This is a genomic window from Cupriavidus alkaliphilus, from assembly GCF_900094595.1.
GTDB classification, from domain to species: domain Bacteria; phylum Pseudomonadota; class Gammaproteobacteria; order Burkholderiales; family Burkholderiaceae; genus Cupriavidus; species Cupriavidus alkaliphilus.
Genome location: NZ_FMAD01000013.1, coordinates 57,074 through 112,290, shown reverse-complemented (window position 1 = coordinate 112,290; position 55,217 = coordinate 57,074). Strand labels below are relative to the sequence as shown.

At 67.9% G+C, this 55,217-nt stretch carries 55 protein-coding genes (2 of these 55 running past the window's edge); 30 read left to right on the top strand and 25 right to left on the bottom strand.

Annotated features, from left to right (window positions below):
• The 5 genes from GA0116996_RS23675 to GA0116996_RS23655 all read right to left on the bottom strand — a co-directional run.
• Window positions 1-1,194: the 5' portion of an amidase gene (locus GA0116996_RS23675; protein ID WP_092316469.1), read on the bottom strand. Its footprint begins 180 nt before the window's first position; 1,194 of the gene's 1,374 nt are visible here — the first part of the coding sequence; the start codon lies at window positions 1,192-1,194; its stop codon lies beyond the left edge, outside the window.
• Between the two features lie 180 nt (window positions 1,195-1,374).
• Window positions 1,375-2,490 carry a sensor histidine kinase gene (locus GA0116996_RS23670; protein WP_092316467.1) on the bottom strand — a complete coding sequence of 372 codons (1,116 nt, stop codon included), beginning with the start codon at window positions 2,488-2,490 and terminating at the stop codon, window positions 1,375-1,377.
• A gap of 115 nt (window positions 2,491-2,605) precedes the next feature.
• Window positions 2,606-2,824, bottom strand: coding sequence for a DUF2188 domain-containing protein (locus GA0116996_RS23665; RefSeq protein ID WP_092316465.1), 219 nt, complete (start codon window positions 2,822-2,824; stop codon window positions 2,606-2,608).
• 208 nt (window positions 2,825-3,032) lie between these two features.
• Window positions 3,033-3,314 carry a hypothetical protein gene (locus tag GA0116996_RS23660; protein WP_092316463.1) on the bottom strand — a complete coding sequence of 94 codons (282 nt, stop codon included), beginning with the start codon at window positions 3,312-3,314 and terminating at the stop codon, window positions 3,033-3,035.
• A gap of 2 nt (window positions 3,315-3,316) precedes the next feature.
• Window positions 3,317-3,565 carry a hypothetical protein gene (locus GA0116996_RS23655; protein WP_092316461.1) on the bottom strand — a complete coding sequence of 83 codons (249 nt, stop codon included), beginning with the start codon at window positions 3,563-3,565 and terminating at the stop codon, window positions 3,317-3,319.
• A gap of 247 nt (window positions 3,566-3,812) precedes the next feature.
• On the opposite strand from GA0116996_RS23655, the gene GA0116996_RS23650 reads away from it, so the two are divergent.
• The gene (locus GA0116996_RS23650; RefSeq protein ID WP_092316459.1) at window positions 3,813-4,412 is read left to right on the top strand and encodes a winged helix DNA-binding protein; all 600 of its coding nucleotides are present in this window, start codon (window positions 3,813-3,815) and stop codon (window positions 4,410-4,412) included.
• A gap of 212 nt (window positions 4,413-4,624) precedes the next feature.
• Window positions 4,625-8,671 (top strand): phosphoribosylformylglycinamidine synthase, encoded by a 4,047-nt coding sequence (purL, locus tag GA0116996_RS23645; RefSeq protein ID WP_092316457.1) that lies wholly within the window; start codon window positions 4,625-4,627, stop codon window positions 8,669-8,671.
• A gap of 229 nt (window positions 8,672-8,900) precedes the next feature.
• Here the strand turns inward: purL and GA0116996_RS23640 are convergent, their stop codons facing one another.
• The 6 genes from GA0116996_RS23640 to GA0116996_RS23615 all read right to left on the bottom strand — a co-directional run bounded on the left by GA0116996_RS23640 (window position 8,901) and on the right by GA0116996_RS23615 (window position 13,160).
• Window positions 8,901-9,200 (bottom strand): hypothetical protein, encoded by a 300-nt coding sequence (locus tag GA0116996_RS23640; RefSeq protein ID WP_092316455.1) that lies wholly within the window; start codon window positions 9,198-9,200, stop codon window positions 8,901-8,903.
• 41 nt (window positions 9,201-9,241) lie between these two features.
• Window positions 9,242-10,036: a peptidylprolyl isomerase gene (locus tag GA0116996_RS23635; RefSeq protein WP_092316453.1), complete on the bottom strand. Its 795-nt coding sequence runs from the start codon at window positions 10,034-10,036 to the stop codon at window positions 9,242-9,244.
• 4 nt (window positions 10,037-10,040) lie between these two features.
• On the bottom strand, window positions 10,041-10,367 hold the full coding sequence (locus tag GA0116996_RS23630; protein ID WP_092316451.1) for a BolA family protein: 327 nt from the start codon (window positions 10,365-10,367) through the stop codon (window positions 10,041-10,043).
• 44 nt (window positions 10,368-10,411) lie between these two features.
• Entirely contained in the window at window positions 10,412-10,951 is a 540-nt protein-coding gene (locus tag GA0116996_RS23625; RefSeq protein ID WP_092316449.1) for a septation protein A, read from the bottom strand.
• Between the two features lie 45 nt (window positions 10,952-10,996).
• Window positions 10,997-11,452 (bottom strand): peptide-methionine (R)-S-oxide reductase MsrB, encoded by a 456-nt coding sequence (msrB, locus tag GA0116996_RS23620; RefSeq protein ID WP_092316447.1) that lies wholly within the window; start codon window positions 11,450-11,452, stop codon window positions 10,997-10,999.
• Between the two features lie 130 nt (window positions 11,453-11,582).
• A complete protein-coding gene (locus GA0116996_RS23615) occupies window positions 11,583-13,160 on the bottom strand; it encodes a protein adenylyltransferase SelO (RefSeq protein WP_092316445.1) in 1,578 nt (525 codons plus the stop codon).
• Between the two features lie 441 nt (window positions 13,161-13,601).
• Here GA0116996_RS23615 and GA0116996_RS23610 point away from each other — a divergent pair, with 441 nt between their 5' ends.
• The 6 genes from GA0116996_RS23610 to GA0116996_RS23585 all read left to right on the top strand — a co-directional run bounded on the left by GA0116996_RS23610 (window position 13,602) and on the right by GA0116996_RS23585 (window position 20,588).
• Entirely contained in the window at window positions 13,602-15,227 is a 1,626-nt protein-coding gene (locus tag GA0116996_RS23610; protein ID WP_092316443.1) for a 3-(methylthio)propionyl-CoA ligase, read from the top strand.
• A 148-nt stretch (window positions 15,228-15,375) separates the two neighbouring features.
• Complete coding sequence (locus GA0116996_RS23605) at window positions 15,376-16,626, top strand: branched-chain amino acid ABC transporter substrate-binding protein (protein ID WP_092316441.1); 1,251 nt, start codon at window positions 15,376-15,378, stop codon at window positions 16,624-16,626.
• 210 nt (window positions 16,627-16,836) lie between these two features.
• A complete protein-coding gene (locus GA0116996_RS23600) occupies window positions 16,837-17,784 on the top strand; it encodes a branched-chain amino acid ABC transporter permease (RefSeq protein WP_062799143.1) in 948 nt (315 codons plus the stop codon).
• A 4-nt stretch (window positions 17,785-17,788) separates the two neighbouring features.
• A complete protein-coding gene (locus GA0116996_RS23595) occupies window positions 17,789-19,102 on the top strand; it encodes a branched-chain amino acid ABC transporter permease (protein WP_092316439.1) in 1,314 nt (437 codons plus the stop codon).
• A complete protein-coding gene (locus GA0116996_RS23590) occupies window positions 19,099-19,875 on the top strand; it encodes an ABC transporter ATP-binding protein (RefSeq protein ID WP_092316437.1) in 777 nt (258 codons plus the stop codon). Before GA0116996_RS23595 ends, GA0116996_RS23590 begins: the two co-directional genes overlap by 4 nt.
• Window positions 19,875-20,588 carry an ABC transporter ATP-binding protein gene (locus GA0116996_RS23585; protein WP_092316436.1) on the top strand — a complete coding sequence of 238 codons (714 nt, stop codon included), beginning with the start codon at window positions 19,875-19,877 and terminating at the stop codon, window positions 20,586-20,588. The genes GA0116996_RS23590 and GA0116996_RS23585 overlap by 1 nt, the downstream gene beginning before the upstream one ends.
• A gap of 119 nt (window positions 20,589-20,707) precedes the next feature.
• Here the strand turns inward: GA0116996_RS23585 and GA0116996_RS23580 are convergent, their stop codons facing one another.
• Entirely contained in the window at window positions 20,708-22,249 is a 1,542-nt protein-coding gene (locus GA0116996_RS23580; RefSeq protein ID WP_092316434.1) for an amino acid permease, read from the bottom strand.
• 493 nt (window positions 22,250-22,742) lie between these two features.
• Between GA0116996_RS23580 and GA0116996_RS23575 the strand changes: the two genes are divergently transcribed.
• From GA0116996_RS23575 to GA0116996_RS23530, 10 genes are all read left to right on the top strand, one after another.
• Window positions 22,743-24,824: a 3-hydroxyacyl-CoA dehydrogenase NAD-binding domain-containing protein gene (locus GA0116996_RS23575; RefSeq protein ID WP_092316432.1), complete on the top strand. Its 2,082-nt coding sequence runs from the start codon at window positions 22,743-22,745 to the stop codon at window positions 24,822-24,824.
• Window positions 24,825-24,854: 30 nt separating this feature from the next.
• Window positions 24,855-25,499 (top strand): bifunctional nicotinamidase/pyrazinamidase, encoded by a 645-nt coding sequence (gene pncA / locus GA0116996_RS23570; RefSeq protein WP_092316430.1) that lies wholly within the window; start codon window positions 24,855-24,857, stop codon window positions 25,497-25,499.
• A gap of 47 nt (window positions 25,500-25,546) precedes the next feature.
• Window positions 25,547-26,725, top strand: coding sequence for an acetyl-CoA C-acyltransferase (locus tag GA0116996_RS23565; protein WP_092316428.1), 1,179 nt, complete (start codon window positions 25,547-25,549; stop codon window positions 26,723-26,725).
• Window positions 26,726-26,969: 244 nt separating this feature from the next.
• Window positions 26,970-28,832 (top strand): acyl-CoA dehydrogenase, encoded by a 1,863-nt coding sequence (locus GA0116996_RS23560; RefSeq protein WP_092316426.1) that lies wholly within the window; start codon window positions 26,970-26,972, stop codon window positions 28,830-28,832.
• A 69-nt stretch (window positions 28,833-28,901) separates the two neighbouring features.
• Entirely contained in the window at window positions 28,902-29,684 is a 783-nt protein-coding gene (locus GA0116996_RS23555; RefSeq protein WP_092316424.1) for an SDR family oxidoreductase, read from the top strand.
• A 103-nt stretch (window positions 29,685-29,787) separates the two neighbouring features.
• The gene (locus tag GA0116996_RS23550) at window positions 29,788-30,225 is read left to right on the top strand and encodes a PaaI family thioesterase (protein WP_092316422.1); all 438 of its coding nucleotides are present in this window, start codon (window positions 29,788-29,790) and stop codon (window positions 30,223-30,225) included.
• Between the two features lie 96 nt (window positions 30,226-30,321).
• Complete coding sequence (locus GA0116996_RS23545; protein ID WP_092316420.1) at window positions 30,322-31,332, top strand: NADP-dependent oxidoreductase; 1,011 nt, start codon at window positions 30,322-30,324, stop codon at window positions 31,330-31,332.
• A 77-nt stretch (window positions 31,333-31,409) separates the two neighbouring features.
• Window positions 31,410-32,273, top strand: coding sequence for a class II aldolase/adducin family protein (locus GA0116996_RS23540; RefSeq protein WP_092316418.1), 864 nt, complete (start codon window positions 31,410-31,412; stop codon window positions 32,271-32,273).
• A 62-nt stretch (window positions 32,274-32,335) separates the two neighbouring features.
• Window positions 32,336-33,238, top strand: coding sequence for an SDR family oxidoreductase (locus GA0116996_RS23535; protein WP_092316416.1), 903 nt, complete (start codon window positions 32,336-32,338; stop codon window positions 33,236-33,238).
• Window positions 33,239-33,305: 67 nt separating this feature from the next.
• Window positions 33,306-34,253, top strand: a complete 948-nt coding sequence (locus GA0116996_RS23530; RefSeq protein WP_092316414.1) for an alpha/beta fold hydrolase — start codon at window positions 33,306-33,308, stop codon at window positions 34,251-34,253.
• A gap of 64 nt (window positions 34,254-34,317) precedes the next feature.
• On the opposite strand, the gene GA0116996_RS23525 is transcribed toward GA0116996_RS23530, so the two are convergent.
• Together GA0116996_RS23525 and GA0116996_RS23520 are read right to left on the bottom strand one after the other, a co-directional pair.
• On the bottom strand, window positions 34,318-34,839 hold the full coding sequence (locus tag GA0116996_RS23525) for an O-acetyl-ADP-ribose deacetylase (protein WP_092316412.1): 522 nt from the start codon (window positions 34,837-34,839) through the stop codon (window positions 34,318-34,320).
• Between the two features lie 88 nt (window positions 34,840-34,927).
• A complete protein-coding gene (locus GA0116996_RS23520) occupies window positions 34,928-36,076 on the bottom strand; it encodes an iron-containing alcohol dehydrogenase (RefSeq protein ID WP_092316410.1) in 1,149 nt (382 codons plus the stop codon).
• A gap of 333 nt (window positions 36,077-36,409) precedes the next feature.
• On the opposite strand from GA0116996_RS23520, the gene GA0116996_RS23515 reads away from it, so the two are divergent.
• The 3 genes from GA0116996_RS23515 (at window position 36,410) to GA0116996_RS23505 (ending at window position 39,040) form a co-directional block, all read left to right on the top strand.
• Entirely contained in the window at window positions 36,410-37,423 is a 1,014-nt protein-coding gene (locus tag GA0116996_RS23515; protein WP_092316408.1) for an alpha/beta hydrolase, read from the top strand.
• 72 nt (window positions 37,424-37,495) lie between these two features.
• Window positions 37,496-38,479, top strand: a complete 984-nt coding sequence (locus GA0116996_RS23510; RefSeq protein WP_092316406.1) for a tripartite tricarboxylate transporter substrate binding protein — start codon at window positions 37,496-37,498, stop codon at window positions 38,477-38,479.
• A gap of 123 nt (window positions 38,480-38,602) precedes the next feature.
• On the top strand, window positions 38,603-39,040 hold the full coding sequence (locus tag GA0116996_RS23505) for a YbgC/FadM family acyl-CoA thioesterase (protein WP_092316404.1): 438 nt from the start codon (window positions 38,603-38,605) through the stop codon (window positions 39,038-39,040).
• Between the two features lie 116 nt (window positions 39,041-39,156).
• Here GA0116996_RS23505 and denD read toward each other — a convergent pair whose 3' ends face one another.
• From denD to GA0116996_RS23470, 7 genes are all read right to left on the bottom strand, one after another.
• Complete coding sequence (gene denD, locus GA0116996_RS23500) at window positions 39,157-40,131, bottom strand: D-erythronate dehydrogenase (RefSeq protein ID WP_092316402.1); 975 nt, start codon at window positions 40,129-40,131, stop codon at window positions 39,157-39,159.
• A gap of 26 nt (window positions 40,132-40,157) precedes the next feature.
• On the bottom strand, window positions 40,158-40,940 hold the full coding sequence (gene otnI, locus GA0116996_RS23495; RefSeq protein WP_092316400.1) for a 2-oxo-tetronate isomerase: 783 nt from the start codon (window positions 40,938-40,940) through the stop codon (window positions 40,158-40,160).
• Between the two features lie 26 nt (window positions 40,941-40,966).
• Complete coding sequence (locus GA0116996_RS23490) at window positions 40,967-42,331, bottom strand: MFS transporter (RefSeq protein ID WP_092316398.1); 1,365 nt, start codon at window positions 42,329-42,331, stop codon at window positions 40,967-40,969.
• A gap of 142 nt (window positions 42,332-42,473) precedes the next feature.
• Complete coding sequence (gene otnC, locus GA0116996_RS23485; protein ID WP_092316396.1) at window positions 42,474-43,127, bottom strand: 3-oxo-tetronate 4-phosphate decarboxylase; 654 nt, start codon at window positions 43,125-43,127, stop codon at window positions 42,474-42,476.
• Window positions 43,127-44,398 carry a 3-oxo-tetronate kinase gene (otnK, locus tag GA0116996_RS23480; protein ID WP_092316394.1) on the bottom strand — a complete coding sequence of 424 codons (1,272 nt, stop codon included), beginning with the start codon at window positions 44,396-44,398 and terminating at the stop codon, window positions 43,127-43,129. The genes otnC and otnK overlap by 1 nt, the downstream gene beginning before the upstream one ends.
• A complete protein-coding gene (gene ltnD, locus GA0116996_RS23475; RefSeq protein ID WP_092316392.1) occupies window positions 44,395-45,303 on the bottom strand; it encodes an L-threonate dehydrogenase in 909 nt (302 codons plus the stop codon). The genes otnK and ltnD overlap by 4 nt, the downstream gene beginning before the upstream one ends.
• A 49-nt stretch (window positions 45,304-45,352) precedes the next feature.
• Entirely contained in the window at window positions 45,353-46,087 is a 735-nt protein-coding gene (locus GA0116996_RS23470) for a FadR/GntR family transcriptional regulator (protein WP_092316547.1), read from the bottom strand.
• A 195-nt stretch (window positions 46,088-46,282) separates the two neighbouring features.
• Between GA0116996_RS23470 and GA0116996_RS23465 the strand changes: the two genes are divergently transcribed.
• Window positions 46,283-46,711, top strand: coding sequence for a GNAT family N-acetyltransferase (locus GA0116996_RS23465; protein ID WP_092316390.1), 429 nt, complete (start codon window positions 46,283-46,285; stop codon window positions 46,709-46,711).
• A 22-nt stretch (window positions 46,712-46,733) separates the two neighbouring features.
• On the opposite strand, the gene GA0116996_RS23460 is transcribed toward GA0116996_RS23465, so the two are convergent.
• From GA0116996_RS23460 to ygfZ, 3 genes are all read right to left on the bottom strand, one after another.
• Window positions 46,734-47,561 carry an NRDE family protein gene (locus tag GA0116996_RS23460; protein ID WP_092316388.1) on the bottom strand — a complete coding sequence of 276 codons (828 nt, stop codon included), beginning with the start codon at window positions 47,559-47,561 and terminating at the stop codon, window positions 46,734-46,736.
• Window positions 47,562-47,646: 85 nt separating this feature from the next.
• A complete protein-coding gene (locus GA0116996_RS23455; RefSeq protein WP_012352764.1) occupies window positions 47,647-47,937 on the bottom strand; it encodes a DUF4936 family protein in 291 nt (96 codons plus the stop codon).
• Between the two features lie 17 nt (window positions 47,938-47,954).
• Window positions 47,955-48,971, bottom strand: a complete 1,017-nt coding sequence (gene ygfZ / locus GA0116996_RS23450; RefSeq protein ID WP_092316386.1) for a CAF17-like 4Fe-4S cluster assembly/insertion protein YgfZ — start codon at window positions 48,969-48,971, stop codon at window positions 47,955-47,957.
• A gap of 217 nt (window positions 48,972-49,188) precedes the next feature.
• Here ygfZ and mltG point away from each other — a divergent pair, with 217 nt between their 5' ends.
• The 8 genes from mltG to GA0116996_RS23410 all read left to right on the top strand — a co-directional run bounded on the left by mltG (window position 49,189) and on the right by GA0116996_RS23410 (window position 54,918).
• Complete coding sequence (gene mltG / locus GA0116996_RS23445) at window positions 49,189-50,184, top strand: endolytic transglycosylase MltG (RefSeq protein WP_092316384.1); 996 nt, start codon at window positions 49,189-49,191, stop codon at window positions 50,182-50,184.
• A gap of 7 nt (window positions 50,185-50,191) precedes the next feature.
• Window positions 50,192-50,803, top strand: a complete 612-nt coding sequence (tmk, locus tag GA0116996_RS23440; protein ID WP_092316382.1) for a dTMP kinase — start codon at window positions 50,192-50,194, stop codon at window positions 50,801-50,803.
• Window positions 50,804-50,880: 77 nt separating this feature from the next.
• Window positions 50,881-51,888, top strand: coding sequence for a DNA polymerase III subunit delta' (locus tag GA0116996_RS23435; protein ID WP_092316380.1), 1,008 nt, complete (start codon window positions 50,881-50,883; stop codon window positions 51,886-51,888).
• A 74-nt stretch (window positions 51,889-51,962) separates the two neighbouring features.
• Entirely contained in the window at window positions 51,963-52,379 is a 417-nt protein-coding gene (locus GA0116996_RS23430; protein ID WP_092316378.1) for a PilZ domain-containing protein, read from the top strand.
• A 37-nt stretch (window positions 52,380-52,416) separates the two neighbouring features.
• Window positions 52,417-52,923: a GNAT family N-acetyltransferase gene (locus tag GA0116996_RS23425; protein WP_092316376.1), complete on the top strand. Its 507-nt coding sequence runs from the start codon at window positions 52,417-52,419 to the stop codon at window positions 52,921-52,923.
• A 44-nt stretch (window positions 52,924-52,967) separates the two neighbouring features.
• A complete protein-coding gene (locus tag GA0116996_RS23420; protein ID WP_092316374.1) occupies window positions 52,968-53,762 on the top strand; it encodes a TatD family hydrolase in 795 nt (264 codons plus the stop codon).
• Window positions 53,755-54,501: an ankyrin repeat domain-containing protein gene (locus tag GA0116996_RS23415; RefSeq protein WP_425248317.1), complete on the top strand. Its 747-nt coding sequence runs from the start codon at window positions 53,755-53,757 to the stop codon at window positions 54,499-54,501. Before GA0116996_RS23420 ends, GA0116996_RS23415 begins: the two co-directional genes overlap by 8 nt.
• Window positions 54,502-54,516: 15 nt before the next feature.
• The gene (locus tag GA0116996_RS23410; RefSeq protein WP_092316370.1) at window positions 54,517-54,918 is read left to right on the top strand and encodes a YkvA family protein; all 402 of its coding nucleotides are present in this window, start codon (window positions 54,517-54,519) and stop codon (window positions 54,916-54,918) included.
• On the opposite strand, the gene egtB is transcribed toward GA0116996_RS23410, so the two are convergent.
• Window positions 54,915-55,217, bottom strand: partial view of an ergothioneine biosynthesis protein EgtB gene (egtB, locus tag GA0116996_RS23405; protein ID WP_092316368.1) — the 3' portion only. 987 nt of this gene lie beyond the right edge of the window; 303 of the gene's 1,290 nt are visible here — the last part of the coding sequence; its start codon lies beyond the right edge, outside the window; the stop codon is at window positions 54,915-54,917. The two genes, GA0116996_RS23410 and egtB, sit on opposite strands and share 4 nt — an antisense overlap.

The following is a 55,217-nucleotide window of genomic DNA, read 5'->3' as shown; positions in this document are numbered from 1 at the left end:
GGTATTGCGCAACAGCAGGGCATTGACGCGGAAGAAGTGCGCGTCATCGGTGCGCAGCGGCCCGATCTCGGGCGCCACCATCGGCACGGTGGGGCAGACCACCGCGTCGAACCCGGCCAGCCGGGCTTCCATGCGGGCGATCCAGTCCAGCCGGGCGCGGCCCAGGTCGATATAGTCGGCGGCGCTCACGCCGGCGCCGCGGTCGATGCGCGACGCCACGCGCGCATCGTAGCGGTCGCGGCGGGCCGCCAGCAGGTGGCGGTGGATGGCATAGGCCTCGGCCGCGCTGAAGCCGCCATGAGCGTTCAGCGCGGCCAGTTCGCCGAGTTCGGGCAGGTCGACATGCTCCAGCCGCACGCCGGCGGCCGACAGCCGGCCCAGCGCGCGGTCGAAGGCGCGCGCCACCACCGGATCGAGATCGTCCAGCAGCAGCTGGCGCGGGATCGCCAGCCGCGTGGCGGCGGGATCGGTCACGCGCGGCAGCACCGCGCTGTCGGCGATCACGCTGTCCACCGCTATGCAGTCGCCGACCGTGCGCGCCATGGCGCAGGCGGTGTCGAGCGTGTACGACAGCGGGAACGCCCCCGCCAGCGGCACGCGCCGCGCGGTGGGCTTGAAGCCGGTGATGCCGCACAGCGCCGCCGGGATGCGGATCGAGCCGCCGGTGTCGCTGCCCAGCGCGGCCACCGCCAGCCCCAGCGCCACCGATACCGCGGCGCCCGACGACGACCCGCCCGGGATGCGCGCGGGGCCGCCGCCGGCCGGATTGGCGGGCGTGCCGTAATGGGGATTGATGCCCACGCCCGAGAACGCGAACTCGGTCATGTTGGTGCGCCCGACCAGCGCCGCGCCGGCCGCGCGCAGCCGCGCCACCACCGGGGCGTCGGCGGCGGCCGGCGCGGCGTCGGCGCGCACCAGCGAGGCGGCACGGGTGACCTCGCCGGCCACGTCATACAGGTCCTTGACCGAGACCGGCAGGCCCGCCAGCGGATGCAGCGCCTTGCCGGCCCGGCTGGCGGCGTCGGCGGCGCGCGCCACCTGGGCGGCGGCCTCGAAGGTGCGGTGCAGGAACACGGCCTCGGCCGCCGGCGTGGCCGCCCGGGCCGCGGCCTGCTCGACGATCTGCGCGCGGCTGGTGGCGCCGTCGCGCAGGCGGGCGTTGAGGGTATCGAGGTCGGGAAGCATCAATGGCATGGGTCTGCAAATTGGGGGCGGATACGCACGCGGCGCGCGGGGGGCGGGGCGGGCCCCGCCGCGGAACCGTCCCGCGCAGTCGCCGGGGCGCAGCGTGGGAACCTCAAGGGTAGCAAGAAGCCCTGCAGGGCGACAGATAGGGATGGCCTCTATGTGATGGTGCCGGGGCAGCGCCGTCGGCTAGGCATGCCGCGGCAGGCAGAGCTCGAACACGGTTCCGGCCGCATCCGAGCGGGCTTCGATCGACCCGTGGTGGGCCTTGGCGATTTCGCTGGCGATATACAGCCCGAGCCCCAGCCCGGGAGCGTTCTTGTCGTGCGGATCCTCGCCTCGCCTGAGCGGGTCGAAGATCTGGCTCAAGGCCTGCGGATCGATCGGCGGCCCGCTGTTCCAGACCGCGACACGGACCTCCGCATCATCGCCGGTCGCGACCACGCGGACCGGCGCGTCCGCTGCGCCGTACGTGACCGCATTGTTGACCAGGTTGGAAAGCAGCTGCTGCAGCCGCAGGCCGTCCCAGACGCCCTGCACGTTGCCATGGACGGCGAATTCGATGCGGTGGTCCGGGTGGGCGGCGCGCAGCTGGTCCACGGCATCGCCAAACACCTGCGCCAGGTCGATGCCGGCCGGCGCGATATTGATGCCCAGGCCAAGCTTGGTCCGGTTGAAATCGCACAGGTCGTCCAGCAGCGCGTTCATGCGGGCGCCGCTGCGGATAAGCCGGGCCGCGGCTTCCGAGACCTTCTCCCCGGCATTCAGCGCCGCCAGGAAGTGCGCGGTGGACTGGATGGTCTGCAACGGGCTGCGCATGTCGTGTCCCAGCATGCCGAGCAGCAGGTTGCGCGCCTGCTCGACCTGCGCATCGAAATAGCCCACCGATTCCGCGACGGCCTGGTCGATGGCCTCGTTGAAACGGATCATGTCATCGAGATCCGGCGCGTCCGGCAGGCAGGCATCGATCCACAGGCTCAGCACGCTGGCACGCAGGGCCCGGTACTCGGCCACCATCTGGTTGATGTTGAAGCCGTGCCGCGCCCGCAGCAGCGCGTGGGTCTGGGCCGCGGTTTCCGGTGCATCGGCCAGGCGCGGAGCCCGCCCCATCGACTTCTCACGCTGGGCGTGGCGGGTTTGCGGGGTCGACAGGTCCTTGGCTACGGCCTGCAGGATATATACCGCGTGATTGCGCAGCGCGAGTGAATCCATGTGTCCGGCGGCCGGCAGCTGGGTGGCGGCAAACGCCTCCCATTCCGTCAGGATGCGGCTCATGTCGCGCAAGATGAAGTCAGCAAGTCGCATGTCTGCTCCGGCAGGATTGGGCGAACCCGTCTATATACCTGGGTGGGAGCCATCTTACGCTGATTGTCGGCGCGGCCGATGACCGCAGGGCCATGGGCCGGCGAGATCCCCGATATCAGCCCTGTGATTCCCCGGTGCTGCCAGCGGCCACGCGCAGGCGCAGGCCACCGTCGTGGCGATGGATATGCAGTTCGCCGTTTTGCTGCCTGGCCTGCGCCCATCCCGCCGAGATCGCGTCCTCGAGCGTCCGGAACCGTTGCGGCTGGGGAAAGCTGTCGGAGTCCAGCGTCCAGCCAGAGTCGACCGGTGTAACGCGAATGATTCGCGCTTGCATATTGCCTCCCGGGTCAGGGCCAGAAAAAAAGCGCCCGCTACGTGTAGCGGGCGGTCGAAGCCGAATGGGTGAACGCATTCGGCAGTTCGATATTGCCGCGACATGGTCGCCATAGCATAGCCCTACTCAAGAGGTAGCGTGGCAGAAATGCATCACGTCTTGATGCTTCGGGGTCGTGCGGAACACCAGGCGGCACGCCGGCCCGGCGTCAGGCCGGCTCCGCGCGATAGGCCGACCAGTAATAGTGGCTGTGCCGGTTATGGCGCGCGAGCTTCTTCACGATAAAGAGCCTGACCGTGCCGAGATGGCCGGCCTCGACCAGCACCTCATGGTGATTGGGCGCGTCCGCCGTCGCGCGCGGCAGGGTCTGCAGCGCGGCGGCGACATGGTGTCCCTGCACCTGCGCCAGTATGCCGTTCGCCCCCGGCACCGGATACTCGGGCGTTGCCGCCGGCAAGTGGCAGCTTGCCGCCCGTTTGCTGTTGCCCATGCCTAGCTCCGCCCGGGCACGATGCGCACGCCGTCCCGGCAGACCTCGATCTGGGGCTGGTGGCCATAGGCGCGCAGCAGCCGGACATCGCTCCTGGCGGAAGCCGGAATGTCCTGGCGGCAGGCCAGGGCGCTGCGGCTGATGTGATACGCGCCGCAGCCGGGACACAGGTAGAGATAGCCGCGGGGCGCGGCGCGCGTGCGCTCGGCAGCAGCGCCGCAAAGGGGGCAGTTTGCAGGTTCGGGCGACATGGGGGGCTCGGATTGATACTGTATGAATATACAGTATAGCGTCTCCGGCTGGTCTGGGAAGAGTCCGAAACGCGGTGACGCCTGTTTGGCTTCCCCGGCGGGCGGCGCCGCCCGAAATGTCGTTTTATTCGTGGTAATTCACCGATAAACTATCAGGCCAAAGGCGGCGTCCGGCGGCTCGATCCCGCGAAATCTGGTACCCCGAACCGCCGTCAACGCCGCCCTCCATCGAAAGGAATCGTCCCCCATGTCACGCAAGCCAGCCGAAAGCGCGCCCGCCACCGCAGCCGCCGCGGTCGCCGATACCCCTGCCGGCAGGCCAGCCACCGCACTGTCGCGCGCCGCCGGCGCGAATATCGTGTCGTCGTCGCACCTGGTGTCGGTGCGCAGTCCCGAGCTGTCGGAATTCGAGTTCGGCCTGAACACCGCCTACAACGCCTACAGCCGCTGGGTGGTGCGCTGCATGGGCGCGGCCGGCGTGCGCGACCTGACCTTCCTCGACGTGCTGGTGCTGCACCACGTCAACCACCGCGGCCGGCCCAAGCGGCTGGCCGATATCTGCTTCGTGCTCAACGTGGAAGACACCCACCTGGTCACCTATGCGCTGAAGAAGCTGCAGGGGCTCGGGCTGGTGAGCGGGGAGCGGGTGGGCAAGGAGGCCACGTACTCGACCACCGATGCGGGCGCCGAGGCGTGTTCGCGCTACCGCGAGATCCGCGAGCAATGCCTGACCAGCAATTTCACCGCCGGCAGCGAAGAGAATGCCGAGATCGGCGAACTGGCCCGGCTAATGCGGGTGTTGACCGGCCTGTACGAACAGGCGGCGCGGTCGGCAACGTCACTCTGAGCCGTTTCCTGCCATAAAGTGACGCATAAGCATTATCACGCCGGAACGTGACACGGCGCCGTGCTGATGTCGCAGTGCAAAAAGCGGGTGCCGGCAAGGTACAATACCGGTTTCCCGCCAGCCGGCGCCCCATGCAGCGGTGCCGAGCAAGCAGCAGCCCCCTACCAGGCCCGTACCAGGCTTTACCTCCACGCCTCCCGACCGCTACGATCATGGCGCATTTCTCGTGCTTCCCCGGCGCTTTGGCGCTTTCCGCCTTCCGTCAGCAACGCCTGCTCACCGCTCTCCGGCAAATCGACGCCGATATCGAGTCGGTGCACGGCCAGTTCCTGCATTTCGTCGACGCGCAAACGCCGCTGTCGGCCGACGACCAGTCGCGCGTGGCGGCGCTGCTGACCTATGGCGCACCATTCGCCGAGCAGCCCGAGGGCGACCGCTTCGTGGTGATCCCGCGCTTCGGCACGATCTCGCCGTGGGCCAGCAAGGCCACCGACATCGCCCACAACTGCGGCCTGACCCATATCCACCGCATCGAGCGCGGCATCGAGATCACCGTGATCTGCAAGAAGGGCCTGCTGTGCGGGCGCAAGTCGCTGGATGCGGACACCCGCGCCGCGGTCGCCGCGCACCTGTTCGACCGCATGACCGAGACCGTGGTCGCGTCGCGTGACGATGCCGCCGGCCTGTTCCAGGAACTGCCGGCCAAGCCGCTGCGCTTTATCGACATCTCCGCCGGGCGCAGCGCGCTGGCCGCGGCCAACGTCGAGATGGGCCTGGCGTTGTCCGAGGACGAGATCGACTATCTGGTCGATGCCTACGCGAAGCTGGAGCGCAACCCGACCGACGTCGAGCTGATGATGTTCGCGCAGGCCAACAGCGAACACTGCCGCCACAAGATCTTCAACGCCACCTGGACCATCGACGGCGTGCAGCAGGACAAGTCGCTGTTCGCGATGATCCGCAATACGCACCAGCTCAATCCGCAGGGCTCGATCGTGGCCTATTCGGACAACTCGGCGGTGATGGAAGGCGACGTGGCCGAGCGCTGGTTCCCGCGCGGCGAAGACCACAAGTACGGCCGCCACGAGGCGCTGACCCACACGCTGATGAAGGTGGAGACGCACAACCACCCGACCGCGATCTCGCCGTTCCCGGGCGCCTCCACCGGCGCCGGCGGTGAAATCCGCGACGAGGGCGCGACCGGCCGCGGCGCCAAGCCCAAGGCCGGCCTGACCGGCTTCACGGTGTCCAACCTGATGCTGCCCGATGCCGTCGAATCCTGGGAAAACGACCGCGACGCGGCCCAGCCGGTGGCGCATCGCAACCCCGACGACAAGGCCGGCGTAACCGGCAAGCCCGACCGCATCGCCTCGCCGCTGCAGATCATGATCGACGGCCCGCTCGGCGGCGCCGCGTTCAACAACGAATTCGGCCGCGCCAACCTGGGCGGCTACTTCCGCGTCTACGAGCAGAACGTCGGCGGCACCGTGCGCGGCTACCACAAGCCGATCATGATTGCCGGCGGCATCGGCAATATCGACGCCTCGCACACGCACAAGAACCCGCTGCCGGCCGGCACGCTGCTGATCCAGCTGGGCGGCCCGGGCATGCGCATCGGCATGGGCGGCGGCGCCGCCAGCTCGATGGCGACCGGCACCAACACCGCCGACCTGGACTTCGACTCGGTCCAGCGCGGCAACCCGGAAATGGAGCGCCGCGCGCAGGAAGTGATCAACGCCTGCTGGCAGCTTGGCGACGCCAACCCGATCCTGTCGATCCACGACGTCGGCGCGGGCGGCATCTCCAACGCCTTCCCGGAACTGGTGGACGGCGCCGACCGCGGCGCGCGCTTCGACCTGCGCCAGGTGCACCTGGAAGAGTCCGGCCTGTCGCCGGCGGAAATCTGGTGCAACGAGTCGCAGGAGCGCTATGTGCTGGCGATCGCGCCGGACAGCTTCCCGCAGTTCCAGGCCATGTGCGAGCGCGAGCGTTCGCCGTTCGCCGTGGTCGGTATTGCCACTGAAGAGAAGCAGCTGCAGCTGGTCGACGCCAGCGTCGACGCCGCGCTCAAGGAACACTACGCCGTCAACATGCCGATGGACGTGCTGCTGGGCAAGCCGCCGCGCATGCATCGCGACGTCAAGCGCGTCGAGCAGCCGCTGCCGGCCGTGGACGTGACCGGCATCAGCCTGGAGCAGGCCGTGCGCGACGTGCTGCGCCACCCGACCGTGGCCAGCAAGTCGTTCCTGATCAGCATCGGCGACCGCACCGTGGGCGGCATGAACGCGCGCGACCAGATGGTCGGTCCGTGGCAGGTGCCGGTGGCCGACGTGGCCGTGACCACGCTGGACTACAAGGGCAACGCCGGCGAGGCGATGACCATGGGCGAGCGCACCCCGCTGGCGGTGATCGACGCGCCGGCGTCGGGCCGCATGGCGATCGGCGAGGCGCTGACCAACCTGGCCGCGGCACCGGTCAAGGACCTGGGCAAGGTCAAGCTCTCGGCCAACTGGATGGCCGCCTGCGGCGTCGAGGGCGAGGACGCGAAGCTGTACGACACCGTGCACGCCGTGGGCATGGAACTGTGCCCGGCGCTGGGCATCAGCATCCCGGTCGGCAAGGATTCGCTGTCGATGCGCACCAAGTGGCAGGACCAGGGCGTCGACAAGGAAGTGGTCGCGCCGGTATCGCTGATCATCTCTGCCTTTGCCGCGGTGGACGACGTCAACCGCACGCTGACGCCGCAGCTGCGCACCGACGCCGGCGACAGCGTGCTGATCGCCATCGACCTGGGCCGAGGCAAGAACCGCATGGCCGGCAGCATCCTGGCGCAGGTGACGCAGCAGGTGGGCGATAGCGCCCCCGACGTCGACAATGCCGAGGACCTGAAGAACTTCTTCAACGTGATCCAGCGCCTGAACCGCGACGGCAAGCTGCTGGCCTACCACGACCGCTCCGACGGCGGCTTCATGGCGGCGCTGGCGGAAATGGCCTTTGCCGGCCATTGCGGCATCTCGCTCAACGTCGACATGCTGGCGCTCGATCCGCAGCAGGAGCAGGACTACGGCGACGCCAAGAACTGGGCCCAGCAGGTCGCCGAGCGCCGCAACGACCAGACCCTGCGCGCGCTGTTCTCCGAAGAACTGGGCGCGGTGGTGCAGGTGCGCATGGAAGACCGCGACGCCGTGTTCGCGGTGCTGCGCGAGGCCGGCCTGTCGGCATGCAGCCACGTGGTCGGCAAGCCCAACACCACCGACCAGGTCGAGATCTACCGTGACGCGAAGAAGGTGTTCGGCGCCTCGCGCACCGACCTGCAGCGCAACTGGAGCGAGGTCAGCTGGCGCATCGCGCGCCTGCGCGACAACCCGGCCTGCGCCGACAGCGAATACGACCGCCTGCTCGACGCCGCCGACCCCGGCATCAGCCCGGTGCTGACGTTCGATCCGGCCGAAGACGTGGCCGCGCCGTTCGTTGCCACCGGCGCCCGTCCGCGCGTGGCGATCCTGCGCGAGCAGGGCGTCAACTCGCAGATCGAGATGGCGTACAGCATGGACCGCGCCGGCTTCGACACGCACGACGTGCACATGAGCGACCTGATCGCCGGCCGTGCCAACCTGGCGGACTTCCAGGGCTTCGTTGCCTGCGGCGGCTTCAGCTACGGCGACGTGCTGGGCGCGGGCGAGGGCTGGGCCAAGACCATCCTGTTCAACGCGCAGATGGCCGAGCAGTTCGCGGCCTTCTTCAACCGCCAGGACACCTTCGCGCTGGGCGTTTGCAACGGCTGCCAGATGATGAGCAACCTGGCCCCGATCATCCCGGGCGCCGGCGCCTGGCCCAAGTTCACGCGCAACCAGTCCGAGCAGTACGAGGCGCGCTATGTCACGGTCGAGGTGCAGTCGTCGCCGTCGATCTTCTTCGCCGGCATGGAAGGCAGCCGCATCCCGATCGTGGTCGCGCACGGCGAAGGGTTTGCCGACTTCTCGCAGCAAGGCAATATCGACCAGGCCCATGTGGCGCTGCGCTTTGTCGACAACTACGGCGTGGTCACGCAGACCTATCCGCTCAACCCGAACGGCTCGCCGGACGGCATCACCTCGGTGACCACCGTCGACGGCCGCTTCACCGTGCTGATGCCGCACCCCGAGCGCGTATTCCGCGCCGCGACCATGAGCTGGGCGCCGGATGCATGGAAGCAGGTCGCCGACGGCGGCAGCCCGTGGATGCGGATGTTCCGCAATGCGAGGAAGTGGGTGGGGTAAGGCGCTGCGCCGAGGCAACCCACTGCTGACGGCTGAACCTCCCCCGTTTGCGGGGAGGAGAGCAGTCGGGGGGGCGGGCACCGGTATCTGGCGGTCATGACTTCGTCGATGCGCCCGCCCTCACCCCAACCCTCTCCCGCAAGCGGGAGAGGGAGTACGCAAGCGGAAATTGCAAAGCCAGAGGAATCTGGCGCAGCCGAGGGATCCACCTGAGCCACAAAGCCAGGCGTCAGGCGACGGCCACACCTCGCGGCCTCGAACTCCACCCCACGCACGCATACGTCAGCATCCGCGCGCCCTCATATCCGCGCGCAGGCACCAGCGCGCCGCTGGCCAGTTGATAGGCCACGACCGCATGCAGCGTCTTTTCCGGGGAATACCTGTCCCGCAGGGGCAGGTGGGGATGGAGCCGGCGCCAGCCGGGGGCGGCGCCGTCCAGTGTGGTCCAGGCCAGTGCGCAATAGCACAGGCCCCGGGACGAGAGATGCCAGAGCTGCCAGTAGCGGCCGGTCGTCTGCACGCGCTGCATCCTTGAGGGCTGCAGGGCCGGCGGGGCGACCGGCCCGCGGCTTACTGGATCTTGGCCTTGTCCTTCAGGGCCTTCATCATGGACTGGAACTGCTCGCGTTGCCAGTTCTGGTCGCCCATCAGCATCTGCGTCAGCTGCGGCTTCACTTCTTCGAACGACGGGATCTTGGCGTCGCGCACGTCGACCAGCTCGATGATGTGCCAGCCGAACTGGGTCTTGACCGGGGTGTCGGTCATCTGGCCCTTCTTCAGGCCGGTCATCGCCGCCGAGAACTCGGGCACATAGCTGCTGCTGTTGGCCCAGTCCAGGTCGCCGCCGTTGGCGGCCGAGCCCGGGTCCTTCGACGCGGCCTTGGCCTGGTCCTCGAACTTGGCGCCGCCCTTGATCTTGGCGATGATGGCCTTGGCGTCGGCTTCCTTTTCCACCAGGATATGGCGGGCATGGTATTCCTTGCCGTTGCCGAACTGCGACTTGATCTTGTCGTATTGCTTGCGCAGCTCGGCGTCGCTGGCGCCGTGGGTCTTGACGTAGTCTTCGAACACCGCGCCGGCCAGCACGTTCAGGCGGGCCTGTTCCAGTTGCTCCTGCACGTCGTCGCGCTGGGTCAGGCCGCGCTTGTTGGCTTCCTGCACGAGCAGTTCGCGGTCGATCAGCATGTTGCGGGCGCGCGTGCGCAGCTCCGGGCTGTCGGGCTGGCCGGTGCCGGCGATCAACTTGTCCAGCTTTGCCGACGGAATGGCCTTGCCATTCACGACGGCGGCATTCTGGGCGATGGCCGGCAGGCTGCCGGCAGCAAGCACAGCCGCCAGGCTGAACGAGAGGACGGTGGTCTTCATGGAATCAGGTCTGAGAGTTGCTGGAAGAATCGCGTGAGAGTGCGAGGGATTGTGCGCGGGATTGGTACTCTTGGTCGGTGAACGCAGTCACGGCGAGGGCGTGGATCTGCGTGGGGAACAGACCGCGCAGCGCATCATACACCATGCGGTGTCGGGCAACCCGGTTGTGACCCGCAAAGCGCTCGCTGACGATTGTCACATCGTAATGTCCGCCGCCGGACGCGGCGCCGGCGTGTCCGGCGTGCAGCGCGCTGTCGTCGCGCACGGCCAGGTGGCTGGGGGCGAGCGCTGCGCGCAGCATCGCCTCGATCGTGGCGGGATCGGCTGCCATCAGTAGTTTCCTTCGGTTCGTAAGGGTGGGGCGCGGCGGCGCCGTCAGTCCTGGGTGTTTTCGGGCATGTGGCGCGACAGCCAGACGCTTTGCGCGACGATGAAGACCAGCATCAGCCCCATGCTGCCGAACAGCTTGAAGTTGACCCAGGCCTCGGTCGAGAACTGGTAGGCCACGTACAGGTTGAGCACGCCCATGGCGGCGAAGAAACCGGCCCAGGCGACATTCAGTCGCGCCCACACCGGATCGGGCAGGGACACCTGCTTTTCCATCATGGCGCGGATCAGGTTCTTGCGCCACACCAGCACTGAACCCAGCAGCGCGGCCGCGAACAGCCAGTACAGCACGGTCGGCTTCCACTTGATGAAGGTCTCGTTGTGCAGCACCAGCGTGGCGCCGCCGAAGACGGCGATGATCAGCAGGCTGACCCACTGCATCGGCTCGACCTTGCGGTGGCGGAACCAGACCCAGCCGATCTGCACCACCGTGGCGCCGATGGCCACGGCGGTGGCGGTGTAGATGTCGGCCAGCTTGAATGCGGCAAAAAACAGGATGACCGGGAACAGGTCGAACAGGAATTTCATGCGGGTCCAGGTTGTGTCCGGCATCGTGGCCGGACCATTCAGGCATCAGGGCTGGGGGTCGCGTTTGGGCGCTTCGGCAGCGTGGGCATCATCCGCCGCACGCTGTGCCGGGTCGCGATCGTCGAATTTTAGCGCAGCCGAGTTGATGCAATAGCGCAGGCCGGTCGGCGCCGGGCCATCCTCGAACACGTGGCCGAGGTGGCTGCCGCATTCCTTGCAGCGGACTTCGATGCGCGTCATGCCGTGGCTATGGTCGACATGCTCGGCAATGACCTCGCCGTTGATCGGGCGGAAGTAGCTGGGCCAGCCGCAGCCGGCATCGAACTTGGTGGCGGATTCGAACAGCGGCGTGCCGCAGCCCACGCAGTGGTAGATGCCCTGGTCCCAGTGGTCCCAGTAGCGCCCGGTGAACGGGCGCTCGGTGGCGGCCTCGCGGGTCACGCGGTATTCAATGTCGGAGAGTTGTGCACGCCACTCGGCGTCGGTCTTGGTGGTAGTCATGGTTGTCCTCGCGGAGTTGCTTGGAGTCGGTTGCCGGTCAGGCGTTCATCCGCGTTGGTCGCCGGCGCTGCGCGAACCTTACACCGGCGCGCGCCAGCTTGCAGGCGCGCGCCGCGGCCGGCCGCGGCGGTCAAGACGAGCAGCTGACCTCCAGCCCCGCGGCCCAGTCCGGCGGCAGCGCCGCGTAGTGCTCGGCCTCGGGCTGTTCGTCGAACGGGCGCGACAGCACCGCCAGCAGCCGGTCCACCTCGCTGAAGTCCTTGTCCTCGCGCGCGCGGCGGATGGCGGTCTCGGCCAGGTGGTTGCGCAGCACGTACTTGGGGTTGACCGCCAGCATTTCCAGTTCGCGCACGGCATCGTGCGATTGTTCGGCGCGCAGGCGCACGCGGTAGTCGGCCACCCAGGCGTCGAAGGCGGCGCGGTCGAGGAACAGGTCGCGTACCGGCGCGTCGCGCGAGGCATCGGTGGACGAAATGCCGCACAGCTTGCGCCAGAACAGCGTGTAGTCCACGCGCTGGCCGTGCAGCAGCTGGAACAGGCTGGTCAGCAGCGGCTCGTCGGCCTTGTCGTCGCCGCCGGCGGGCGGACGCAGGCCCAGCTTGGCGCGGTAGTGGCGGAAGAACGCCGCGGCGTAGCGCTCGCGGAACGGGTCCAGCGCGGCGCGCGCGGCTTCGACCGCGGCGTCGCGCGCGCCTTCCTGGTCGGTCTGTTCGGGCGGCAGCCACAGCGGCAGCAGCGCCTGCGCCAGGCAGTGCAGGTTCCAGAACGCCACCTGCGGCTGCTGGCTGTAGGCGTAGCGCCCCTGCGTGTCGGAGTGGTTGCAGATATGGTTGGCGTCGAACGCATCGAGGAAGCCGAACGGGCCGTAATCGATGGTCAGGCCCAGGATCGACATGTTGTCGGTGTTCATCACGCCGTGGCAGAAGCCCACCGCCTGCCAGTGCGCGATCAGGTCGGCGGTGCGCAGCGAGACCTCGCGCAGCAGCGCCTGGTACGGCTGGCTGTCGTCGCGGCAGGCGGGCATGAAATTGTCGATGACGAAATCCGCCAGCTTGCGCAGCGCGGCCACGTCGTCGTGCGCGGCGAAATGCTCGAAATGCCCGAAGCGTATGAAGGTGGGCGACAGCCGGGTCACGACCGCGGCGGTCTCGATGGTCTCGCGCCGCACCGGAGCGTCGGATCCCATGATCGACAGCGCGCGCGTGGTCGGTACGCCCAGCGCCGCCATCGCCTCCGAGCACAGGTACTCGCGGATCGACGAGCGCAGCACCGCGCGCCCGTCGGCCATGCGCGAATAAGGGGTCAGGCCCGCGCCCTTGAGCTGGATCTCCCAGGGGCCGGTGTCGGTTTGCGCCTGCGCCAGGCGGATGGCGCGGCCGTCGCCGAGCTGGCCGGCCCAGACGCCGAACTGGTGCCCGGAATAGACCGTCGCCAGCGGATCGGCCCAGTCGGGCACCTGGTTGCCGATAAAGGTGTCGATGAAGTCCGGCTGGCTGCCGACGCTGGCGTCCCAGCCCAGCAGCGCCGCGGCGGCCGGCGCCACGCTCACCAGGTACGGCGATGGCAGCGGCGTGGGATGCAGGCGCGTGAAGAACTGCGGACCCAGCTCGGCAAAGCCGGACGCGGTCGGGAATGGCAGCGGCAGGGTCACTGGCGTGGCGGTATCGGCTGCGGATTGCGGAGCTTGCCGCGGGGGCGTGTCTGGCATCGCGTAGGGGCGCTGGGGCGACGGTTGGCAGTGCGCTTTCGGTGCCCTCGGCGCGGTGCGGCGGCACGCTTCTGAGGCGGTGCGGCGCGGCATGCGGAAGGCACGAAAATGCGATGGTGGCTAGGGAAAACGACATGTTGAGGTGCAACATGTCACGCAGTATTGTACGTCCTCAACGGTACCAGACCGCGGCACCAGAGCGCGCCCGGCCTGGACATGCCGCCATGCACCGCAAGGTTATTTCCCGCCTTCACTTAGCCCATGAATCCGGTGCATGGACCTCCGCAGAATTGCGGGCCCCGACGACAGCAACACGACGCCAGTACGGCAGTGCACGACCGGATCGGCTCCTTGCCGATGCCAAACATGCGAACGACCGTCCAAAAATAGTACGGTTGTTCGTTTTTCGGTGGGACAGACCAGAATTCAGGAGGCAGGTTCATGGCATTGATGGGTCAAATGATGAGCGCACCGCTGCTCATTTCCTCCATCATCAAACACGCCGCGCGTTATTACGGCAGCACCGAGATCGTCTCGCGGCGCACGGAGGGCGACCTGCATCGCTATACGTACCGCGATTGCGAGCTGCGTGCCCGCAAGCTGGCGCAGGCGCTCGGCGCGCTCGGCGTGAAGCAGGGCGAGCGGGTCGGCACGCTGGCCTGGAACGGCTACCGCCACCTGGAGATCTACTACGGCGTGTCCGGCATGGGCGCCGTCTGCCATACCGTCAACCCCCGCCTGTTCCCCGAGCAGATTGCCTATATCGTCAACCACGCGGAAGACGGCTATATCTTCTTCGACCTGACCTTCCTGCCGCTGGTCGAGGGCGTGGCCCCGCATTGCCCCAACGTCAGGGGCTGGGTGGCGATGACCGACCGCGCGCACATGCCCGCCGAAGCCAAGGTGCCGCTGCTGTGCTACGAGGAATTGCTCGACGCCCAGGACGGCGACTACGAATGGCCGCAGTTCGACGAGAACCTCGCGTCGAGCCTGTGCTACACCTCGGGCACCACCGGCAATCCGAAGGGCGCGCTGTATTCGCACCGCTCCACGGTGCTGCACTCCTACGCGTCGGCCATGCCGGATGCGCTGGGCTGCTCGGCCAGCGACGTGATCCTGCCGGTGGTGCCGATGTTCCACGTCAATGCCTGGGGTCTGCCGTATTCGGTGCCGCTGGTCGGCGCCAAGCTGGTGCTGCCGGGACCCAAGCTCGACGGCGCCTCGCTCTATGAGCTGTTCGAGCAGGAAAAGGTGACCTTCTCCGCCGGCGTGCCGACGGTGTGGCTTGGCCTGCTGCAGCACATGCAGGCCAGCCAGCTCAAGTTTTCCACTTTCCGCCGCACCGTGATCGGCGGCTCGGCCGCGCCGCCGGCGATGATCCGCGCGCTCGAGGCGCTGGACGTGGAGGTGATCCACGCCTGGGGCATGACCGAGATGTCGCCGCTGGGCACCGCGAGCAAGCTGCTGGCCAAGCACCATGACCTGCCCGATGCCGAGCGCCACAAGATCCAGGAAAAGCAGGGCCGCGTGATCTACGGCGTCGACATGAAGATCGTCGATGGCGAGGGCAAGGAGCTGCCGTGGGACGGCAAGGCCTTCGGCGACCTGCTGGTGCGCGGGCCGTGGATCATCGAGCGCTATTTCCGCAACGACGCCAGCCCGCTGGTCGACGGCTGGTTCCCGACCGGCGACGTCGCCACCATCGATGCCGACGGCTTCATGCAGATCACCGACCGCAGCAAGGACGTGATCAAGTCCGGCGGCGAATGGATTTCGTCGATCGATATCGAGAACGTCGCCGCCGCGCATCCGGCGGTGCACATGGCGGCCTGCATCTCCGCCTACCATCCCAAGTGGGACGAGCGCCCGCTGCTGGTGGTGGTGAAGAAGCCCGGCGCCGAGGTCAGCCGCGAGCAGCTGCTACAGTTCTTCGAAGGCAAGGTCGCCAAGTGGTGGATTCCGGACGACGTAGCCTTTGTCACCGAGATTCCGCTGACGGCCACCGGCAAGATGCAGAAGCTGCGGCTGCGCGAGCAGTTCAAGGACTACAAGCTGCCGACTGCCTGAGGCCGGCAGGCCAGCATCCGGTGCGCCGGCCCGCTTGCGGCACGGCGCTGCCGGGGCCGGCCGCGCGGCGCGAACAGGAGGGCGCCACGCGGCCGGCCGCATCGACGACATCGAACCACAAGCCACGATAAGAGTGAAGGAGACAGGTATGACCAAAATGCGTCCGCTGGTGGCCGGTGTGGCCATGTTTGCCGCACTGGGTTCCGCGCTGGTTTCGGGGTCCGCACTCGCGGATACGGTGAAGATCGCTTTTATCGATCCGCTCTCGGGGCTGATGGCCCCGGTTGGCCAGAACCAGCTCAAGAGCTGGCAGTACGTGGCCGATGTCGCCAACCAGAAGGGCTGGGCCGGTCCGCACAAGTTCGAGGTGGTGGGCTTCGACAACAAGCTGTCGCCGCAGGAAAGCCTGACCATCCTCAAGCAGGCGATCGACCAGGGCATCCGCTACGTGGTGCAGGGCAACGGCTCGTCGGTCGGCCTGGCGCTGCAGGATGCGGTGGCCAAGCACAACGAGCGCAACCCCGGCAAGGAAATCGTCTACCTGAACTACGCCGCGGTGGATCCGGACATGACCAATGCCAAGTGCAACTACTGGCATTTCCGGCTCGATGCCAACTCGGACATGAAGATGGAGGCGCTGACCACCTTCCTGGCCAAGGACCCCAACGTCAAGAAGGTCTACCTGATCAACCAGAACTATTCGTTCGGGCACCAGGTGGCCAAGGCCGCCAAGGACTACCTGAAGCGCAAGCGCCCCGACGTCCAGATCGTGGGTGAAGACCTGCACCCGCTGGCCCAGGTCAAGGACTTCGCGCCATATGCCGCCAAGATCAAGGCTTCGGGCGCCGATACTGTCATCACGGGCAACTGGGGCAGCGACCTGGCGCTGCTGATCAAGGCGGGCAAGGACGCCGGGCTCACCACCAACTACTACACCTACTACGCCGGCACCACCGGCGTGCCGACGGCGATGGGCGCCGCCGGCGCCGACCGCGTCAAGTACGTGGGCTACTACAACCCCAACAACAAGGGTTTCCGCGGCGCCGACATCATCGAGGGCTACAAGAAGAAGTACAACGACGACTTCTACGTGATGGCCTCGTACACCGGCATCGCCATGCTCAGCAAGGCGATGAAGGACACCAACTCGACCGATCCGGTCAAGGTGGCCAAGGCGCTGGAAGGCATCAAGGTCGACAGCATGAACGGCACGGTCGAGATGCGCAACACCGACCACCAGGCGCAGCAGCCGCTGGTGGTCGCCACCTGGACCAAGGTCGACGGCAAGGAAATCAAGTACGACCAGGAAAACACTGGCTACGGCTGGAAGACCAACGCGCTGATGGATCAGTACGTATCGGCCCAGCCGACCTCCTGCCAGATGAAGCGGCCGGGCTGATCCTGGCGGCGGTGCGCGGCCACGCTGACAAAGTGGCCGCGCGGCCTGCATACTTCCGGTCTTTCCGGCCGACATTCAGGTCTTTGTTTCAGACCACAACGGGGAGTGTCCGGGGGCGATGTCCGCCCCTGGCGGAGGCGCTCACCCTCGATCGACCCGGACGGTTGCCGCCATGCGCGCGCATGACGGCACCAGCTTGAAGGACACGCTGTGGAATTCTTCGTCATCTCATTGCTGAACGGCATCAGCTACGGGCTGCTGCTGTTCATGCTGTCGTCGGGCCTTACGCTGATCTTCAGCATGATGGGCGTGCTCAACTTTGCCCATGCCAGCTTCTACATGCTGGGCGCCTATTTTGCCTACACCATCGCCAGCAAGATCGGCTTCTGGCCGGCGCTGATCTTCGCGCCGCTGCTGGTGGCCGGCGCGGGCGCGCTGGTGGAGCGCTTCGGCCTGCGCACGGTGCACAAGTACGGCCATGTGGCCGAGCTGCTGTTCACCTTCGGCCTGGCCTACCTGATCGAGGAGGGCGTCAAGCTGGTGTGGGGCCTGGCGGCGGTGCCGTACCGGATTCCCGCCGAACTGGACGGGCCGCTGTTCACGGTGTTCACCTCGTCGTTCCCCAAGTACCGCGCCTTCATGATGCTGGTGTCGCTGGGCATGCTGGTGGCGATCTACCTGGTGCTGACGCGCACCCGCATCGGGCTGGTGATCCAGGCCGCGCTGACCCATCCGGAAATGGTCGAGGCGCTGGGCCACAACGTGCCGCGCGTGTTCATGATGGTGTTCGGCGGCGGCGCCGCGCTGGCGGGGCTGGCCGGGGTGATCGGCGGCAACGCCTTCGTCACCGAGCCGTCGATGGCGGCGGCGGTGGGGTCGATCGTGTTCGTGGTGGCGGTGGTGGGCGGCATGGGGTCGCTGGTGGGCGCGTTCATCGCATCGATCCTGATCGGCGTGCTGCAGACCTTCGCGGTGACCATCGACGCCTCGCTGGCGGGCCTGATGACCAGCCTGGGGCTGGCGGTCAGCGAGGCCACGCCGTTCTATTCGCTGTGGAAGCTGACGGTGGCCCAGGTGGCGCCGGTGCTGCCATACCTGCTGCTGGTGGTGATGCTGATCTTCCGCCCGCGTGGACTGATGGGAACCCGGGAGAGCTGAGGCCATGGAGCAAGCGATGCAACAACCCCGCGAGCCGGTGGCAACCGGCCGCACCCTGCGCTACCGCCCGCTGAACCTGGCGCGCTGGATCATCTGGAGCCTGACCGTGCTGGTCATGCTGGTGCTGCCGCTGTTTTTCACCGGAGGCTTCGCCATCACGCTGATGTCGCAGATGGGCATCATGATCATCTTCGCGCTGTCGTACAACATGCTGCTGGGGCAGACCGGCATGCTGTCGTTCGGCCATGCGGTGTATTCGGGGCTGGGCGCCTTTATCGCGGTACATGTGCTGAACATGGTCGGCGCCGGCAAGGTGTGGCTGCCGGTGTCGATGCTGCCGCTGGTGGGCGGCCTGGCCGGCGCGTTCTTCGGCGTCATCTTCGGCTACGTCACCACCAAGAAGGCGGGCACCACCTTCGCCATGATCACCATGGGCATCGGCGAGATGGTCTTTGCCAGCTCGCTGATGTTCCCGGAGTTCTTCGGCGGCGAGGGCGGCATCTCCACCAACCGCGTGGTCGGCGACCCGTTCCTGGGCATCAGCTTCGGGCCCGGGCGCCAGGTCTACTACCTGATCGCGGCGTGGTGCCTGGTGTCGATGGTGGCGATGTACGCCTGGACCCAGACCCCGCTGGGCCGCATCGCCAACGCGGTGCGCGACAACCCCGAGCGGGTCGAGTTCATCGGCTACAACACCCAGCGCGTGCGCTACCTGGTGCTGATCCTTTCGGCGTTCTTCGCCGGCATCTCCGGCGCGCTGGCGGCGATCAACTTCGAGATCGTCTCGGCCGAGAACGTCAGCGCGGTGCGTTCGGGGGGCGTGCTGCTGGCGGTGTTCATCGGCGGCGCCGGGGTGTTCTTCGGGCCGATCATCGGCGCGGTGGTGTTTGTGCTGTTCGCGGTGGCGCTGTCGGACCTGACCAAGGCCTGGCTGCTCTACCTGGGCCTGTTCTTCGTGCTGATGGTGATGTTCGTGCCGGGCGGCCTGGCCAGCCTGCTGCTGATGCAGCTGCCGCTGGCGGCGAAGGGCAAGCTGCGCCGCATGCTGCCGTCCTACGCGAAGGCCGGCGCGGCCGGCGTGGTGCTGCTGGTGGCGATGATTGTGACCGTCGAACTGGTCTACAAGGTGCAGGTCGACAGCGCCAACGGCACCGCCATGAAGCTGTTCGGCATCGGCTTCGATGCCGCGACCTGGATGCCATGGCTGGCGGCGGCGGCGCTGTGGGCGGTGGGGCTGGGCGCGTGGCGGCTGGCGGTGCGCGCGTCGCGCGCGCAATGGGACAAGGTGCAGGCAGAAATCGCAGGAGGCAGGGCATGAGCGCGGCGGCACTGGAACTGACCGATGTACGCAAGAAGTTCGGCCAGACGGAAATCATCCGCGGCGTGAACCTGAGCATCCCCAAGGGCGAGCGCCATGCGCTGATCGGCCCCAACGGGGCGGGCAAGTCGACCACCTTCAACCTGATCTCGGGCCGCTTCGCGCCCAGCAGCGGCACGGTGCGCCTGAACGGCGAAGAGATCGGCGGGCTGCAGCCCTTCGTCATCAACCGCATGGGGCTGTCGCGCAGCTTCCAGATCACCAATATCTTCCACCGGCTGTCGGTGTTCGAGAACCTGCGCTGCGCGGTGCTGTGGTCGCTTGGCTACAAGTATTCGTTCTGGCACCGGCTCACTGGCCTGCGCGACGCGCGCGAGCGCGCCGAGGACGTGCTGGAGCTGATCGGCATGCAGCATCGCCGCGATACCCAGGCGGGCCTGCTGACCTACGCCGAGCAGCGCGCGCTGGAGATCGGCATCACCATCGCCGGCGGCGCCGACGTGATCCTGCTGGACGAACCCACCGCCGGCATGAGCCGCTCGGAATCGGACCACGCGGTCGAGCTGATCCGCAAGGTCACGGTGGGCAAGACGCTGGTGATGGTGGAGCACGACATGAGCGTGGTGTTCGGGCTGGCCGACCGCATCTCGGTGCTGGTCTACGGCGAGGTCATCGCCACCGATACCCCGCAGGCAATCCGCAACAACCGCAAGGTCAAGGAGGCCTACCTGGGCACCACGCTCGACGAGGCCACCACCGAAGGAGTGCACTGATGGGCAAGCGCATGCTGGAAGTCACGGGCCTGCACGCCTACTACGGCAAGAGCCATATCCTGCATGGCGTCGACGCGCATATCGACGAGGGCGAGATCGTGGCGCTGCTGGGGCGCAACGGGGTGGGGCGCTCGACCATGGCCAAGGCCATCCTCGGCATGGTCAAGGCGGAAGGGTCGGTGAAGTTCCGGGGGGAAGATATCCTCGGGCGGCGCACCTTCGAGATTGCGCATCTCGGCATCGGCTACGTGCCGGAGAACCGGGATATTTTCCCTACGCTGACGGTGCGCCAGAATCTGCTGCTTGGTGAAAAGCGCAACCCGCGACAGCCCAGGCCGCGCTGGAGCGTGGAGGATATGTTCAACATGTTCCCGCGCTTGAAGGAGCGGGAGAACACCTCGGCCGGCGTGCTGTCCGGCGGTGAGCAGCAGATGCTGACGCTGTGCCGTACGCTGATGGGGGATCCTGACCTGATCCTGATCGATGAGCCCACCGAAGGCCTGGCGCCGATGATCGTGGCGCTGGTGGGGGACTATCTGAAGACGCTGAAGGAGCGCGGCGTCTCGGTGTTGCTGATCGAGCAGAAGCTGGCGATCGCGTTGGATATCTCGCAGCGCGTCTACGTCATGGGCCACGGGCATATCGTGTTCGAGGGGACGCCGGGCGAACTGAAGGCTAACGGGCAGGTCAGGAAGGAGTGGCTGGAGGTATAGGTGGCCAGTGCTGACCGCTTGTGTGCTCCCCTCTCCCGCTTGCGGGAGCGGGGCGGGGGAGAGGGCCGGCGCATCCACGAAGCGATCCCATCCCCATCATCGCCGACTTCCCTTCCGCCTCAAGCCGCCTCTTTCCCGTTGCTGTCCTTACCGCCCTCCGGAAACTCGAACGGCATATCCTCATACGCAATCAGCCGCGACCCGGTGACCAGCCGGTATCCCACCCACAGCACCAGAAACACCGGCACGCCAATATAGGTGGCGACGATTTCCAGCCACCGGTTCGGGATGTCGGCGAATGCCTGGTAATTCTGGCCACCGATGATCACCAGGCACAGCACCGCCGAGAAGACCGGCCCGAACGGATACAACGGCGACCGGTAGGCGAGCTTGCTGACGTCATGCCCCTGGTGCGCCATCCCGCGACGGAAGCGGTAGTGGCTGACGGCAATGCCGAGCCAGGCGATAAAGCCGGTCATGGCCGAGGTGTTGAGCAGCCACAGGTAGGCGGTCTTGTTGCCGAGCAGCGAGCTGAGAAAGCACAGCGCGCCGATGGCGGTGGTCGCCAGCAGCGCGTAGAACGGCACGCCGTTCTGCGTCAGCCGGGCGAACGCGCGCGGCGCGCGGCGGCTGACGGCCAGGCCGTACAGGATGCGCGTCGACACATACATGCTGGAGGTGCCCGCCGACAGCAGGGCGGTCAGCACCACCGCGTTCATCAGCCCGGCCGCGAAGGCCAGCCCGGCGTGGCGGAACACCAGCGCGAACGGGCTCACGCCCACGTCGGTCACGTCGTTGCGCAGCAGGTTGGGGTCGGTATAGGGAATCAGCACGCCGATCACCAGGATCGCCAGCACGTAGAACAGCAGGATCCGCCAGAAGGTCTGGCGGATTGCGCGCGGAATGGTGATGGCGGGGCGTTCGGCCTCACCGGCGGCGACGCCGACGGTTTCGGTGCCGAGGAAGGAGAAGCCGGCGATCATGGCCACGCCGAACATGGCCGGGATGCCGCCGACAAAGGGCGCGTCGCCGGTGGTGAAGTTGTGCCAGCCGGACTGCGGGCCGCCCTGCATGATGCCGAAGATCATCAGCAGGCCAACGCCCAGGAACACTACCACGGTGATCACCTTGATCAGCGCGAACCAGTATTCGGCCTCGCCGAAGCCGCGCACCGAGAACGCGTTGAGCCCGAACATCAGCAGCAGGAAGCCGGCGCTCCACAGCACCCCGGGCACGCCGGGGAACCAGTACTGCATCACCAGCTGTGCCGCGGTCAGCTCTACGGCAATGGTTACGGCAAGGCTGAACCAGTAGTTCCAGCCCAGCGCGAAGCCGAAGCCTTCGTCGACATAGAGCGCGCTGTAGGTGACAAAGGAGCCGGCCACCGGCATGTGCACCGCCAGCTCGCCCAGGCTGGTCATCAGGCAATAGACCATCAGGCCGAGCAGCATATACATCAGCAGCGCGCCGCCCGGGCCCGCCTGCGCGATCGAGGCACCCGAGGCCACGAACAGGCCGGTGCCGACCGCGCCGCCGACGGCGATCATGGTCAGGTGGCGGGCCTTGAGTTTGCGCTTGAGGTCGTCGTGCTCGACCACCGGGTGCTGGTGCCCGTGCGCCGAGCAAGCGTGCGAGGACGAAGAATGGATTGGGGAAGACATCAGGGTCGCTGGACCTTCCGCCGCCCGGCGTCTCGTGAAGGCCAGGGGGCAAAAAACGAAAAGCCGCGAGTCTACCGCGTCTGCGCCGGCGATTTTCCCGTATCGGTCAAATAAAGTCCGATACTGGTCTGGGGACGGCGCTCGCGCAGGGCAGGCAAGTGCCTTAGCCGGCATCGCGGGCGGCTTGCTCCGGGTCGTTAAGCACCGGCTCCATGCAGCGCGATCAGGGACGGCATTCGCGTTGCGCATGGCGCCGGAAATGTTCCGAAATTAAAATTGAACGACCGTGCTATTTTGTGTATGCTTGTTTCGCCCAAGCGCCGGAGGGCGTTGTGGGGCGCGGGAAAGCGGCGGATCGGGTCAAGGGTTAACCCGCCCGTGAAGGCCGCGACCCGGGGCAGGCGCCGGTACCGGCCGGCACGCCCCGCGCTGCAAAGAACATTCATTCGAGAATTCGAATCCCGAGACAACTTCTGACACCAAAGGAACCAGCATGACAGCGCAGTATCAGGTTCAGGACGGCGTAGCCGTCATCACGCTCGACAATCCCCCTGTCAACGGCCTGGGTCACAGCACCCGGCTTGGCATCGTCGAAGGCATGACCCGTGCGCTGGACGATGCCGCCGTCAAGGCCATCGTCATCACCGGCGCCGGCAAGGCATTCTCGGGCGGCGCCGACATCCGTGAATTCAATACCCCCAAGGCCATGCAGGAGCCGACCCTGCACTCGGTGATCCGCGTGCTGGAAGCGTCGTCCAAGCCGGTGGTTGCCGCCGTGCACTCGGTCGCCATGGGTGGCGGCCTGGAACTGGCGCTGGGCTGCAACTACCGCGTCGCGTCCAAGGGCGCGCAGATCGCGCTGCCGGAAGTGAAGCTGGGCCTGCTGCCCGGCGCCGGCGGCACGCAGCGCCTGCCGCGCGTGATCGGCCTGGAGGCCGCCGCCAACATGATCGTGTCGGGCACCCCGGTGCTGTCCGAGAAGTTCGCCGGCACCAAGCTGTTCGATGAAATCGTCGACGGTGACGTGCTGCCCGCGGCGGTCAAGTTTGCGCAGAACGTCGGCGCCGCCAGCGGCCCGCACCCGAAGGTGCGCGACCTGAAGGTGCGCCACGAAAACGCCGAAGGCTACCTCGGCTTTGCCCGCAACACCGTGGCCGCGATGGCCAAGAATTTCCCGGCGCCGCTGAAGTGCCTGGAAGCCGTGGCGGGCTCGCTCAAGCCGTTCGAGCAGGGCCTGAAGCAGGAGCGCGAGGGCTTCCTGTTCCTGGTGACCACGCCGGAATCGCGCGCGCTGCGCCATGCCTTCTTCGGCGAGCGTGCCGCCAGCAAGATCCCCGACGTGCCCGAAGGCACCCCGGTGCGCAAGATCGAGAAGGTCGCCGTGATCGGCGCCGGCACCATGGGCGGCGGCATCAGCATGAACTTCCTCAACGCGGGCATTCCGGTCACCATCCTGGAAACCAAGCAGGAAGCGCTGGACCGCGGCGTCGGCATCATCCGCAAGAACTACGAGAACAGCGCCAAGAAGGGCAAGCTCACGCAAGAGAAGGTCGAGCAGCGCATGGGCCTGCTGAGCACCACGCTGTCCTATGACGACATCAAGGACGCCGACATGGTCATCGAGGCCGTGTTCGAGGAAATGGGCGTCAAGGAAATCGTGTTCAAGAAGCTGGATGAAGTGATGAAGCAGGGCGCCATCCTGGCTTCGAACACCTCCACGCTGGATGTGAACAAGATCGCTTCGTTCACCAAGCGCCCGCAGGACGTGGTCGGCATGCACTTCTTCAGCCCGGCCAACGTGATGAAGCTGCTGGAAGTGGTGCGCGGCGAGAAGACCGGCAAGGACGTGCTGGCCACGGTCATGCAGATCGGCAAGAAGATCAAGAAGACCGCGGTGGTGTCGGGCGTGTGCGACGGCTTTATCGGCAACCGCATGATCGAGCAGTACAGCCGCCAGGCCGGCTACCTGCTGGACGAAGGCGCGCTGCCGGAGCAGGTCGACAAGGCCATCGAGAAGTTCGGCTTTGCCATGGGCCCGTTCCGCATGGGCGACCTGGCCGGCAACGACATCGGCTGGGCCATCCGCAAGCGCCGCGCCGTCGACAAGCCTGAGATCCAGTACTCGAAGACCGCCGACCTGCTGTGCGAGATGGGCCGCTACGGCCAGAAGACCGGCGCGGGCTGGTACGACTACAAGGCGGGCGACCGCAAGCCGTACCCGAACCAGCAGGTCAACGACATGATCGTGCAGCATTCGAAGGACCTGGGCATCACGCGCCGCAAGATCTCTGACGAAGAGATCGTCGAGCGCCTGGTGTTCGCGCTGGTCAACGAAGGCGCCAAGATCCTGGAAGAGGGCATTGCTTCCAAGGCCTCGGATATCGACATGGTGTACCTGACCGGCTACGGCTTCCCGCTGTTCCGCGGCGGCCCGATGCTGTACGCGGACCAGGTCGGCCTGTACAACGTGGCGCTGGCAATGAAGCGCTACGCCAAGGGCTACCACGGCGAAGCCTGGCAGGTCGCGCCGCTGCTGCAGAAGCTGGCGGACGAAGGCAAGGGCTTCAACGGCTGACACGTCACCACGGTTCTCCCTGGCTCTGACATGGACACCACTCTCCGACCTGACGATTGCCTGCTGGTGATCGACGTGCAGAACGACTTCATGCCGGGCGGCGCGCTTGCCGTGCCCAGCGGCGACGAGGTCGTGCCCGTCATCAACCGGCTGGCGCGCGCGTTCGGGCACGTGGTGCTGACGCAGGACTGGCATCCGGCCGCGCACGTCTCGTTCGCGGCCAACCATGCCGGCGCGCAGCCGTTCCAGACGCTGGCGCTGCCGTATGGCGAGCAGGTGCTGTGGCCGGTGCACTGCGTGCAGGACACGCCCGGCGCCGCGTTGCATGCGGGGCTGCACGTGCCGCACGCGCGGCTGGTGATCCGCAAGGGCCACCATGCCGGCGTGGACAGCTACTCCGCCTTTATGGAAGCGGACCGCACCACGCGCACCGGACTGGCCGGCTACCTGCGCGAGCATGGCGTCAGGCGCGTGTTCTGCGCCGGGCTGGCGACGGACTACTGCGTGGCGTGGAGCGCGCTCGACGCGCGCGCCGCGGGCTTCGAGGCCGCGGTGATCGAGGATGCGTGCCGGGCCATCGACCTGCAAGGGTCGCTGGCACAGGCATGGCAGGACCTCGGTGCCGCCGGCGTCGCGCGCGTGATGTCCGCCGACCTGCTCAGTGGCCAGGGCTGAACCGAAACACCGAACTGAACGACACAAGAGATTCCGAGGAGCAACACATGAACGAAGCAGTCATCGTATCCACCGCACGGACCGGCCTGGCCAAGAGCTGGAAGGGCGCCTTCAACATGACCCACGGCGCCACGCTGGGCGGCCATGCGGTCCAGCACGCCATCGCGCGCGCCAAGATCGAGGCCGCCGAGGTCGAAGACGTGCTGATGGGCTGCGCCAACCCGGAAGGCGCCACCGGCGCCAATATCGCCCGCCAGATCGCGCTGCGCGCCGGCTGCCCGGTCACCGTGCCCGGCGCCACCGTCAACCGCTTCTGCTCGTCGGGCCTGCAGACCATCGCCATGGCCGCGCAGCGCGTGATCGCCGACGAGGGCGACATCTTCGTCGCCGGCGGCGTGGAGAGCATCTCCTGCGTGCAGCAGGAAATGAACCGCCACATGGTCCAGGAGAGCTGGCTGACCAAGAACAAGCCGGAAATCTACTGGAACATGCTGCAGACCGCCGAGAACGTGGCCAAGCGCTACAACATCTCGAAGGACCGCCAGGACGAGTACGGCGTGCGCAGCCAGCAACGCGCCGCCGCCGCGCAGGAAGCCGGCAAGTTCAAGGACGAGATCGTGCCGATGACGGTGCTCGCCGGTGTCGCCGACAAGTCCACCGGCCAGCTGGTGACGAAGGAAGTGACCATCGACCGCGACGAAGGCATCCGCGCCGACACCACGCTCGAAGGCGTGTCCAAGATCCGCAGCGCGGTGCCGGGTGGCGTGATCACCGCCGGCAATGCCTCGCAGTTCTCGGACGGCGCCTCTGCGGCCGTGGTGATGAACGCGCGCGTGGCAGAGGCCCGCGGCCTGCAGCCGCTGGGCGTGTTCCGCGGCTTTGCCGTGGCCGGCTGCGAGCCTGACGAGATGGGTATCGGCCCGGTCTTTGCCGTGCCCAAGCTGCTGAAGAAGGCCGGCCTGAAGGTCGACGACATCGGCCTGTGGGAACTGAACGAAGCCTTCGCGGTGCAGGTGCTGTACTGCGCCGATACGCTGGGCATCCCGATGGATCGCCTCAACGTCAACGGCGGCGCCATCGCGGTGGGCCACCCGTACGGCGTGTCGGGCGCGCGCCTGGTCGGCCATGCGCTGATCGAAGGCAAGCGCCGCGGGGTGAAGTACGTGGTGGTGACCATGTGCATCGGTGGCGGGCAGGGCGCTGCGGGGCTGTTCGAAGTGCTGTAACGGCTGACAGCCCGGACAGACTGCCGGTTTGCTCCCCTCTCCCGCTCGCGGGAGAGGGGCAGGGGGTGAGGGCAGGCGGTGGCATACCGCCAGACTGCACTTCGTAGTACCGCCCGGCCCTCACCCCAACCCTCTCCCGCAAGCGGGAGAGGGAGCACCCCACACGGCGATTCAACCGAGGCGGCTCGCACCAAAAGACAAAAGAACTCGCGGCACGCCACGCAGTGCGCCGCATGGAGACACCATGTCGATGATCCTTTCCCGTCGCGACCTGAATTTCATCCTGTATGAATGGCTCAAGGTCGACGAGCTGACCCGCATTCCGCGCTACGCCGACCACTCGCGCGAGACCTTCGATGCCGCGCTGGACACCTGCGAGAAGATCGCCACCGACCTGTTCGCGCCGCACAACAAGAAGAACGACCAGCACGAACCCGAATTCGACGGCGAGACCGTCAGCATCATCCCCGAGGTCAGCACCGCGCTGAAGGCCTTCTGCGAGGCAGGGCTGATGGCTGCGGGCCAGGATTACGAACTGGGCGGCATGCAGCTGCCGGTGGTGGTCGAGAAAGCCGGCTTCGCCTACTTCAAGGGCGCCAACGTCGGCACCAGCTCCTACCCGTTCCTGACCATCGGCAACGCCAACCTGCTGCTCACGCACGGCACGCCGGCGCAGGTCGAGACCTTCGTCAAGCCGGAGATGGAAGGACGCTTCTTCGGCACCATGTGCCTGTCGGAGCCACAGGCCGGCTCGTCGCTGTCGGATATCACGACGCGCGCCGAGTATGAAGGCGAATCGCCGCTGGGCGCGCAATACCGCCTGCGCGGCAACAAGATGTGGATTTCCGCCGGCGAGCACGAGCTAAGCGACAATATCGTCCACCTGGTGCTGGCCAAGATCCCGGGCCCGGATGGCAAGCTGATCCCGGGCGTGAAGGGCATCTCGCTGTTTATCGTGCCCAAGTACCTGGTCAACGAAGACGGCTCGCTGGGCGAGCACAACGACGTGGTGCTGGCCGGCCTGAACCACAAGATGGGCTACCGCGGCACCACCAACTGCCTGCTGAACTTCGGCGAAGGCATGAAGTACCAGCCGGGCGGCAAGGCCGGCGCGATCGGCTACCTGGTAGGCGAGCCGCACAAGGGCCTGGCCTGCATGTTCCACATGATGAACGAGGCGCGTATCGGCGTGGGCCTGGGCGCGGTGATGCTCGGCTACACCGGCTACCTGCATGCGCTGGACTATGCGCGCAACCGCCCGCAAGGCCGCCCGGTCGGCCCCGGCGGCAAGGATGCCGCCAGCCCGCAGGTAAAGCTGGTCGAGCACGCCGATATCCGCCGCATGCTGCTGGCGCAGAAGAGCTATGTCGAGGGCGGCCTGGCGCTGAACCTGTACTGCGCGCGGCTGGTCGACGAGGAAGAGGCCGCTGCCGCCACCGGCGACCACGAAGCGCACGCGCGCCTGGCGCTGCTGCTCGACATCCTGACGCCGATCGCCAAGAGCTGGCCGTCGCAATGGTGCCTGGAGGCCAACAACCTGGCGATCCAGGTGCACGGCGGCTACGGCTACACCCGCGAATACAACGTCGAGCAGTTCTACCGCGACAACCGCCTGAACCCGATCCACGAAGGCACGCACGGCATCCAGGGCCTGGACTTGCTGGGCCGCAAGGTGGTGATGAAGGATGGCGCCGCGTTCAAACTGCTGGGCGAGCGCGTGCAGGCCACCATCGGCCGCGCGCTGGCCGCGGACGATGCCGAACTGGCGCAGCAGGCGCGCGCGCTCGGCGCCGCCACCAAGCGCCTTGCCGAAGTGACCCAGACCCTGTGGAGCGCCGACGATGCCAACGTGACGCTGGCCAACGCATCGGTCTACCTCGAAGCCTTCGGCCACGTGGTGGTGGCGTGGATCTGGCTGGAGCAGGCATTGCTGGCGCAAGCCGCGCTGGCGCAGGCGAGCGGCCGGGAAGACCAGGACTTCTATCGCGGCAAGCTGGCCGCGGCGGCGTACTTCTTCCGCTTCGAGCTGCCCAGGGTCGGTCCGCAGTTCGACCTGCTGGCATCGCTCGACCGCACCACGCTGGACATGCAGGACGCCTGGTTCTGAGCGCCTGGTTCTGAGCGCCGGCACTGGCTGCTTACTGCCTCATTCAAAGACAACCAAGGAAGAGACATCATGCGCACCATCCAGCAACTGTTTGACCTGAAGGGCAAGACCGCGCTGATCACCGGCGGCTCGCGCGGACTTGGCCTGCAGATTGCCGAGGCACTGGGCGAGCAGGGCGCGCGCATCGTGCTGTCGGCACGCAAGGCCGACGAGCTGCGCGCCGCGCAGGAACACCTGAAAGGCCTCGGCATCGAGGCCGACTGGATCGCTGCCGACGGCTCGCAGGAATCCGAGGTCGCGCGCCTGGCCGACGAGGCCATCGCCAGGCTTGGCCATATCGACATCCTGGTCAACAACGCCGGCGCCACTTGGGGCGCGCCGGCGGAAGACCATCCGCTGGAAGCGTGGGACAAGGTGATGAACCTGAATATCCGCGGCCTGTTCCTGCTGAGCCAGCGCGTCGGCAAGCTGTCGATGATCCCGCGCCGCCACGGCCGCATCATCAACGTGGCGTCGATCGCGGGCCTGGCCGGCAATCCGCCGGGCACCATGGAAACCATTGCCTACAACACCTCCAAGGGCGCGGTGGTCAACTTCACGCGCACGCTGGCGGCGGAGTGGGGCGAGCACAACATCACCGTCAACGCGCTGGCGCCGGGCTTCTTCCCGTCGAAGATGACCAGGGGCTCGCTCGAGCGCATGGGCGTCGAGGCGATGTGCGCGGGCGTGCCGCTGCATCGTCTGGGCGACGACGAAGACCTGAAGGGCGCGGCGCTGCTGTTTGCCAGCGATGCCGGCAAGCACATCACCGGGCAGATCCTGGCGGTGGACGGCGGCGTCAGCGCGGTCTGAGCCCAGTGTGAGCGACTGCCGGCGTTTGCGGCAATAATGCGGGACCGGCGCCGGCGGGCAAGCCGCCGGTGCCTCGCCCACCCCAACTTCCACTCGCATTGCCATGAACCAGTACACCGGCTCCCTGAGCCATATCCCGTTCCTTGCCGAGCTTGGCGTGACCTGCAGCCTGGCCGAGGGCGGGCGCAGCGAGATCTCGCTGCCGACCGAAAAGCGCCACCAGAACAGCTGGGACATGGCCCACGGCGGCGTGATCATGACGCTGCTCGATGTGGCCATGGCGGTGGCCGGCCGCAGCAGCGATGCCGATGGCCGCGGCGTGGTCACCATCGAGATGAAGAGCAGCTTCATGGCGCCGGGCCGCGGCCACCTGACCGCGCGCGGCACCACCGTGCATCGCACCACCACCATGGTGTTCTGCGAGGCCGAGATCGTCGATGCCGACGGCAAGACCGTGGCGCGCGGCTCGGGCACGTTCAAGTACATCCGGCGCATGCCGCCGCAGCGCCCGGGCGACACCGATACCGGCGCCGACGGCTGAGCGCCGGCGCAGCACAGGCGGGGCGCTCCATGAGCCGCATTGCCCCGCATCAGCAGTTTCCATGCAGTTTCCATCTCCCATTGGAAGGAACCCACCATGTCCAACACGTTCAAGCGCATCGTCCTCGCCTCGCGTCCCGAGGGCGCTGTGACGCCGGCCAATTTCCGGCTGGAAGAAGTGCCCGTGCCGCAGATCGCGGAGGGCCAGGTGCTGGTGCGCAACCACTACCTGTCGCTCGATCCGTACATGCGCGGCCGCATGAACGACAGCAAGTCGTATGCCGCGCCGCAGCCGCTCGATGAGGTGATGATCGGCGGCACCGTCGGCGAAGTAGTGGAAAGCAAGAACAGCAGGTTCAAGCCGGGCGACAAGGTGGTCGGCATGTTCGGCTGGCAGGAAATGGGCGTCAGCGACGGCACCGGCCTGCAGCCGGTCGATACCACGCATATCCCGCTGTCGGCCTACCTCGGCTCGGTCGGCATGCCGGGCGTGACCGCATGGTATGGCCTGAACAAGATCATCCAGCCCAAGGCGGGCAAGACCATCGCGGTCAGCGCCGCGTCTGGCGCGGTCGGCAGCGTGGTGGGCCAGCTCGCCAAGCTGGCCGGCTGCCGCGCAGTCGGCTTTGCCGGCGGCAAGGACAAGTGCGACTACGTGGTCAACGAGCTGGGTTTCGACGCCTGTATCGACTACAAGGCGGCCAAAGACCCCAAGGAGCTCTACACCATGCTCAAGGAGGCCACGCCCGACGGCATCGACGGCTACTTCGAGAACGTCGGCGGCGATATCCTCGACGCGGTGCTGTCGCGCATGAACGCCTTCGGCCGCATCGCCATGTGCGGCATGATCGCCGGCTATGACGGCCAGCCGCTGCCGCTGAAGAACCCGCAGCTGATCCTGGTCTCGCGCCTGACCATCGAGGGCTTTATCGTCTCCGAGCACATGGACGTGTGGCCGCAGGCGCTGAAGGAGCTGGGCACCGCGGTCGCGCAGGGCAAGCTCAAGTTCCGCGAGAGCATCGCCGAGGGCCTGGCGAGCGCGCCGGAAGCCTTCATGGGCCTGCTCAAGGGCAAGAACTTCGGCAAGCAGCTGGTCAAGCTGGTCTGAGCGCAGCACCGGCACGCCGCGTCCCCACGGGCGTGCCGGGCAGGACAACGCAGGCAAGACAAGAGGAGGAGACACCCATGGATGCCCCGCAGGTTCCGCAAGTCCAGCAAGTTCAGCAAGGTAGAGGCGACGAGATCGGCGCCGGCCTGCCGGAAGAGGTCAAGGCGCGCTACCGCAACCTGCCACGGCCGCCGCAGTTCGCCACCGTGGCCGAGGAGCGCCTGCACCGCAAGCAGCGCCTGGCCGCTGCCTTCCGGCTGTTCTCGAAATTCGGTTTCGACGAAGGCGTGGCCGGCCATATCACCGCGCGCGACCCCGAGTTTCCCGACACCTTCTGGGTCAATCCCTTCGGTGTGCATTTCAGCCAGGTCCGGGTCTCCAACCTGATCCGCTGCGACCACCACGGCGACGTGGTCGAGGGCGACTACCCGGTCAATGCCGCGGCCTTCGCCATCCATTCGCGCGTGCACCAGACCCGCCCCGACGCGGTCGCGGCCGCGCATTCGCACAGCACCCATGGCCGCGCCTGGTCGACGCTGGGCCGGCCGCTCGACCCGCTGACGCAGGATGTGTGCGCGTTCTACAACGACCATGCCGTCTATGACGACTTTGGCGGCGTGGTGGTGGAGCTCGACGAGGGCCAGCGCATCGCCAACGCGCTGGGGCAGAACAAGGCGGCCATCCTGCAGAACCACGGCCTGCTCACCGTCGGCAAGACCGTCGACGAAGCGGCGTGGTGGTTCATCACCATGGAGCGCTCCTGCCAGGTGCAGCTGCTGGCCGAAGCTGCCGCCGCGCGCACGCAGGCGCCGCTGAAGGTGATTGCCGACGCGGCCGCACGCCAGGCGTATTCGATCGTCGGCACCGCGCAGGCGGGCTGGTTCCAGTTCCAGCCGCTCTACGCCCGCATCGTCAAGGAACAGCCCGACCTGCTGGATTGAGCCAGCATGCCCGCCATGCCGCGGGCAGCCCCCCATTCGACTCACGCGACAGGACAGACGACATGAAGGATTTCTCCAACAAGGTGGCCGTCATTACCGGTGGCGCCTCGGGCTTCGGCAAGGAATTTGCCCGCATCGCAGCGGACCTCGGCATGAAGCTGGTGCTGGCCGACGTGCAGGAAGACGCGCTGGACGCGACCGTCGCCGAATTCCAGGCGCGCAACGTGCCGGTGATCGGCTTGCGCACCGACGTCTCGCAAGCCGGGCAGGTGCAGGCGCTGGCCGATGCCGCGATCGAGGCCTTCGGCCAGGTCAACCTGCTGTTCAACAATGCCGGCGTCGGCGCGGGCGGCCTGATCTGGGAAAACTCGGAGCGGGACTGGGAATGGGTGATGGGCGTCAACCTGTACGGCGTGGTGCACGGCGTGCGCATCTTCACGCCGCTGATGCTGGCGGCCGCGGAGAAGGACCCGGCGTTCGAGGGGCATATCGTCAACACCGCTTCGATGGCGGGCTTGCTGAATCCGCCGGCGATGGGCGTCTACAACGTGTCCAAGCACGCGGTGGTGGCGCTGTCCGAAACGCTGTACCAGGACCTCGGGCTGGTGACGCAGCAGGTGCGCTGCTCGGTGCTGTGCCCGTACTTCGTGCCGACCGGCATCAGCCAGTCGCAGCGCAACCGGCCCGCCGACCTGGCCAACCAGGCGCCGCCGACGCGCTCGCAGCTGGTGTCGCAGGCGCTGTCGGACAAGGCCGTCGGTTCCGGCAAAGTGAGCGCGGCGGAAGTGGCGCAGATCACCTTCGATGCCATCCGCGACGAAAGCTTCTATATTTATTCCCACCCCCAGGCGCTCGCCCCCGTGCGCCAGCGCTTCGAGGATATCGTCGGGCAGCGCAACCCCGGCGATCCGTTTGCCGACAAGCCCGAGGTCCGCGCGGGCCTGGTTGCCGCGTTGCGCGGCTGAGCTGACGTTCGCCAGCAGCGTTCGCCAACCCTGGCCAGCACCACGCCACAACGAGGAGGGACCGCATATGGAGAACAACATGGCAGCCCCCGCCGCCGTGATCCGCCACCTGCAATACGCCACGCTGCCCAATGAGACCCGGCTGCACTACGCCAGCGCGGGCGAGCGCGGCAAGCCGCTGATGCTGTTCGTGCACGGCTTTCCGGAATTCTGGTTCGAATGGGAGGCGCAGCTGGCCGAGTTCGGGCGCACGCATTTTGCCGTGGCGCCCGACCTGCGCGGCTTCAACCTGTCGAGCAAGCCCGCCGACGTGAATGCCTACCGGCCGCGCCATATCGTCGAAGACCTGGTGCAGCTGATCGGCGCGCTGGGCTATGAACAGGCCGTGGTGGTGGCGCACGACTGGGGCGGGGCGATCTGCTGGAATTTGGCGATCCAGTTCCCGCAGCTGGTGCGCCAGCTCATCATCGTCAATTCGCCGCACCCGTACCTGTTCGCGCGCGCGCTGGCCACCGATCCGGCGCAGCAGGCCGCGTCGGCCTACATGAACTGGCTGCGCAAGCCGGGCTCGGAACAGGCGCTGGCGGCCAACGACTTCGCGCTGCTGGACCGGATGCTGTCCGACGACGACGGCAAGCCGGCGGCCTGGTACACCGCCGAGACCCGCGCCAGGTACCACGCGGCGTGGTCGCAGCCGGGCGAAGGCAAGGACGCCGGGGTGCATCCGCTGACCGGCGGCGTCAATTTCTACCGGGCCTCGCCGATGCATCCGCCGGGCGAGGGCGAGCCGCCGCCCGATATTTCACGGCTGGACCCGGCCGCATTCGTGGTCAGGGTGCCGACGCTGGTGGTGTGGGGCGAGCGCGACCGCGCGCTGCCGAAGTCGCTGGCGGATGGCCTGGCCGATTTCGTACCCGACCTGCGGCTGGAGCGCATCCCAGAGGGCACGCACTGGGTGATCCACGAGCAGCCGGAACGGATCAACCAGCTGATCCGCAGCGCGCTGCCGGCCTGACCGCTGGCGCCGCTGGCACCGCAAAAACCCGCATGCGGCGGCACAGGCCGCCGCATGCCGGGGTTCAGCTCAGCCGCTCGCGGTAAAGCCGGTAGTTCTCGTCATCGAAGCAGACGAAGGTGACCTGCTCGATCTCCGGCGCCCCGGCCAGCGCCTCGCGCACAGCGGCGATGGCGATATCCGCCGCGCGTTCGCGCGGGAAACCATAGATGCCGGTGCTGATGTTGGGGAAGGCCAGCGTGCGCAGGTGATGCTGCGCCGCCAGCCGGATGCTGTTGCGATAGGCATTGCCGAGCTGCTCTTCCTCGCCCTGGCTCCCGCCTTGCCACACCGGCCCGACCGCGTGGATCACGTAGGGCGCCGGCAGGCGGCCACCGGTGGTGAGCACCGCCTCGCCGGTGGGGCAGCCGCCCTGCGCGTCGCGGATCGCGCGGCAGGCCTCCATGATGGCGGGGCCGCCGGCCCCGTGGATGGCCCCGTCGACGCCGCCGCCGCCGAGCAGGCCGCTGTTGGCCGCATTGACGATGGCATCGACTTCCATCCGGGTAATGTCGCCATGGACTACCTGCAAGTGCTCGCCGCTCATAGTGTCTCCTGCGCTGTGGAGGGAGGGCCGCCGGACAGCCGCTTGGTCGGTCCGACCGGCGGGAAGCCGCTGGGTGCTACGCGGTGTGCTACATGGACTGCTCAAGCATACGCCGATAATCCGCGGCGCTGGCTTCTTTCGGGTTGGTCTTGTGGCAGTGGTCGAGCAGCGCGCCCGCGATCACCTTGTCGAACATGTCCTCGGTGACGCCCATCTGGCGCAGGCCGGTGGGCAGGCCCAGGCGCGCGGTCATGTCGTGCACCGCCTGCGCCAGGTCGGCGCCGTCGGGCAGGTGCATGGCGCGGCGCAGGCGCGCGTAGCGGTGATCGCGCACCACGCTGGGGGCGTCGGCATTGAAGCGCAGCACCGCCGGCATCACCACCGCGTTGAGGGTGCCGTGGTGCAGGCCGGTGCGGCCGTCGATCTTGAGCCCGCCCAGCGGGTGCGACAGCGAATGCACGCAGCCCAGGCCCTTCTGGAACGCCATCGCGCCCTGCATCGACGCGCTCATCATGTTCAGGCGCGCATCGCGGTCGTTGCCGTCGCGGGTGGCGCGCTCGATATGGGTCCAGCCGCGCTCCAGGCCGTCGAGCGCGATGCCGTCCGCGGGCGGGTTGAAGGCGGGCGCCAGGAAGGTCTCGATGCAGTGGGCGATGGCGTCCATGCCGGTGGCAGCGGTCAGGCCTGCGGGCAGGCCCAGCGTCAGCTCGGGGTCGCACACCGCGGACTTGGGTAGCAGGTGCCAGGAATGGAAGCCCAGCTTGCGGCCGTCGTCCAGGATGATGATGGCGCCGCGCGCAACCTCGCTGCCGGTGCCGGAGGTGGTGGGCACCGCGATCAGCGGCGCGGCCTGGTCGGTGATCTTGCCGCTGCCGCCTTCGATGGTGGCATAGGTGGTCAGCTCGCCCTCGTGCGTGGCCAGGATGGCGATGCCCTTGGCCAGGTCGATCGACGACCCGCCGCCCACCGCCACCAGTCCGTCGCAGCCTTGTTCGCGGTACTGCGCGGCGGCCTTGCGCACCATGGCCTCGGTCGGGTTCGACGGGGTCTCGTCGAACACCGCCACCGGCAAGCCCTGCATCGCGTCGATGGCGCGCTGCGCCACGCCGGCCGCGACCACGCCCTGGTCGGTCACCAGCAGCGGCCGGCGGATGCCGATGCGCTCGCATTCCGACTTCAGCACGTTGACCGCGCCGAAGTCCAGGTGAATGTGGGTCAGATAGTAGATGAACGCCATGTTTGCTTGTCTCCTGCTGGGATCTGCCGCGAAATCGTTGGAATTCCTTGTTGTCACGGGCCTGGCGCCGTGCGCTGTCCTGGGGTTCAATGGACCTGCCGCAATCGTTTCCGCTCGCCCTCGGCGTGCTGCCAGCCGATCATCGCGCAAAAACTTGCCGCGTGGCACGCTGAGTAGGACTTTTCGGGGTTATCTCGGACTGCCCCGGGTCGGAAACATCTGGCATCATACTAAAATCGAACGATCGTTCACTATTCGAACTTCTCCCGATGCCGACGCCGCGCCAGCGCTGCGCGCGCGGCCTGCACGGGGGTTTGCGCCGCATCACGCCCTATGTCTGCCGTACCGTCTTCCCTATCCGCCACGCCAGGCCTGCCGGACCGTCCGCTGGACCCGCAGATGGCCGCGTTGCTGGCCTTGATCGCGCGCGCCAAGCGACCGCCGATCCACGCCATGGCGCCGGAAGACGCCAAGATCGCCTACGAGAAAAGCGCGCCGATCCTCGACATCAACCCGCCGCCGGTGCATAGCGCGGAAGACCTGCTGGTGCCGGCCCGCGACGGCCACGCCATCCCGGTGCGGCTGTATGTGCCGCGCGAGGCCAGCTGGATCGAGCCGCTGCCGCTGCTGGTGTACTTCCATGGCGGCGGCTTCACGGTCGGCAGCGTCGATTCGCACGATCCGCTGTGCCGCCTGCTGTGCGGCCAGGCCGATTGCATGGTGCTGTCGGTGGATTACCGGCTGGGGCCCGAGTGGCGCTTCCCGACCGCGGTCAACGACGCCTTCGATGTGCTGCACTGGGTCTTCGCCGAAGCCGACAAGCTCGGCGCCGACCCGGCGCGCATCGGCCTGGGCGGCGATAGCGCCGGCGGCACGCTGGCCGCGGCCTGCGCGGTCGAGGCGCGCGATGCCGGCCTCGCGCCGGTGCTGCAGCTGCTGGTCTATCCGGGCACCTGCGCGCGCCAGGATACGCCGTCGCACCGCGCGCTGGCGGACGGCTACCTGCTGACGGCGGACATGATCCGCTGGTTCTTCGCGCAGTACCTGGACCAGGAGGCCAGCCGCGACGACTGGCGCTTTGCTCCGCTCGACGGCGGCGGCAGCGGTGCCGAGGTGGGCGGGGTGTGCCCGGCCTGGATCGCGGTGGCCGGCTACGACCCGCTGCATGACGAGGGCGTGGCCTACGCCGAAAAGCTGCGCGCCGCCGGGGTTGCCGCCACGCTGGCCGATTACCCCGGCATGATCCATGACTTCTTCAAGCTGGGCCGGTTCGTGCCCGCGGTGGCGCAGGCGCATGCCGATGCCGTCGCCGCGCTGCGCACCGCGTTCGGCACCTTGCAGGACTAGGCGCCGCCTTGCGGTCGCGCCGGCCCACGCATTTTTCAAGCAGTGATTTGCAGCACTAGGAGACATCGTCAAATGCAACGCCGCCACTTCCTCGCCCGCGCGGGCATCGCCGCCGCCACCGCGGCCCTCGGTCTTGCCGCCATGCCCGCCCAGGCCCAGGCCGACAAATTCCCGCAGCGCCCGATCCGGCTGGTGATCGGCTACACCGCCGGCGGCTCCACGGATATCCCGTTTCGCGTGCTGGCCGACAACGCCTCGAAGATCCTGGGCCAGCCGGTGATCGTCGAGAACAAGCCGGGTGCCGGCGGCGTGCTGCCGGCGCAGCTGATGCAGAGCACCGCGCCCGACGGCTACACGCTGGCGCAGGTGGCCATGCCGGTCTACCGCCTGCCGTACACCACCAAGATCAACTGGGACCCGGTCAAGGACCTGAGCTACATCATCAACCTTGCCGGCTATTCGTTCGGCCTGGTGGTGCCGGCGGATTCGCCGATCAAGACCATGCAGGAGTACGTTGCCTACGCCAAGGCCAACCCGGGCAAGCTGACCTATGGCTCGCCGGGTTCGATGACCACGCTGCACCTGACCATGGAAGAACTGGCCATGAAGCAGGGCGTGCAGTTTTCGCATATCCCGTACAAGGGCAATTCGGAATCGATGCAGGCGCTGCTCGGCGGCCACGTGATGTCGGTCGCCGATACGCCGGCCTGGGCGCCGTACGTGGAACAGGGCAAGCTGCGCCTGCTGTCGACCTGGGGCGAGAAGCGCTCGGCGCGCTTCCCCAACGTGCCGACGCTGAAGGAACTGGGCATGGGCATCGTGCAGACCTCGCCGTTCGGCCTGGTCGCGCCCAAGGGCACCGACCCGAAGATCGTGCAGAAGCTGCATGACGCCTTCAAGAAGGCCATGGAAATGCCCAACTACCGCGAGTCGCTGGCCAAGTTCGACATGGAGCCGTTCTACATGAACACCCAGCAGTACGCGCAGTTCGCGGCCGACACCGTCAAGAAGGAAAAGGCGATCATCGAGAAGCTCGGGCTGGCCAAGCCGCAGTAAGCCTGCGGCCCGCCACCGCCTCGCATGCATCCAGGCCGCCGCGCCTGCCGGCCCCGCGCCGGCGGGTACGGCGGCCTGATGTCTTTACAGCGTTCCGGAACAATCAACAAGGAGACCACGTCAATGGCCAAAGAGGAGTTCCGCCATACCATCCCGCTGCGCGTGCGCTGGTCCGAAGTCGACCCGCAATCGATCGTCTTCAATGCGCACTACCTGACGTATTGCGATATCTGCGTGACCGAGTACTGGCGCGCGCTGGGCATCCGCTATCCGGAAGACGTGCTGCACGCGCACGGCGTGGATATCTTCGTGGTCAAGTCGACGCTTGAGTACCACGCGTCGGCGCGCTTCGACGACCAGCTCGACATCCGCGGCCGCATGGCGCGGCTGGGGCGGTCGAGCATGCTGTTCCGGGTGGAGATGTATCGGGGCGACGAGCACCTGATCACCGGTGAAATCGTCTATGTGTGCGCGGATCCGGCGACGCAGAAGTCGGCGGCGATTCCGGGGGTAGTGCGGGAGGTGATCGAGGGGTATGAGGTGGTGAAGCCGGCGGGGTGATGGCGAGCCCCTGAGCTTGAAAATCCCACTTGTTTGCTCCCCTCTCCCGCAAGCGGGAGAGGGGACCGGCGCTCAGAAAATGAAGAGGCGGTCGCCAATGCGAAGGGATAGTGGCCTTACTTCCCCACCCCCGCATCCTCCATATAAGCCCGGATCACCGCATCAAAGCTGGCATCGCTCTGGAACCCCAGCGCCAGCGCGCGCTCCGCATTCCACGCCGCCGGCCACGTGCCGACGATCTTCTCGACGCGTTCCTCGCGTTCCCACGTCACCAGGTCCGCCACCGCGTCGCCCGCGACGCGGCGCAGCGCGTCGACCATGCCCGCCGCCGTGACCGACAGCCCCGGCAGGTTGACCGCGCGGCGGTTGCCCAGGCGCTCGCCCGCCAGTTCGATGCCGTTGACCAGCGCCGCCACCGCGGCGCGCGGCGACAGCAGCCACAGCTTGGTGTCGGGTGCCACCGGGCAGTTGGCGGCGACACCCGACAGCGGCTCGCGGATGATGCCGCTGGCGAACGACGAGGCCGCCGCATTGGGCTTGCCGGGGCGCACGCTGATGGTGGGCAGGCGCAGCACGCGGCCGTCGACGAAGCCGCGGCGGCTGTAGTCAGACAGCAGCAGTTCGCCGATGGCCTTCTGCACGCCGTACGACGATTGCGGATTGAGCGCGGTGTCGTCCTGCACCACCGGCGGCAGCTCGCCGCCATAGACCGCGACCGAGCTGGTGAACAGCACGCGCGGCTTGTGGCCAAGTTCACGGCAGGTTTCGAGCAGCGCGCGCGAGGCATCCAGGTTGACGCGCATGCCCAGGTCGAAATCGGCCTCGGCCTGGCCGCTGACCACGGCAGCGAGGTGGAACACCGCGCCGGTGTCCCGGTCGATGGCCTGGCGCAGCACCGCCGCATCGGACAGGTCGCCGGTGACCACGCGCACGCGCGCATCGTCGAGGCCTTGCGGCGCGACCACGTCGAGCAGCGTCAGGCGCTCGAAGGCAACGGCCTTGCCGTCCAGGTTCAGGGTGCCGCGTTGCAGCAGCAGGCGGGCCAGCTGCAGGCCGAGGAATCCGGCGCCGCCGGTAATCAGTACGTTCATGGCAAGAGATCTTCAGTGGTTTTGCATCAGCGGCCGAGGTAGGGCTTGAGCCAGCCCAGGCCTTCCGACGTGCCGGCGCGCGGGCGGTATTCGCAGCCGATCCAGCCGGCATAGCCGAGCGCGTCGATGACGTCGAACAGGTAGGGGTAGTGCAGCTCGCCCAGGTCCGGCTCATGGCGCTCGGGCACGCCGGCGATCTGGATATGGCCGATGCCGGCAAAGTCGCGCCTGAGCTTCATCGCGACATCGCCCTCGACGATCTGGCAGTGGTAGCAGTCGAACTGCACCTTGAGGTTGGCCGCGCCGACCTCCTTGCAGATCGCCTGGCCGTCGTCCTGGCGGTTGAGGAAATAGCCCGGCATGTCGCGCGTGTTGATCGGCTCGATCAGCACGGTCACGCCCTGGGCGGCCGCCGCATTGGCGGCGAAGGCCAGGTTCTCCAGGTAGGCGGCGCGGCAGCGCGCGGGGTCGGCATCTGCGGGGACCAGGCCCGCCATCACATGGATGCGGTCGTTGCCGATCACACCGGCGTATTCGAGCGCGCGGCCGATGCTGCCGCGGAATTCCGCCTCGCGTCCCGGCAGCGCCGCCAGGCCGCGCTCGCCCGCCGCCCAGTCGCCCGGCGGGGCATTGAACAGCGCCTGCGCGAGGCCGTTCGCGTCGAGGCGCGCGCACAGCTCGGCGGCGGGGTGCTCGTACGGGAACAGGTACTCGACCGCCTGGAAGCCGTCGGCCGCGGCAGCGGCAAAGCGGTCCAGGAAGGCGTGCTCTTGGTACATCATCGACAGGTTGGCGGCAAAGCGCGGCATGGGAAACTCCGGAAGCGAAAGCGGGTTCAGCGATTGACCAGTTTAGCGGGCGTCAGCCACACCAGCACCGCGCCGACCACCAGGATGGCCGACAGCACGTACATCGGCAGCTGGGTGCTCTGGGTCAGGTCCTTGAGCGCGCCCACCATGTACGGCGACACGAAGCCGGCCAGGTTGCCCACCGAGTTGACCACCGCAATGCCCGAGGCCGCGGCGATGCCCGACAGGAACGACGTCGGCAGCGACCAGAACAGCGGCGCGCAGGTCAGCACGCCCGCGGCGGCCAGCGACAGCGCGGCAATCGCCACGGTCGTATTGTTGGTGAAGGAGGCGGCGATGGCAAAGCCCGCGGCACCCATCAGCGCCGGCACGATCAGGTGCCAGCGGCGCTCGCGGCGCGCGTCGGCACTGTGGCCCAGGATGTTCATCACCACCACCGCGCAGATAAACGGGATCGCCGACAGCAGGCCGATGTTGAGGTTGCCGGTCACGCCGCTGGACTTCACCAGCGTGGGCATCCAGAAGGTCAGCGCGTACTGGCCGGTGACGAAGCAGAAGTAGATCAGGCACATCCACCACACGCGGCGGTCGGCGAACACCGCGCCGAGCGAGTGGCCATGCCCCTTGCCGGCGGCGGCGCCGGCATTGCGCTGGTCTTCCTCGATATTGCGCTTGAGCACGCGCTTTTCGTCGGCGTCCAGCCACGGGGCCTTGTCGATGCCGTCGCGCAGCACGAAGATCGTCAGCAAGCCGATCACGAACGCGGGCAGCGCCTCGAGCAGGAACATCCACTGCCAGCCACGCATGCCGTGGGTGCCGTTGAACGCGTCCATGATCCAGCCCGACAGCGGGTTGCCGAACATGCCGGCGATGGGGATGCCGGACATGAACAGCGCGATCATCTTGGCGCGGCGGTTGGCCGGGAACCAGTAGGTCAGGTACAGGATCACGCCGGGATAGAAGCCGGCTTCGGCCAGGCCCAGCAGGAAGCGCATCACGTAGAACTGCGTCGGCGTCTGCACGAACATGAACAGCGCCGAGATGATGCCCCACGTGATCATGATGCGCGCGATCCAGATGCGCGCGCCGATCTTGTGCATCAACAGGTTGCTGGGCAGCTCGAACAGGAAATAGCCGATGAAGAACAGGCCCGCGCCCAGGCCGAACACGGTTTCGGAGAAGGCCAGGTCCTGGCCCATCTGCAGCTTGGCGAAGCCGACGTTGACGCGGTCGAGGTAGGCGACCACGTAGCACAGCATCAGGAACGGCATGATGCGCCAGAACACCTTGCTGTAGGCGCGTTTCTCGATCTGGGTGTCGGCGTCGAGCCGGGCGTTGCCGCCCAGGCTGTCGAAGGCGGGCACGCTGGCCGCCGGTTGGTTGGATGGCATCGGTGGTCTCCGGTATGGTGGTGGGTCTGGTCTTGTGGTTGCGGCCACGCGCGGATTGCAGGCGTGCGCGTCCCCCGCGCGGTGGCCGGGGCCGCCGCGCCGGGATCAGGCCGGGGTGGTCAGGGAAGCGGCGGGGCTGGTGCTACCAGCGCGCCTGGAAGGCGTCGCGCAGCTCAGCCAGGGCGTTGTCGGGCAGCGCCGCGCGGGCGGCAAAGCCGGGTACGTCTTTCATGGTCATCCATAGCTTGGCGGTCTCCTCCAGTTCTTCCAGCGCGAACGCGGCGCGCGAGACGCTGGACTCCCACACCACCGGCCCCAGGCGCTCCAGCAGCACGCCACGCACCTGCGCGGCCAGCGTGGCCACGCGCGCGGCCACCGCGGGATCGCCGGGCCGGTGATAGGGAATCAGCGGGATATGGCCGACCTTCATCACGTAGTAGGGCGTGAGCGGCGGCAGTACGTCGTCCGCTTGCCAGACACCGGCCAGCGTCAGGGCCACGAGGTGCGTCGAGTGCGTATGCACCACGGCGTTCGCCCCGGGGTTGTTGTCATAGATGGCGCGATGCAGCGTCAGCGTCTTCGACGGCTTGTCGCCCGAGACCCAGCGGCCGTCGACGGCGACCTTGGCGACCGCGGCCGGATCCATCATGCCCAGGCAGGCATCGGTCGGCGTGATCAGCCAGCCATCGTCCAGCCGTGCGCTGATGTTGCCGGCCGAGCCGACGGTATAGCCGCGCTGGTAGAGGCTGGCGCCGATGCGGCAGATCTCTTCGCGCAGCTTGCTTTCGGTGCTCATCACTGGCCTCCCAGCTGGCGCAGCGCTTGGTCGAAAAAGTCCGGCCCGCCGAAGTTGCCGGACTTGAGCGCCAGCGCCAGCGGCGTGGCATCCAGCGTGACGGTTGCCGGCACCCCCGGCGCGATCTGCGCGCCGATGCGCAGCGCGGTCACGCCCAGTGCCTGCACCACCGCGCCCGAGGTCTCGCCGCCGGCCACCACGAAGCGCCGCGTGCCGCGGGCCTTCAGCCCGGCGGCGACCGCGGCCAGGCATTGCTCGACCAGGTGGCCGGCGCGCGCCACGCCCAGCTCGGCCTGCACCGCCTTGACCTGGTCCGGGCTCGACGTTGCATAGACCAGCACGGGCTGGTCATGCGCGGCGGCAAAGGCGAGCGCGGCGTCGGCCACGGCCTCGCCGCGCGCCAGCGCGAGCGGGTCGATGCGCAGCGCCGGGCGGCCTTGCTCCAGCCAGCGTGCCACCTGGCCGTTGGTCGCGCGCGAGGCGCTGCCGGCCAGCACCACGCCGGGGCCGTCGATGGCCGGCACCGCGTCGGCGTCGGCGCGCTGCGGCAACAGGCCGGCGCGGCGGAAGTTTCCGGGCAGGCCCAGCGCGATGCCGGAGCCGCCGGTGATCAGCGGCAGGCCGGCGCACGCCTCACCCAGCGTGAGCAGGTCCGCGTCGGAGACCGCATCGGCAATTGCCATGCGCACGCCGTCGCCGCGCAGCGCGGCGATGCGCTCGGCGGTGGCCTGCGCCCCGCGCGCGACCGCGTCGTAGCGCAGCAGCCCCACCTTGTGCTTGCTCTGGCGCTGCAGCACGCGCACCAGGTTGGCATCGGTCATCGGCGTGAGCGGATGGTGCTCCATGCCCGATTCGTTCAGCAGCGCATCGCCGACGAACAGGTGGCCGCGGAAAATGGTGCGGCCGTTCTCGGGGAAGGCCGGGCAGGCGATGGTGAAGTCGCTGTCCAGCGCCGCCAGCAAGGCCTCGGCCACCGGGCCGATATTGCCGGCGTCGGTCGAATCGAAGGTGGAGCAGTACTTGAAGACGAACTGGCGGCAGCCCTGCGCGCGCAGCCACTGCAGCGCGGCCAGCGACTCGGCCACGGCCTGGGCCGCGGGCACGGTGCGCGACTTGAGCGCGACCACCACGGCGTCGGCGCTGCCGATATCGGCCATGGATCCGGGCACGCCGATGGTCTGCACGGTACGCATGCCATTGCGCACCAGCGTGTTGGCGAGGTCGGTGGCGCCGGTAAAGTCGTCGGCGATGCAGCCAAGGAGGGCGGTCATGGTTGCGCCTCCTTATTCAGCTGGCCCGGCAGCTCGATGCCCGGGAAGATCTTGATCACCGCCGAATCGTCCTCGCCGCCGTGGCCGGCGGTCGAAGCCATCATGAACATCTGGTGCGCGGCCGCGGACAGCGGCAGCGGGAATTTGCTGGTGCGCGCGGTGTCGAGCACCATGCCCAGGTCCTTGACGAAGATGTCGACCGCGGACAGCGGCGTGTAGTCGCCCTTCAGGATATGCGGCACGCGATTCTCGAACATCCACGAGTTGCCCGCGCTGTGGGTGATCACGTCATAGAGCGCATCCGGATCCACGCCTTCGCGCAGGCCCAGCGCCATCGCTTCGGCGGCCGCGGCGATATGCACGCCGGCCAGCAGCTGGTTGATGATCTTGACCTTGGAGCCGGCGCCGTGCGCAGCCCCCAGGCGGTACACCTTGCCGGCGATGGCAGCCAGCACGTCCTCGGCCAGCGTATACGCCTCGGCGGGGCCGGAGGTCATCATGGTCATCTCGCCGCTGGCGGCGCGCGCGGCGCCGCCCGAGACCGGCGCGTCGAGCATCAGCAGGCCTTTTTCGGCGAGGCGCTGTCCCAGGGTCTCGGCAAAGCCCGGCGGCACCGTGGCGCTGGCGATCACCAGCTTGCCCGGCTGCATCGCCGCCGCGGCACCGTCGGCGCCGAACAGCACCGCCTCGGTCTGCTGCGCGTTGACCACCAGCGTCAGCACCACGTCGCAGCGGCTGCCCAGCTCGGCGGGCGAGGCGCAGGGCACGCCGCCGGCATCGGCAAAGCGCTGCAGCACTTGCGGGCGCAGATCGCAGGCGTGCACGTTGAAACCGGCCCGCAGCAGCGACTGCGCGACACCAAAGCCCATGGCACCAAGGCCGATGACGCCGATATTCCTGGACATAGGGACTCCCTGAAACAGATACGGATGATTCGATGCTTGCTGTGGCGCGTCAGTTGGTCGCGCCGTGCGCGGCGCCGCTCTCGTCGGCGCCCAGCTGGGCCAGCCGGTGCGCGGCGTTGTACATGTGGTTCTGCGCGGCATTGCGCGCGGCCAGCGGGTCGCCGGCGCGGATCGCGGCGACGATGGCCTGGTGTTCCTCGCGCACCTGGCGCGAAAAGTCCGCGCGCCGCGCCTCGTTGGTGCGGGTCACGCGCGTGGCGGCTTCCAGGTACTGGCTCAGGAATTCGAGCGTCTTGAGGAAATAGGGGTTGCCGGTCGCTTCGGCGATGGCGCGGTGGAAGCCCACGTCCTCGGCGACGCCATCGCCGCCCTGCGCCACCACCTCGTCGAGGCGGGCCAGCGCGGCGTCGATCGCCGCCATCGAGGCATCGGTGCGGCGCCGGGCCGCCTGCGCGGCCACCTCGGCCTCGATCGCGCGGCGCAGCTCGACGATCTGCAGCACAGATTCCAGCGTGCCGGTGTCGGTGTAGTCGATGCGCAGCGGCCGGATGCCGGCCTGCAACGTCACGAACACGCCGCTGCCCTGGCGCGACTCGACCACGCCTTCGTATTTCAGCCGGGAGATGGCCTCGCGCACCACGGTGCGGCTGACGCCGAACTCCTCGGACAGCACCGCCTCGGTGGGCAGCTTGTCGCCGCGGGCAAAGGCGCCGCTCTGGATCTTGTCCAGCAGCTGTTCGGCAACGTTGTCGGTGAGGGCGCGGGCAGGGACTTTCTGGAACACGGCAGCTTTCCCGGTCATTCGGTAATCAGGTCATCATACAAATTTGCTATACGGCTGCCGACCCCAGGTAAACCCTGACATGGTGCAGAGCGGCAGGGATCTGTGCGGACAGTGCTCCACATTGGTGCGACTGCGACGGGTACGGTCCTGGCGTATCATTGGCGCCCGCCTTTCCCCTTGCCCGCTTTCACCGCCATGCCCGCTACAGTCCTGATCTGTCCCTGGTCCGAAGCCCGCGACCGCGCGCGCGCCATCCGCTACACCGTCTTTGTCGAAGAGCAGGGCGTGCCGGTGGAACTGGAATGGGACGAGTGGGACGAGCCCAGCTGGCACGCGCTGGCGCTGGCCGACGACGGCACGCCGCTGGCCACCGGCCGGCTGCTGCCCGATGGCCATATCGGCCGCATGGCCGTGCTGAAGCCGGCGCGCGGCAGCGGCGTCGGTGCGCTGGTGCTGGAGGCGCTGATGCGCAAGGCGGAACAGCTGGGTTATCCGGAGCTGGTGCTCAATGCGCAGACCCACGCGGCGCCGTTCTATGCGCGCGTGGGCTTCGAGCAGGTGGGGGCGGAATTCGAAGAGGCCGGCATCCCGCACGTGGAGATGCGCAAGCGCCTGCCCGGCTGAGGTGCCCGTTGCACCGCGCGCGTCAGCGCGGCGCCTGCACGATGCCGGTGTCGCGCGACAGGTTCAGCGTGCCGTGGAAGGCCACGTCGCCGACGCGCCCGTCGGCGTCGAAGCTGCGCTCGTTCAGGTCGAAGCGTCCGTCGTGGCGGATGCGCAGGACCGTGCTGGCGCGCGTGCCATACATCGGCGAGCGGATAAAGGCGGACGACAGCAGCTTTTCCCACTCCGGCGCCACGCCGGTGGCGGGCAGCTCGAAATCCGCGGCCTGGCGTTCGTCGGCGAGCATCTGCAGGTAGGGTTCGGCGCTGGCGGTGGCCTGGCCGCTGTCTGCGGCCAGCACTTCGGCCAGCGCGCCGACGCGGCTGCGCACCTTGGGCCAGGGCGTATCGAGCAGCGCGTTGGACAGCCCGTACAGGCCCGGACGCAGCCGTTGCGGCTGGCGCGAGGCCGAGCGGTTGCTGTACCACCATAGTTCGCGCAGGTCGCTCGCCAGCAGGTTGAAGCCGTTGTAGCCGCGGTCTTCGCCGGCGAGGCCGTCGAGGTAGTCGAACGGCGCCGCGTGGCCGCGCAGGAATCCCGCCACCAGCTCGCCGCGCGAGCGCGCGTCGGTGCGTTTTTCGGACGGGGCGCGGTAGTTGGTCAGCGCGGCGAAGCGGCCGTCGGCGTTGACCCCCATCCAGGTGCCGGGCTCGCCGATGACCTCGGCGAGGTCGCGGCCGGCCAGCACCTGGGGCGCATCCTGCCACCAGTGCGCGGCCGCCGCGGGGCGGGCATAGAATTCATCGCGGTTGCCGGCCACGACCAGGGCATAGTCCGGGTGCGATTGCCAGGCAACCAGGATCAGACACATCGATTCGCTTCCTTTGCCGGGGGACCGCGCCAGCGGTTCCCGCGTACTTCAGTCCGACGGCGCCCACACGACGTCTGTAGTGCGCCTACAGCACGTCCAGGTCGATAAAGTGCTCGGCACGCCGCTCGCCTTCCACCCACTGGTCCAGCCCGCTCTGGCGCCACAGCCCTTCCAGCGTGGCATCGAACGCGGGCGGCACGTCGGCGTAGCACTCCATCCAGGTCTGCACGCCGGCGCGGGTTTCCGGCCTGCGCATCAGCGTACCACCAATTCCGGTGGCTTCGGCCACCGTTTCCATCCAGCGGTGCCAGTGGGGCAGCGCCTCGGCGGCGACGGCTTCCGGCACACGGAAATAGACGTAAAGGTGATCGCTCATGGCGGGTCCTGTGGCAATCAGCCGGCGGCCTGGGCGGCTTCCCCCAGCGGCACCGCGTAGGGCAGGCTGGCGGTGGCCACCGCCGCGCCCTCGGCGCTGCCCAGCCGCAGCGCGCTGCCGGCGGCATCGATCTTCAGCTCGGCCAGCCCGGCCCAGCCGCCATCTGGCGCGGGCGCGGCGTTGACGATCATGCCGCAGGGCTGGCCCGGGTCTTCCGGACGATAGATCTCGGCGGCGGGCGCCGGCACCTCGCCTTCGCCCTGCACCAGCCACATGCGGCGCTTGAGCGTGCCGCGGTACTGGCTGCGCGCCACCACTTCCTGGCCCGGATAGCAGCCCTTGCGGAAATTGACGCCGCCGATCAGCTCGAAATTGATCATCTGCGGCACGAACTGCTCCTGCGTGGCGGCGACGATGCGGGGCAGCCCGGATTGCACTTCGAGCCAGTCCCACAGCGCCGGCGCGGCGCCGGTCAGCGTGGCGGACAGCGCCGCGCGCACCGCGTCGGCGCGCTCGGCCGGCAGCACCAGTTGCCAGCGCGGCTGGCCGGCGCTGTCCGGCAGGCGGATCACGGTGGCGCCGTCGGCCGTGGCCACGGCAAAGGCGGCTTCCGGCGCGGGCAGCCCGGCCGCGGCCAGCGCCCCGGCGGCGCCGGCGCCGGCCACGCCGAGGATGGCGTGGGTCGGGGTGATATCGGACAGCCTGGCCTTGGCGCGCAGCACGAACATCGACAGCCGCTTCTGCACCGCGGCCTGGATCTCGGCCGACAGCTGCAGCACGATGCCGTCGGCGTCGCGCCACATCAGCAAGGTGGCCAGCAGCCGGCCCTTGGGCGAGCAGTAGCCGGCCAGGCGCGCCGTGCCCGGCGCCAGGTCGTCGACCGCGTTGGTCAGCTGGGTGTGCAGGAAGCTGGCGGCATCGTCGCCCGCCACGCGAACGAGGCCGAGCCCGGCCGGGGCGCAGACCACGCCGCCGGCCTGCAGCGCGTCAAGGTTTGCGGCGAGTTCCTGGGCTTGGGGATTCAGTGCTGGCATTGCGAGGCAGTCGTCGAGGCAAATCGGGGAGGGAAGGAAACGGGCCACCGAGGGTGCGCGGTGCCGGACGCGCGGGAGGCGCCGGCGCCACGGCTCACGGTCGGTGGCAGGCTGCCGGTTATTATATGGGGCTACGAGATTTTCGGCCGGCGCCGGTGGTCCGCGGCGGCATGCAAGTCCGACCGCGGTGCGGGCGGCCGGTTCCTATACCTGATACATGAAACGTTTACTCCTCACCCTTGGGCTTGCCGTGCTGGTATTCGCGCTGGCGGCCGTGGGCGGCTTTGCGTGGTGGGCCAATCACCCGGTGTCGCTGAGCAAGTCGCCGGTGGAAGTGGTGATCAAGCCCAATTCCGGCGTGGCCAGCGTCGGCCGGCAGATCCAGCGCGGCGGCGTGGGCATGGACCCGCGGCTGTTCGTGCTGCTGGCGCGCCTGACCGGCCACGGCGCCGCCCTCAAGGCCGGCGGCTATACGTTTGAAACCGGCGCCACGCCGCTGTCGATCATCGGCAAGCTCGCGCGTGGCGAAGTCACGCACTACGTGGTCACGGTGATCGAGGGCTGGGAGTTCCGCAAGATGCGCGCCGCGGTCGATGCCAGCCCGGCGCTGCGCCACGACACCCGCGGCATGTCCGACGCCGAACTGATGAAAGCCATCGGCGCGCCCGAGGCTTCGCCCGAGGGGCTGTTCTTTCCCGACACCTACCTGTTCGCGCGTGGCAGCAGCGACCTGGAGCTGTACAAGCACGCCTACCGTGCCATGCAGCGCCGCCTGAACGAGGCCTGGAACGCGCGCTCGCCCGACCTGCCGTACAAGACCCCGTACGAGGCGCTGGTGATGGCGTCGATCGTCGAGAAGGAAACCGGCCAGGCCGCCGAGCGCCCGATGATCGCCGCGGTGTTCATCAACCGTCTCAGGAAGAACATGCTGCTGCAGACCGACCCGACCGTGATCTACGGCCTGGGCCAGGCCTTCGACGGCGACCTGCGCAAGCGCGACCTGCAGGCTGACACCCCGTACAATACCTACACCCGCACCGGCCTGCCGCCCACCCCGATCGCGTTGCCGGGGCTGGCCTCGCTGGCGGCGGCGACCACGCCGGCGCCGTCCGACGCGCTGTACTTCGTCGCCCGCGGCGACGGCAGCAGCCATTTCTCCAACTCGCTACCCGAACACAACCGCGCGGTCGACAAGTACCAGCGCGGCAAATAGGCATTCCATGCGCGGAAAATTCATTACCTTCGAGGGCATCGACGGCGCCGGCAAGAGCACCCATATCGACTGGGTTGCAGACCGCCTGCGCGCGCGCGCCGATATCGCCGGTGTCGTCACCACGCGCGAGCCCGGCGGCACGTCGCTGGGCGAAGACCTGCGCCAGATCCTGCTGCACCGCAAGATGCACCTGGAAACCGAGGCGCTGCTGATGTTCGCGGCGCGGCGCGAGCATATCGCCGAAGTCATCGCGCCGGCGCTGGAGCGCGGCAAGTGGGTCATTTCCGACCGTTTCACCGACGCCACCTTTGCCTACCAGGGCGGCGGCCGGGGCCTGGCCACGGGCCGGCTGGAAGTGCTGGAAGGCTGGGTCCAGGGCGGCCTGCAGCCGGACCTGACGCTGCTGTTCGACGTGCCGCTGGAAACCGCCAGCGCCCGCCTGGCCGCCGCGCGCACGCCGGACAAGTTCGAGGCCGAATCGCGCGCCTTCTTCCAGCGCACCCGTGACGAATACCTGCGCCGCGCGGCGCAGTCGCCGCAGCGCTTCCGCGTCATCGACGCCACGCGCAGCATTGCCGATATTCGCGACGAACTTGAGAAGATCCTCGCAACTATCTGATTGGCCGGCATGTTTCAGCCGGCGTCACGGCAATATCAGCCAGTACTCGAAGTTGGACCGCTAACTTACTGATTTACATGCTCTATCCCTGGCAGAAAGAAGACTGGCAACGGCTGGGCGCGCTGCGCGAGCGGCTGCCGCATGCCTTGCTGATCCACGGCCAGCAAGGCATCGGCAAGCGCGACCTGGCGCTGCATTTCGCCCAGGGGCTGCTGTGCGAGGCTCCTCTCGCGGACGGGCAGCCCTGCGGCCAGTGCGCCGCCTGCCACTGGTTCAGCCAAGGCAACCACCCGGACTTCACCGTGGTGCGGCCCGAGGCCCTCGACGCCTCGGCCGAGGCGGAAACCGACGAAGGCGGCAAGAAGAAGGCGCCCAGCAAGATCATCCGCATGGAGCAGGTGCGCGCGCTGATCGAGGCCGTCGGGGTCGGCACGCACCGCGCCGGGCTGCGCGTGGTGGTGGTCTATCCGCTCGACGCGCTGCAGGCCGAGGGCGCCAACGCCTTGCTGAAGACGCTGGAAGAACCGCCGCCGTCGACCGTGTTCCTGTTGGTGACCGACCGCCTGGACCGCATCCTGCCGACCATCCTGTCGCGCTGCCGCCAGTTCTCGGCCCAGCGCCCGACGCCCGAGGCCGCGCTGGCGTGGCTGCGCGGGCAGGGCGTGGCGGATGCCGAGGCCCAGCTGGCGCTGGCCGGCGGCTCGCCGCTGACCGCGCTGCACGCGGCCGAGGCCGAGGAGCAGCCGCTGCAGCGCTGGCTGGTCGGCCAGCTCGGCGCCGCGGCCGCCTTCGATGCGGCCGCGGCGGCCGAGCAACTGCAGAAGCTGCCGGTGCCCGCCGTGCTTGGCATCCTGCAGCGCTGGACGTACGATCTGCTGGCACTGCGCCTGGATGGCGCTGCCACGCCGCGGTACTTCCCCAGGGAGCGCGCCGTGCTGGTGCGCTGCGCCGGCGCTACCGATGCATACGGCCTGCAGGGCTTTGCCGCGCGCCTGAACGCGCACCGCCGCAGTGAGAACCATCCGCTCGCTGCACGGCTGGTGATGGAGGCGGTATTCCTGGAGTACCGGCAGCTGTTCCGCTAGCGCGGCAGGTGGCCGGCCGCGGTTCATAACAACAAGCCATAACCACAAGCAGCAACGTTATCAGGGGGTCAACCATGAACACGGCAGTCGCCGGCGCCGGGCCGGCCGAGGCGGGCTTTGGTAGCGTCACAGGAAGCGGCGGCGGCGGGGCGGCCTCGCGGCCCAACGTGCTGTCGCTGTCGATCAAGGACCAGGCCGGGCTGTACGCGGCCTATATGCCGTTCCTGGCGCGCGGCGGCATCTTCGTGCCGTCGAACCGGCCGTTCCGGCTGGGCGAGCAGGTGTTCCTGGTATTGTCGCTGCTCGACCGGCCGCAGAAATACCAGATCGCGGGCCACGTGGCCTGGATCACCCCCGCGGGGACGCCGATGAAGACGCCCGGCGTCGGCGTGCACCTGCCCGACGACGACAACGGGCGCAACCTGCGCCGCGCGGTGGAGGACATCCTGGGCAAGATGCTGGAGTCCGGGCGCCCCACCCAAACCTTATGAATGTTGTGAGATTTCCATCACAACCTTTTGATTCTCAATGAATTTTTCGCTACGTATTGCCGAGCCCCGCGACCTGCCGGGCATCGTCGCCATCTACAACAGCACCGTGCCTTCGCGCATGGTCACGGCCGACACCGAGCCGGTCACCGTGGCCTCGCGCCAGGCCTGGTTCGACGCCCACCAGCCCGGGCGCCGTCCGCTCTGGGTGTGCGAGGATGCCGGCGGCAGCATGGCCGGCTGGATGAGCTTTTCGGATTTCTACGGGCGCCCGGCCTATGGCGCCACCGCCGAGGTGTCGATCTATCTGGACGCGCAGCGCCGCGGCCAGGGGCTGGGGCGCTACCTGCTGCAGCAGGCCATCGACCACGCGCCCACGGTCGGCGTCAACACGCTGCTCGGCTTTATCTTCGGCCACAACGCGCCCAGCCTGGGCCTGTTCGCGGCGCTGGGCTTCACGCGCTGGGGCGACCTGCCGCGCGTGGCCGTGCTCGACGGCGTCGAGCGCGACCTGATCATCGTCGGCCGCCGCGTGGACGCGGCCTGAGCGCGGCCCGAGCGCCGCCAGAGCACCGCACCTGAGATTTCCCCATGTTTGTCGATTCCCACTGCCATATCGATTTCCCCGAACTGGCCGCGCGCCTGCCGCAGCTGCTGGACAATATGCGCGCCAACCAGGTCACGCATGCGCTGTGCATCTCGGTCACGCTGGAAGACTTCCCGCGCGTGCTGGCGCTGGCCGAGCAGCATCCCAACCTGTACGCGTCGGTCGGCGTGCATCCTGACTACGAAGAGGGCGAGGACCCGACGCTGGAGCGGCTGGTGGCGCTGTCGGCCCACCCGCGCGTGGTCGGCACCGGCGAGACCGGGCTGGACTACTACCGGCTCAACGGCCGCAGCATCGCCGAGATGGAATGGCAGCGCGAACGCTTCCGCACCCATATCCGCGCCGCGCGCCAGACCGGCAAGCCGCTGATCATCCATACCCGCTCGTCCGCCGACGACACCCTGCGCCTGATGCGCGAGGAAAACGCGGGCGAGGCCGGCGGCGTGATGCACTGCTTCACCGAAACCTGGGAGGTTGCCCGCGAGGCGCTGGACCAGGGCTTCCATATCTCGTTTTCCGGCATCGTCACCTTCAAGAGCGCGGCGGACCTGCAGGAAACCGCGCGCAAGGTGCCGCTCGAGCGCATGCTGATCGAGACCGACTCCCCCTACCTGGCGCCGGTGCCGTACCGCGGCAAGACCAACGAGCCGGCCTGGGTGCGCCATGTGGGCGAATTTATCGCGCAGCTGCGCGGAGTGCCGGTGGAACAGGTCGCGGAACAGACGACGGAAAATTTCTTTAATCTATTCAAGCACATTGACAGGAAATCTCATGTTTGACATGAAATTTGTCCGCCGTGCCGCCGGCGCTGTTGCGCTGGCCGTCGCCACGCTCGCCCAGGCCGCGCCGGCCGACGACATGCGCAAGGCGGTGGAGTTCGACGACGCCAATACCGTCAAGAAGCTGCTGGCCAAGGGCGTCGACCCCAATGTGGTCGACAACCGCGGCAATCCGGCGCTGGTGCTGGCGCTGCGCGAGAAGTCGCTGAAGGCCGCCACGGTGCTGATCCGCGCCAAGGACATCGATTTCGACAAGGCCAACCCGGCCGGCGAAACCCCGCTGATGATGGCCGCGCTGCAGGGCCAGCTCGACATGGTCAAGCTGATGGTCGACGACATGGAGGCCGAGATCAACAAGACCGGCTGGACGCCGCTGCACTATGCCGCCACCAACGGCCACAACAACGTGGTCAAGTACCTGGTCGACCATGCCGCGTATATCGACGCCGAAAGCCCCAACGGCACCACGCCGCTGATGATGGCGGCGCGCGGCGGCCATATCGAGACCGTCAAGCTGCTGCTCGACGAAGGCGCCGACATGCGCCTGAAGAACCAGCAGGGTATGACCGTGATCGACTTTGCCGAGCGCTACAACCAGGCCGAGATCGCCAGCGGCCTGAAGTCGCGCTGGCAGAAGCTGTATCCGCAGACCCCCATCGTGCCGGCGCCGCCGCTGAAGCCGGCTATCGCCGAGCCCGGCGGCCAGCGCCCCCCGGCGCCGCAAAGCAAGGGCTGGTAAGCCGGGGCAGCGCCGATGGCGAACGGCTCGCGCCTGCGCCAGTGGGCGCGCGGGCTCAAGGGCAGCCTGCTGATGCTGTGGTTCTGCAGCCGCCATCCCGGCACGCCGTGGGCGGCGCGGCTGCTGGGCGCGCTGGTGGTGGCCTATGCCTTCAGCCCGATCGACCTGATCCCGGACTTCATCCCGTTGCTGGGCTATCTCGATGACGTGCTGCTGGTGCCGCTGGGCATCTGGTTCACGCTGCGGCTGATCCCCGCCACGGTCAAGGACGAATGCCGCGGCCGCGCCGAGGCCTGGCAGGCCACCCATGCGCAACGGCCGCGCAATCGCGCGGCCGCCGTGGTCATCGTGCTGGTGTGGGTCGCGCTTGCCTGGCTGGCCTGGCGCTGGCTGGCGCCATACTGGGCGCGGCCCTAGACGTCGTCGGCCAGCCGCACTCCGGTGAACTGCCAGCGCTGGTGCGGATAGAAGAAGTTGCGGTAGGTCGCGCGGATATGCGATTCGGGGGTGACGCATGACCCGCCGCGCAGCACCATCTGGCCGCTCATGAACTTGCCGTTGTACTCGCCCACCGCGCCCGCGTTGGGACGGAAGCCCGGATAGGGCAGGAAGGCGCTGGCGGTCCACTCCCATACGTCGCCGAACATCTGGCGCAGCACGCCGGCGGTGTTCTGGCGGTCCGGCAGCGGCCGCAGCGCGCGCCCCTCGACAAAATT

What these genes read in the sequence shown, in the direction of transcription:
- GA0116996_RS23670 (WP_092316467.1), bottom strand. Translation starts at nt 2,490, where the DNA reads ATGCGACTTGCTGACTTCATCTTGCGCGACATGAGCCGCATCCTGACG.
- GA0116996_RS23665 (WP_092316465.1), bottom strand. Translation starts at nt 2,824, where the DNA reads ATGCAAGCGCGAATCATTCGCGTTACACCGGTCGACTCTGGCTGGACG.
- GA0116996_RS23660 (WP_092316463.1), bottom strand. Translation starts at nt 3,314, where the DNA reads ATGGGCAACAGCAAACGGGCGGCAAGCTGCCACTTGCCGGCGGCAACG.
- GA0116996_RS23655 (WP_092316461.1), bottom strand. Translation starts at nt 3,565, where the DNA reads ATGTCGCCCGAACCTGCAAACTGCCCCCTTTGCGGCGCTGCTGCCGAG.
- GA0116996_RS23650 (WP_092316459.1), top strand. Translation starts at nt 3,813, where the DNA reads ATGTCACGCAAGCCAGCCGAAAGCGCGCCCGCCACCGCAGCCGCCGCG.
- purL (WP_092316457.1), top strand. Translation starts at nt 4,625, where the DNA reads ATGGCGCATTTCTCGTGCTTCCCCGGCGCTTTGGCGCTTTCCGCCTTC.
- GA0116996_RS23640 (WP_092316455.1), bottom strand. Translation starts at nt 9,200, where the DNA reads ATGCAGCGCGTGCAGACGACCGGCCGCTACTGGCAGCTCTGGCATCTC.
- GA0116996_RS23635 (WP_092316453.1), bottom strand. Translation starts at nt 10,036, where the DNA reads ATGAAGACCACCGTCCTCTCGTTCAGCCTGGCGGCTGTGCTTGCTGCC.
- GA0116996_RS23630 (WP_092316451.1), bottom strand. Translation starts at nt 10,367, where the DNA reads ATGGCAGCCGATCCCGCCACGATCGAGGCGATGCTGCGCGCAGCGCTC.
- GA0116996_RS23625 (WP_092316449.1), bottom strand. Translation starts at nt 10,951, where the DNA reads ATGAAATTCCTGTTCGACCTGTTCCCGGTCATCCTGTTTTTTGCCGCA.
- msrB (WP_092316447.1), bottom strand. Translation starts at nt 11,452, where the DNA reads ATGACTACCACCAAGACCGACGCCGAGTGGCGTGCACAACTCTCCGAC.
- GA0116996_RS23615 (WP_092316445.1), bottom strand. Translation starts at nt 13,160, where the DNA reads ATGCCAGACACGCCCCCGCGGCAAGCTCCGCAATCCGCAGCCGATACC.
- GA0116996_RS23610 (WP_092316443.1), top strand. Translation starts at nt 13,602, where the DNA reads ATGGCATTGATGGGTCAAATGATGAGCGCACCGCTGCTCATTTCCTCC.
- GA0116996_RS23605 (WP_092316441.1), top strand. Translation starts at nt 15,376, where the DNA reads ATGACCAAAATGCGTCCGCTGGTGGCCGGTGTGGCCATGTTTGCCGCA.
- GA0116996_RS23595 (WP_092316439.1), top strand. Translation starts at nt 17,789, where the DNA reads ATGGAGCAAGCGATGCAACAACCCCGCGAGCCGGTGGCAACCGGCCGC.
- GA0116996_RS23590 (WP_092316437.1), top strand. Translation starts at nt 19,099, where the DNA reads ATGAGCGCGGCGGCACTGGAACTGACCGATGTACGCAAGAAGTTCGGC.
- GA0116996_RS23585 (WP_092316436.1), top strand. Translation starts at nt 19,875, where the DNA reads ATGGGCAAGCGCATGCTGGAAGTCACGGGCCTGCACGCCTACTACGGC.
- GA0116996_RS23580 (WP_092316434.1), bottom strand. Translation starts at nt 22,249, where the DNA reads ATGTCTTCCCCAATCCATTCTTCGTCCTCGCACGCTTGCTCGGCGCAC.
- GA0116996_RS23575 (WP_092316432.1), top strand. Translation starts at nt 22,743, where the DNA reads ATGACAGCGCAGTATCAGGTTCAGGACGGCGTAGCCGTCATCACGCTC.
- pncA (WP_092316430.1), top strand. Translation starts at nt 24,855, where the DNA reads ATGGACACCACTCTCCGACCTGACGATTGCCTGCTGGTGATCGACGTG.
- GA0116996_RS23565 (WP_092316428.1), top strand. Translation starts at nt 25,547, where the DNA reads ATGAACGAAGCAGTCATCGTATCCACCGCACGGACCGGCCTGGCCAAG.
- GA0116996_RS23560 (WP_092316426.1), top strand. Translation starts at nt 26,970, where the DNA reads ATGTCGATGATCCTTTCCCGTCGCGACCTGAATTTCATCCTGTATGAA.
- GA0116996_RS23555 (WP_092316424.1), top strand. Translation starts at nt 28,902, where the DNA reads ATGCGCACCATCCAGCAACTGTTTGACCTGAAGGGCAAGACCGCGCTG.
- GA0116996_RS23550 (WP_092316422.1), top strand. Translation starts at nt 29,788, where the DNA reads ATGAACCAGTACACCGGCTCCCTGAGCCATATCCCGTTCCTTGCCGAG.
- GA0116996_RS23545 (WP_092316420.1), top strand. Translation starts at nt 30,322, where the DNA reads ATGTCCAACACGTTCAAGCGCATCGTCCTCGCCTCGCGTCCCGAGGGC.
- GA0116996_RS23540 (WP_092316418.1), top strand. Translation starts at nt 31,410, where the DNA reads ATGGATGCCCCGCAGGTTCCGCAAGTCCAGCAAGTTCAGCAAGGTAGA.
- GA0116996_RS23535 (WP_092316416.1), top strand. Translation starts at nt 32,336, where the DNA reads ATGAAGGATTTCTCCAACAAGGTGGCCGTCATTACCGGTGGCGCCTCG.
- GA0116996_RS23530 (WP_092316414.1), top strand. Translation starts at nt 33,306, where the DNA reads ATGGAGAACAACATGGCAGCCCCCGCCGCCGTGATCCGCCACCTGCAA.
- GA0116996_RS23525 (WP_092316412.1), bottom strand. Translation starts at nt 34,839, where the DNA reads ATGAGCGGCGAGCACTTGCAGGTAGTCCATGGCGACATTACCCGGATG.
- GA0116996_RS23520 (WP_092316410.1), bottom strand. Translation starts at nt 36,076, where the DNA reads ATGGCGTTCATCTACTATCTGACCCACATTCACCTGGACTTCGGCGCG.
- GA0116996_RS23515 (WP_092316408.1), top strand. Translation starts at nt 36,410, where the DNA reads ATGTCTGCCGTACCGTCTTCCCTATCCGCCACGCCAGGCCTGCCGGAC.
- GA0116996_RS23510 (WP_092316406.1), top strand. Translation starts at nt 37,496, where the DNA reads ATGCAACGCCGCCACTTCCTCGCCCGCGCGGGCATCGCCGCCGCCACC.
- GA0116996_RS23505 (WP_092316404.1), top strand. Translation starts at nt 38,603, where the DNA reads ATGGCCAAAGAGGAGTTCCGCCATACCATCCCGCTGCGCGTGCGCTGG.
- denD (WP_092316402.1), bottom strand. Translation starts at nt 40,131, where the DNA reads ATGAACGTACTGATTACCGGCGGCGCCGGATTCCTCGGCCTGCAGCTG.
- otnI (WP_092316400.1), bottom strand. Translation starts at nt 40,940, where the DNA reads ATGCCGCGCTTTGCCGCCAACCTGTCGATGATGTACCAAGAGCACGCC.
- GA0116996_RS23490 (WP_092316398.1), bottom strand. Translation starts at nt 42,331, where the DNA reads ATGCCATCCAACCAACCGGCGGCCAGCGTGCCCGCCTTCGACAGCCTG.
- otnC (WP_092316396.1), bottom strand. Translation starts at nt 43,127, where the DNA reads ATGAGCACCGAAAGCAAGCTGCGCGAAGAGATCTGCCGCATCGGCGCC.
- otnK (WP_092316394.1), bottom strand. Translation starts at nt 44,398, where the DNA reads ATGACCGCCCTCCTTGGCTGCATCGCCGACGACTTTACCGGCGCCACC.
- ltnD (WP_092316392.1), bottom strand. Translation starts at nt 45,303, where the DNA reads ATGTCCAGGAATATCGGCGTCATCGGCCTTGGTGCCATGGGCTTTGGT.
- GA0116996_RS23465 (WP_092316390.1), top strand. Translation starts at nt 46,283, where the DNA reads ATGCCCGCTACAGTCCTGATCTGTCCCTGGTCCGAAGCCCGCGACCGC.
- GA0116996_RS23460 (WP_092316388.1), bottom strand. Translation starts at nt 47,561, where the DNA reads ATGTGTCTGATCCTGGTTGCCTGGCAATCGCACCCGGACTATGCCCTG.
- GA0116996_RS23455 (WP_012352764.1), bottom strand. Translation starts at nt 47,937, where the DNA reads ATGAGCGATCACCTTTACGTCTATTTCCGTGTGCCGGAAGCCGTCGCC.
- ygfZ (WP_092316386.1), bottom strand. Translation starts at nt 48,971, where the DNA reads ATGCCAGCACTGAATCCCCAAGCCCAGGAACTCGCCGCAAACCTTGAC.
- mltG (WP_092316384.1), top strand. Translation starts at nt 49,189, where the DNA reads ATGAAACGTTTACTCCTCACCCTTGGGCTTGCCGTGCTGGTATTCGCG.
- tmk (WP_092316382.1), top strand. Translation starts at nt 50,192, where the DNA reads ATGCGCGGAAAATTCATTACCTTCGAGGGCATCGACGGCGCCGGCAAG.
- GA0116996_RS23435 (WP_092316380.1), top strand. Translation starts at nt 50,881, where the DNA reads ATGCTCTATCCCTGGCAGAAAGAAGACTGGCAACGGCTGGGCGCGCTG.
- GA0116996_RS23430 (WP_092316378.1), top strand. Translation starts at nt 51,963, where the DNA reads ATGAACACGGCAGTCGCCGGCGCCGGGCCGGCCGAGGCGGGCTTTGGT.
- GA0116996_RS23425 (WP_092316376.1), top strand. Translation starts at nt 52,417, where the DNA reads ATGAATTTTTCGCTACGTATTGCCGAGCCCCGCGACCTGCCGGGCATC.
- GA0116996_RS23420 (WP_092316374.1), top strand. Translation starts at nt 52,968, where the DNA reads ATGTTTGTCGATTCCCACTGCCATATCGATTTCCCCGAACTGGCCGCG.
- GA0116996_RS23415 (WP_425248317.1), top strand. Translation starts at nt 53,755, where the DNA reads ATGTTTGACATGAAATTTGTCCGCCGTGCCGCCGGCGCTGTTGCGCTG.
- GA0116996_RS23410 (WP_092316370.1), top strand. Translation starts at nt 54,517, where the DNA reads ATGGCGAACGGCTCGCGCCTGCGCCAGTGGGCGCGCGGGCTCAAGGGC.